Raw genomic sequence first — 55,911 nt, forward strand, 5'->3', positions numbered from 1 at the left:
GACGCCGCCGCACCGCGCGGGGACGCCGCCGCACCGCGCGGGGACGCCGCCGCACCGCGCGGGGACGCCGCCGCACCGCGCGGGGACGCCGCCGCGCCGCGCGGGGACGCCGCGCCGCGCGCCGCCGGCGCACCGCGCGCCGCCGCGTCGCCCGCGGGCGCCGACTCGCCACGCGCCGCCGCGGCGCGCGAGCTCGCCCGGGCCGTCGACCCGGCCCTGCTCGCGTTCGTCCTCGGCCTCGGGCTGATCGTCGCCGCGCTCGCCGGCCTCGGGCTCGCCGATCTCGTCACGAACGTCCTCCCCAGCGGCGACGCGCTCCCCGCGCTGCTCGGCGCGACCTTCCTCGCCGCGCTGCTGGCCAACCTGCTCAACAACGTGCCCGCGCTGCTCGTCCTCCTCCCCGCCGCCGCGGCCGCCGGGCCGCACACGGTGCTCGCCGTGCTGATCGGCGTCAACGTCGGCCCCAACCTCACCTACACGGGCTCGCTGGCGACGCTGCTGTGGCGGCGCATCCTGCACCACCACGGCGAGGAGCCGAGCCACGTCGAGTTCCATCGGCTCGGCGCCATCACCGTCCCGCCGATCCTCGTTGCCTGTACGGTCGCGCTGTGGCTCGTGACCTGAAAGTCCTCGCCTGGATCACGGAGAGCGGGTGGGAGGCGTGCGTGGACGCGGTGGCCCGCCTGCAACCGACGGAGATCACGCTCCTGCACGTCGCGACGACGGAGCTGCCAGGCCCGCCCGGCCGCCGGCATGAAGAGGTGATGAGCCGCATGGCGGCGCTCGCGGAGGAGGCCGCGCAGGCGCTGCTCGACGACGCCGTCGAGCGTCTGGACGACGGCACCGTGACCATTTACACACTCGCGGGCTCGGGACTGCCCGAGGATGTGGTCATGCAGGCTGCCGCCGACGCCGACCTCCTCGTCATCGCCCGCGACAACCGGCATCCGTCGCCGCATTCGATCTCCCACGCCGCGCGCTTCGTGGTCGACCACGCACCGTGCGACGTCGTGCTCGTCTGGCCGGGCGGCGGCCCCGACGGACCCCCGCCCAAGCCCAAGGCCAAGCCGAAGCCCAAGCCGAAACCGAAGCCCGAGCCGCTATGACCCTCCCGCCCTCCCCGCGCGGCCCGCACCTCCTCCAGACCGCCGGTTGGATCACGCGCCCCGGCCCGTACTCGCGCCGTCTGCGCGCGCGGTTCGGCGACACGTTCACGCTGCACGTCGACCGGCGTGCGCCGTGGGTCGTCCTCAGCCATCCCGACGACGTCAAAGCCGTCTTCACGGGTGACCCGAACGTGCTGCACGCGGGCGAGGGCAACGCGATCCTCAAGCCGCTGCTCGGCGCGCGCAGCGTGCTGCTGCTCGACGGGCCCGAGCACCTGAAGGAGCGCAAGACGCTGCTGCCGCCGTTCCACGGCGAGCGCATGCAGGCATACGGCGAGCTGATCCGCGAGATCGCGGAGCGCGAGGTCGCGAACTGGCCCACCCGCGGCCCGATCAGCGTCCGCCCGCGCATGCAGGAGCTGACGCTCGAGATCATCATGCGCGCCGTCTTCGGCACCACCGACGAGCGGCTGCGCGGCCACCTCGCGACGCTGCTGGACTGGATGACCGACACCGCGCGGCTGATGTTCGTCGTCGTCGCCGGCCCGGCGATGAGCGAGCGCGCGTTCCGCGGCATGCGGGCGCCGGTCGACGCGCTCCTGCGCGAGGAGATCGCCCGCCGCCGCAACGCGCCCGACCTCGCCGAGCGCGAGGACATCTTCTCGATGCTGCTCGCGTCCGGGATGGATGACGAGACGCTGCGCAACGAGCTGTTGACACTGCTCGTCGCCGGCCACGAGACGACCGCGACCGCGCTCGCGTGGGCGCTCGAGCGGCTCGCCCACCATCCGGAGACCTGGGCGAACCTCCGCGACGGCGACGAGGACTACCTCGACGCCGTCGTCAAGGAGACGCTGCGTCTGCGTCCGGTCGTCCCCGCGGTGCTGCGCCGCCTCAAGGCGCCGTTCGCGATCGCCGGCTACGAGCTGCCGGGAGGCGTGTGCGTGCAGCCGAACATCCTGCTGATGCACACCCGCGAGGACATCTACCCGGACCCGTTCGCGTTCCGCCCGGAGCGCTTCCTCGACACGCCCGCCGGCACGTACACGTGGATCCCGTTCGGCGGCGGCGTGCGCCGCTGCCTCGGCGCGAGCTTCGCGATCTTCGAGATGAAGGCCGTGCTGCGCGCGGTCACGCAGACGGTCGACACGCTGCGGCCCGTCGGGGACAGCGAGCGCCCGAGCCGCCGCGCGGTCACGCTCGTCCCGGCCAAGGACGCGACGATCAGCGTGGCGCGACGAACAGCGCCTGCGCGCCGCGAGCCACCGGTCCCGACCGGTCGCTGAGCGCCGACGTCGCCAGCCCCGCGCCGCCCTCGGCGAGCTGCGTGCGCGCGTCGAGCAGCACCCACTCGCCCACCGGCTCGCGCAGGAAGTGCACGGTCAGCTCGGTGTTGATGAACATGAACCGCGCCCAGTCGAGGACGTTGGACGCGCCGTTGCCCGAGTCGGCGACGACCATCACCCGCTGCCGCGGCGTCGGCTCCTCGCCCGCGACCACCGCGACCCGCATCCGCGTCCACACCGTCGCCGGCCCGCGGTCCGTCCAGCCGCCACGCGCCCAGCGCCACTCGACCGCGTTGGCGTAACCGAAGGCCTCGCCCAGCTGGGGCGGCGGCGGATCGGCCGACTCCGGCAACGCGACCGGCGCCTCCTCCTCGGTGCCGACCGGCGACCCGAGCACCCGCCACGCCCGCGCCCGCAGGAACGTGCGCTCACCGACGCGCAGCTCACCCGCCAGCAGCTCGACGGAGCGGCCCGGCCGCTCGACGGCCGTCGAGACCTCGACGTCCGCGATCGGCACCGCCCCGAGGATCTCGACGGTGACCCGCGCGAGCACCATGTCCTCGCGCGGCGACGTCCGCTCGAGCGCGCCGGTGAGGAGCGCCGACGGCGGCCCGGCGTGCTGATGCCGCGGGTCCCAGGGCCCGGACGTCCGCTCGGTCGCCCGGTAGCGCCCGTCGCCGAGTGGCTCGAAGAAGGCCTCGGAGCTCACGCGCCGCGCCCGCCCGCACCGGGTGAGCCGGTTTGGTCGCGGATTCCGCGACCAAACCGGCTCACCTCGCTGCTCCAGACTCGCGGAGGGCGTCGATCTCGCCGTCGTCGTAGCCCGCCTCGCGCAGCACCTCGGCCGTGTGCTCGCCGAGGCCGGGCGGGCCGCCCTCCGGCGAGGCCGGCGTCGCCGACAGGCGCACCGGCGTCGCCAGCAACCCGTCGACGACCATCTCGCGCGCGACCACCTGCTCGTCGCGCACGACCTCGTCGGCGTCGAGCACCGGCTCCAGGCAGCAGTCGTGCTCGGCGTTGAACGCCTCCCACTCCGCCCGCGTCCGCCCACCCAGGACCGCGGACACCTCGCCGTGGGCCCACGAGCCGGGCTCCTCGAACTGATGGGCGATCAGGTCCTCGCGCCCGACCCCGCGGCAGAACGCCGCCCAGAACTTCGGCTCCAAGGCGCCCATCGACACGTACCCGTCGGCGCACGCGTAGACCCGGTAACAGAGCAGCCGCCCGCCGAGCACGATCGAGCCCCGCCGCGGAGCGTCGCCGCCCGCGAGCATCCCCGCGAACGGCATCGCCAGCAGCGACAAGGCGCCGTCCGCCATCGAGATGTCGACGAACTGGCCCTCGCCCGAGCGCAACGCGGCGAGCACCCCGAACGCCGCCATCAGCGCGCCCCCGGCGAGGTCGGCGATCTGCGCCGATGCCATCACGGGCGGCCCGTCCGCGTCCCCGCTCAGCGACAGCACGCCGGTCCGCGCCAGGTAGTTGAGGTCGTGCCCGGCGCGGCCGCGCAGCGGCCCGTCCTGGCCGTAGCCGGTGATCGCGCAATACACGAGCGATGGCCGCGCCGCCCGCAGCACCTCGTACCCGACGCCCAGCCGGTCCATCACGCCCGGCCGGAAGGACTCGATCACGACGTCCGCGCCGGCCGCCAGCCGCAGGAACGCCAGCCGACCGCCCTCGCTCTTCAGGTCCAGTTGGATCGACCGCTTGCCGCGGTTCAAAGAAGCGAACGACGGTGGGTCGGCACGCGCGTAGTCGCCCGCGCCGGTGTCCTCGACCTTGATCACGTCCGCGCCGTGGTCGGCGAACAGCAGCGTGCAGTAGCCACCCGGCAGCAGCCGCGTCAGGTCGAGCACGCGCAGGCCCGACAACGACGACATCACAGCACCACACCCGAGATGCCTGAAACCGGACGGACGGGGCCGCGCTGCCCTGCCGCCAGGCTCGTCATAGGCCGAGCAGCTCCCGCGCCTCGGACACGGTCGCCAGCCGCCGGCCCGCATCGACGGCCATCCGCGCCGCCCGCGCGACCAGCTCCCCGTTGGACCGAGCCATCTCGCCGGAGGGCAGATAGAAGTTGTCCTCCAGCCCCACGCGCACGTTCCCGCCCAGCGAGAGCGCCGCCGCGAGCAGCCCCCACTGCGCCCGCGAGATCCCGATCACGCCCCACTGGTGCGGGACGTCGGGCACCTGCTCGGCCATGTGGGCGACGTTGCGCGCCGTCGGCCGGATGCCGCCGGTCACGCCCATCACGAACGAGACCTGCAGCGGCGGCTGCAGCACGCCCATGTCCAGCAGCGGATCCAACGAGGCCACGTGCCCCGAGTCGAAGCACTCGTGCTCCGGCCGGATCCCCACCGCGACCATCCCGGCGAGCAACTCGGTGATGGTGTCGAACGAGTTCTCGAAGACCGCCTTGAACACGAAGTCCTTGCGCCGGGCCGAGTACTTCGCGTAGTTCATCGAGCCCATGTTCAGGGCGCCGACCTCGGGCCGGAGCTCGGTCAGATAGGCGAGGCGCTTGGAGACCGGCACGCCGAGCGCGCCCGTCGAGTAGTTGACGATCACCGCGTCGCCGACCTCGCCGCGGATCGCGTCGGTGATCGCGCGGAAGTCCTCGATCTCATGCGACGGCGTGCCGTCCGGCTTGCGCGCGTGCAGGTGCACCATCACGCCGCCCTCGTCGACCACCCGCCGCGCCTCAGCCGCGTACTCGGCGGGCGTGTACGGAATCGCCGGGCATTGCTCGCGCGACGCGAGCGCCCCCGACATCGCGCAGGTGAGGATGACCGGACCCAAGCGGTCGAAGCTATCGCAGCGAGCCGTCCCGCGCGCCTTTGGCGGCGTACATCCCGCGATCGGCGTGCGCGAGCAGGTCCGCGGTGTCGCCTCCGTCGGCCGGGAACGTCGCCACGCCCATCGCCGCGCCCAGCGTGAGCGAGCGGCCGTCGAAGGAGATCGGCTCGCGCAGCGCCTCGGTGATCCGCTCCATCGAGTCGTGCACGGCCCCCGAGCGCCCGCCGAGGTCCGTCAGGACGACGACGAACTCGTCCCCGCCCAGCCGCGCGACCAGGTCACGCTCGCGCACCGAGCGCTTCAGACGGCGCGCGACCTCGCGCAGCGCCTCGTCACCCGCCGCGTGCCCCAGCGTGTCGTTGACCGCCTTGAAGCCGTCGAGGTCGACCAGCAGCAGCCCGACCGAGCGCGACCGCGCTCCCGCGCGGGTCAGGGCCGCGGCCAGGGTCCGCTCGAGCGCGCGGCGGTTGGCCAGGCCGGTCAGCGGGTCGGTGTCGGCCTCGTGGCGCGTGCGCCGGTCCTGCTCGACCCGCGCGGTCACGTCGTCGTAGGACGCCACCGCGCCGTAGAGCACGCCGTCGTCGTGGTACAGCGGGTTCGCGTGCACCTCGACCCACAACAGCGAGCCGTCGCGGCGGACGAAACGCACCACGAGCCCCGTGACCTCCTCGCCGCGCAACGCCCGCGGGAGCGGCAGCCGGTCGACGCCCAGCAGGTGTCCGCGGTCGTCGAGCAGGTCGACCGGAAGCGAGGTCAAAGGCCGGTCCATCATCTCGCCGAGCGGGACGCCGATCAGCTCGGCGGCGGCCTCGTTGGCCACGACGATCCGGGCGTCGGTGTCGATGACGACCACGCCCTCCTGCAGCCCCGAGAGGATCTCGCGGTTGAGCCGCTCGGACGCCTTCAACGACCGCTCGTGGAGCTTCTGCGCGGTGATGTTCCAGTAGGCCGCGAGGATCGAGCCGGCGCCGAGCGGCGTGAGCTGCGCACGCCACCACACGTCGCGCGGGGACTCGAGCTCGAACGTCTCCGCCTTCTGCGCGTCCACGGCCGCGCGCAGCGTGCGCATCCAGGCGTCGTCGCCGGGCAACTCCTGCGCCTTGGCCTCTTCGTTGGCGTACCGGAGCGTCAGCGCGTCACCGACCGCCTCCCAGACCTGGAGCCCGACCGGCACGACATCGAGGACGTGTCGATCCACGGTGCTCACACAGGTACTACGCCCCGCTTCTTCCAAGGACGCTCCACTTTCTTGCTTTCTGCGACCTGAAGCGCTCTGATGATAGTCGGGCGCGTCTCGCGAGGGTCGATGACGTCGTCGACCATGCCGTTGCCGGCCGCGACGTAGACGTCGATCAGCCCGCGGTACGCGTCGATCAGCTTCGCCTTCTCGGCGGCGGGGTCCTCGGCCGCCTCGACCTGCTTGCGGAAGACGATCTCGACCGCGCCTTCGGCGCCCATCACGGAGATCTCCGCGCTCGGCCACGCGACGATCAGGTCGGGCTCGTAGGCGCGCCCGTTCATGACGTAGTAGCCGGCGCCGTAAGCCTTGCGGATCACGACGGTGATCTTCGGCACCGTGGCGGACGCGACCGCGTGCAGCATCTTCGCGCCGTGGCGGATGATGCCCGCCGCCTCGACCTTCGTGCCGACCATGAACCCGGGGACGTCGACGAGGAACACGAGCGGGATGCCGAACGCGTCGCAGAGCGTGACGAAGCGCGCCGCCTTGTCGGCCGAGTCGTTGTCGAGGATGCCGCCGAGATGCTTGGGCTGGGAGGCGACGATCCCGACCGGGCGGCCGCCCATCCGCGCGAAGCAGGTGATGATCGTGCGCGCCCACTTGGGCTTGAGGTCGAACCACTCACCGTCGTCGACGATCAGCTTGATCACGTCGTACATGTCGTATGGCTTGCGGTTGGAGTCCGGCAGGACGTCGAGCAGCGCGTCCTCCGTCCGGTCCACCGGATCTCCCACCGCCAGCACCGGCGGCCGCTCCTCGCAGTGCGACGGGAAGAACGACAGGTACTGCTTGATGCGCTCGATGCACTCCTCGTCGTCGGCGACCTCGAGGTCCCCGACGCCGGACTTGCGGCAGTGCACGCGCGCGCCGCCGAGCTCCTCCTGCGTGACGTCCTCGCCGATCGCGGCGCGCACGAGGTGCGGCCCGGCAAGCGCCATCGACCCGCGGCCGGACACCATCGGCACGAAGTCCGCGAGGCCCGGGATGTAGGCCGTCCCCGCGGCGCACGGCCCCATCAGCGCAGCGACCTGCGGCACGACGCCGCTCATGACCACCTCCTCGCGGAAGAGGTAGCCCGTGCCCGCGAACAGCGACCCGACGGCCTCCTGGATCCGCGCACCGGCGCTGTCGAGCAGCCAGACGATCGGGATCCGCTTGGTCAGCGCCAGCTCGCGCAGCCGCGCGACCTTGATCTCGCCGGTCATCCCCATCGACCCGGCCATCACGGTGAAGTCGTAGGCGGCGACGGCGACCCAGCGCCCGTCGACCATGCCGTAGCCGGTGATCACGCCGTCCGCGGGCGCCTGCCTGCCGTCCATCGCGCGCTGTGAGAAGTGCGGGCGGGCGTGGATGCCCAGCTCCGTGAAGGTCCCGTCGTCGACGAGCAGCGCGATCCGCTCGCGAGCGGTGAGCTTCCCGGCTTCGTGCTGGCGGGCGATCTTCTCCTCGCCGCCGCCGAGCCGCGCGGCGGCACGACGTTCCTCGAGGTCAAGCGCGAGCGGTCGCAACATGCCCGTAGCGTGCCAGCCGAGCGTCCGCGAGGCGCAGCACGGAGGCGACGCTCCTCGCCTCCCGGGGGATCTCGACCGTCGCCGCGCGACAACCGACGCCGTGCTCGTCCGAGCTCAGCGCGCCGCAGGCCGCGGACACGACCCGTTGCGCCGCCTCGCCCGTCTCTGCCAGCAGGGCGCACAGCTGGACGCCACCGAGCCGGTAGACATGGCCCTCGGCGATCAGCGCCGTCTCCAGCCGCCGCGCGAGCGTCGTCAGGAGCGCGTCGCCCGCGGCCAGCCCGAAGTGGTCGTTGACCTTGCGCATCCCGTGCACGTCGAGCAGCGCGAACGTCGCCACCCGCTTCTCGCTCAGCAGCTGCCCGAGATCCTCGAGCAGCGAGCGGCGGTTCCCGAGCCGGGTCAGCGAGTCGTGGGTGGCGGCGAAGTGCAGCTCCGCGGCGGCTTCCGCGACGGCGCGGTTGGCGCGCCGCAACTCGACCTCCGCCATCGCCGCGCCCGCCAGGTCCTCGAGCACGCCGTGGTCGCGGCCGGTCCACTCGCGCGGCTCGTGGTCGATCGCGCACAACGCCCCGAGGCGGACGCCGTCGGAGGTCGTCAGCGGCACGCCGAGGTAGGCGACGATCCCGAACTCCTCGATCGACGGGTTGTCGCGGACCTTCGGGTGTTTGCGGGCGTCGACGACCTCCAGCGGCGCGCCGGAGTCGACGACGTGGCGGCAGAACGAGTGCGAGAGCGGCGTCTCGCGCAGCTCCCCGAGCCCGACCGAGGACTTGAACACCTGCCGATCGCCGGTGACGAGCGTGAACATCGCGACCGGCACGTGCAGCACCTCGGTGACGAGGCGGGTGACGCGGTCGAAGGCGCGCTCGGGCGGGGTGTCCACGAGGCCGCTCTCCGCCAGGGCGGCGAGGCGCTTCGGATCGCCGAGACCGTCGGTCATAGAAGGGCCCTCACGATCGAGGCGACCAGCGCGGTTCGCGTCGCCTTCTCCGCGAAGTCCTCGGGTGCCTCGAAGGCGGTGACCTCGAGGCCGACGACGTCGCACTCGCTCGCGACCTCGCTCAGCAGCGTCCGCAGCCCACTGTCCGAGAGTCCGCCCGGCACCGCGAACTGCGCCGGCAGCACGTCGGGGTCGAGCACGTCCATGTCGAGGTGCACGTAGACCTTCCGGCCGGCCAGGATCGAGGCCACCTCCGACGGCCGCCCGTTGCCCACGCCCGAGGTCTCGACCAGCACGCGCTCGCCCGGATCGAGGTCGCGGACGCCGCACATCAGCACCCGCCCGGGGTCGAGCGACGGCTCGAAGCCCGCGTCCCACTTCCCGCAGGCGGCCGACAGGCACATCCCCCCGAGGAAGCCGCTCGGGGTCGTCGCGGGGGTGTTGAAGTCGCCGTGCGCGTCCAGCCACAGCACGTGCACGTCCGGCGTATGGCGCACGACCGCCTGGAAGGTCGTCATGCAGATCGAGCAGTCCGACGACGTGAGCACGGGGAAGTGGCCGGCCGCGAGCATGTCGTCGACCTGGCCGCCGGCCTCGAGCAGGCAGCCGTGGGAGTCCCGGAGGTCGTCCTTGAAATCGGCCACGCGCGGCTCGCCGAACGCGCCGACCAGGCGGGCGTCCGGGTCCAGCGCGAGCGCCAGCGCCTCCGCCCCGCGCGAGCCGCCCGGCGTGCGGTCCGAGGTGCGGCAGCGCAGCGCGGTGACGCTCAACGCCCGGTCCACACCGGCTCCCGCTTCTCGAAGAACGCCTTCACGCCCTCCTGGATGTCCGCGGTCGAGAACGAGATCGTCAGCTGCGAGTGCAGGAACTCGATCGCGTCGGCGAGCGCCATGTCCTGCTGGCGGTGCATCGCGTCCTTGCCGAGGCGCATCAGCAGCGGCGACTTGGCGGCCAGCTTGCCCGCCCAGTCCGCGACGGCGGCGTCGAACTCGTCGGCTCCGACGACCTTGTTGACGATCCCGATCCGCTCCGCCTCATGCGCATCGATCTGCTCGCCCAGCAGCAGCAATTCGTTGGTCTTCTTGCGGCCGACGTTGCGGTAGATCAGCGCCATGATCATGAACGGGAAGACCCCGACGTTGATCTCCGGCGTGCCGAAGCGGGCGCCCTCCTTGGCGATGATCAGGTCGCAGGCGAGCGCGAGGCCGAGCGCCCCCGCGAGCACGTGCCCGTTGGCCGCGCAGAGGGTCGGCTTGCCCAGCTCGCCGATCAGGTGGAACAGGCGCGGGAAGCGATCGGTGGAGAAGTACTTCTCGCTCAGCGGCCGATCGGAGGCGAAGGCGCCGAGGTCCCCGCCCGCCGAGAAGACCTTCTCGTGGGTGGAGGTGAGCACGACGCAGCGCACGTCATCGTCGTCCCGCGCGGCGGACAGCGCGGCGATCAGGTCGTCCAGCAGCTGATCCGAGAGCGCGTTGCGGGCCTCTCGCCGGTCCATCGCCACGGTGGCGACACGGTCGGCGACGGAGTAGCTGACGGTCTCGTAGGACATCTGCCGCTCCACCCTAACCGCAGCGCGTAGATTGGCGCTATGGCTGCGACCGAAGTCCAGAAGCCCGATCACGCCGCTCCGCGCAAGCACTTCATCTTCAGCGAGGAGCATCAGGCGCTGCGTGAGTCGATCCACGCTTTCGTGGTCAAAGAGCTCGCCCCGCACGCGGAAGCCTGGGAGGAGACGACGTTCCCGGACTCGGTCTTCCCCCGCATGGGTGAGCTCGGCTTTTTGGGCCTGTCGATGCCCGAGACCTATGGCGGCCAGGGCGGCGACTACTTCGCGAACCTGGTGCTGGCCGAGGAACTCTCACATTCCGGTTCGGGCGGCCTGTGCATGGGGATCGCCGTCCACACGGACATGGCGACGCCGCCGATCCTGCAGTTCGGCACCGAGGAGCAGAAGCAGGCGTACCTCGTTCCCGCCATCAAGGGCGAGAAGATCAGCTGCCTCGGCATCACCGAGCCCGACGCCGGCTCGGACGTCTCCGGCATCCGCACGACCGCCGTCCGCGACGGCGACGAGTACGTCATCAACGGATCGAAGACGTACATCACGAACGGTCACCGCGCCGACTTCATCGTGCTCGTGACCAAGACGGACCCGGCGGCGGGCTACGACGGGTTCAGCCTGTTCCTCGTCGACATGGACTCGCCCGGCGTGGTGCGCGAGAAGCGGCTCGAGAAGCTCGGCATGCACGCGTCCGACACGGCGCTGCTGGCCTTCCAGGACGTGCGCGTGCCGGACACCGCGCTGCTCGGCCAACTGGGCAAGGGCTTCTACCACATCATGTGGGAGCTCCAGGGGGAGCGGCTGATCGGCGCCGCGGGCTGCGTCGCAGGCGCCGAGCGAGCGTTCGAGCGCACCCTGGCGTACGCCATGGAGCGCAAGGCGTTCGGGCGCGAGATCGGCCACTTCCAGTCGATCCGCCACAAGTTCGCGGCGATGGCGACCAAGATCGAGGCGTCGCGATCGCTCGTGTACTCGACCGCGTGGCGCTTCGCCAACGGCGAGTACCCGGTGCGCGAGATCTCGATGGCCAAGCTGCACGCGTCGCAGATGTGCTGCGAGGTCGCCGACGAGTGCCTGCAGATCTTCGGCGGCGCGGGCTACATGCGCGAGTACAAGATCGAGCGGGCGTGGCGTGACCTGCGGCTCAACCGCATCGGGGCGGGTACCGACGAGATCATGCTCGACGTGATCGGTCGTTCGTACGGGCTCTAGTCAGGAAGAGCGCGACGGCCGCGTTGCCGGCCGTCTTCTGGAGGTTCAGGATCTGTGCGAGGGGAAGCATCCCCCCTCCAGACGCGCGGGTTGAGCGCGAACTTCCCCGATTGGACAGAAGTTCGGTTTCCCGCCAGATGTGCGTCCAGTTAGGGTCCGTGGATGCGGAGGGTTTACCGTGGCGCCATCGGCGCCCTGGCCTCGCTCGCGTTCGCGTCGCCCGCAGTGGCCGCGGATCGCGTCGAGCCGCTCAATCAATACATCGTCACGGGCACGGATGCCGAGCTTGGGTCACTCGGCAAGCTCGGCTATGACGTGACCGAGGGCGCGGACGCGCCCGGCCGGACCGGCATCGTCGCGACCCCCACGGAAGCTGAGGGGCTCCGTGCAAAGGGCTTCGCGGTGCGCGCCGTCGGCAAGGAGAACACGACCAGCGTCGCGGCGGCCGAGGTCGCCCCGCTGGCGGACCCGGTGTGGGGCTACGACGTCTTCCGCCCCTACGCGCTCAAGCCGGCCCCGTGCCAGACGACCTGCTCCGGCGCGGTCGACGCCGACGGCAAGCCGATCTCGCTGATGGCCTACTACGACCTGCTCGCGGCCGCGAATCCCACGCTGGTCAAGCGCGAGGTCTACGGCAAGTCGCGGCTCGGGACCGACCTCGTCGCCTACAAGGTCACGGCCAACGCGAACACCGTCGAGGACGGCGCCAAGCCCGGCGTCATGTTCCACGGCGCGCAGCACGCCCGCGAGTGGATCTCGGCCGAGGTCGTGCGCCGCGGCTTCCAGTATTTCCTGTCGCACAAGGACGACGCGGCCTCCGGCATCCCGGGCATCCTGGCCTCGACCGAGACCTGGTTCATCCCGGTCCTGAACCCGGACGGCTACGACTACACGTTCCAGACGCGCGCCTCGCGCCTGTGGCGCAAGAACCTGCGCGACAACAATGGGAACGGCACGGTCCAGTCGGGCGACGGCGTCGACACCAACCGCAACTTCTCCGAGAAGTGGCGCTACGACAACGAGGGCGCGTCGGACACGATGTCGTCCGACACCTACCGCGGCCCGACGCCTGAGTCCGAGCCCGAGGTGTCCTCCTTCCACGCGCTGATGCACCGCATCAAGCCCGAGTTCTACGTCGACTACCACTCCTACGCGAAGCTCGTCCTGTACCCGGTCGGCTGGCAGGTGGAGACCTACGGCGGCGACACGCCGCTGATGGAGGCGCTCGCGGGCACCGACCGCGCGCCCGCGGTCGCCGGCTATGACCCCGACGTCGGTGGCGAGCTGTACACCACCAACGGCGAGATCACCGACACGATGTACCTGCAGGAGAACGTGATGGGCTACACCGTCGAGCTCGACGGGGGCTCCGGCTCGCCGGTCGGCGGCACGACCACCACGGGCAACGCGTACGGCTCCAACCCGTCCGGGTTCGTCTTCCAGGACCGCGAGTCCGACGTGCAGGCCGTCTTCACGAACAACCTGCCGTTCATGCTCGACCTGGCCAAGTCGGCGCCGACGCCGGACAACCCGTCCTCGCACCTGAACCCCGTGATCCCGGACTTCGTCCCGGTGACGTTCCCGACGTCCTACGGCGACCCGCAGACCGTCGAGGTCAACGTCAAGCGCTCGCTGGGCGCCGTGACGCTGAAGTGGCAGATCGGCTCGACCGTCTACACGGGCTCGACCACCGAGTTCAACGGCGGTGAGCGCTACGGCAAGTCCGGCGTCGTCTACCACCACATGCGCGGGTCGGTGACCGGCTTCAAGGCGGGCGACAGCGTGAAGGTGTGGTTCGAGGCGGGTGGGAAGAGCTCGGACCCGTTCACGTTCACGGCGTCGCCGAACGGGCGCGGGAACCGGGTGTTGGTGCTGTCGGCCGAGGACTACAGCGGGCTCTCGCCGAACACGGCGCCGTTCCCCGGGCCATCGTTCCTGTCGACGTACACCGACGCTCTGAGTGACGCCGGCATCCCCGCCGACGTCTACGACATCGACGCCCAGGGCCGCACGCAGGCCGACCTGCTCGGCGTTCTGAGCCACTACAAGGCGGTGGTCTGGTACACGGGCACCGACGACTACGTGCGCGATCCGGGTCAGACGACCGGCGTCACGAAGATGTACGACGACCAGATGAACTCGATCCGCGACTACCTCAACGAGGGCGGCAAGGTCCTGGTCGCGGGGCAGCGGAACCTCCAGGGCACGTGGTCGGAGTACTCCTACAACCCGCTCGGGCGCGTTCCGGCGTACCCGCAGTGCACGTCCAACACGGGCGCGACGGCGACGGGCCAGCTCGAGAACTGCGTGAACGTCTCCAACGACTTCCTGCAGTACTGGATGGGCGGGTACTCGCGAGCCAACCAGGCCACGACCGCGGCCGCCGTCGGCGCGCTGACGATCGCGGGCCAGGGCTCGTACTCGGACGCGTTCAAGCTGGTCGGCCAGTCGTTCCTCGGTCGGTACACGCTGACCTCGGCGCAGCTGGCGCCGGCGTCGTTCCCGCAGTTCGCGGACGCCAAGGCGACGCACGTCGTCCAGGGCACCTCGAACGTCGTGGGTTTGTCGACCAACCGCACGGTGATGTGGGGCTTCGGCCTGGAGAACATCGACGACCGCGCGGCGCGGGCCCGGCTGATCGGGCAGGGCCTGAAGTCGCTCGGGATCGACCCCTACGTCAACGCGGGTGGGAGCGCGGGCGGCTCGGTGCCGGCCACGCTGTCGCTGTCGCTGGGCGCCTCGCCGTCCTTCGGCGCGTTCACCCCGGGTGTCGCGAAGACCTACACGGCCTCCACGACCGCGAACGTCATCTCGACCGCGGCCGACGCGGCATTGACGGTCTCCGATCCCGGCCACCTGATGAACGGCACGTTCGCGCTGCCGCAGCCGCTCCAGGTCGCGTTCTCGAAGTCCGCCTGGACCGGCCCGACGTCGAACGAGTCGGTGACGATCGACTTCAAGCAGGACATCGCCGCGACCGACGCGCTGCGGACCGGGTCCTACTCGAAGACGCTCACCTTCACGCTCTCGACCACCACCCCATAACCTAAACCCCACCTAAATCCCCCAGGCCGGATTTAGGTAAACGCCACCTAAGGGGTCTGACCCTTTAGGTGGCGTTTAGTCGGTGGCCCGCCTATCGGAGGGCCACCGACTATCGTCACGTCCATGGGAGTCCTGGACGACAAAGTGGCGATCGTGACCGGCTCCGCCCGCGGCATCGGCCGCGCGACGGCGGAGCTGCTGAGCGAGCACGGCGCCAAGGTGATCATCAACGACCTCGACGCCGATCTGGCCGCGCAGGCGGCCTCTGAGATCGCGGGCGAGACGGCGGTCTACGGCGGCGATCTGACCAAAGGCGACGCGCCTGAGGCACTCGTCCAGACCGCGCTCGACGCGTGGGGCAAGATCGACATCATCGTCAACAACGCGGGCTACACGATCGACGCGCCGATCCACAAGATGTCCGACGACGCGTACCAGCGCATGCTCGACATCCACACGATCGTGCCGTTCCGCGTGATCCGGGCCGCCGCGCCGCACCTGCGCGAGCCGGCCAAGCAGGAGCGCGAGGAGGGCGTCGAGGTCTTCCGCAAGATCGTCAACGTGTCCTCGATCAGCGGCACGATGGGCAACGCCGGCCAGGCCAACTACGCGTCCGGCAAGGCGGCCGTGGTCGGCCTGACCAAGACGCTGGCCAAGGAGTGGGGCCAGTTCAAGATCAACGTCAACGCGGTCGCGTTCGGCTGGATCGAGACCCGCCTGACGGCCTCCAAGGACTCCGAGAACACCATGGAGATCGACGGCCAGAAGGTCCAGCTCGGCATTCCCGAGCAGATGCGCACGATGGCGCCGATGCTGATCCCGATCGGCCGCCCGGGCACGCCGGAGGAGGCCGCCGGCGGCGTGTTCTTCCTCTGCTCGCCGTGGTCGAACTTCGTCCACGGCCAGGTCCTGAACATCACCGGCGGCCAGTTCACGGGGATGACCTCATGAAGCTCGTCAAGCCGTCCGGCGAAGAGCGCGACGTCCCCCGCGGCGTCGTCGGCGGCGCCGAGATCTCCCAGGCCACGACCGGCGCGACCAACATCTACATGGGCATCTTCCGCGTGCCCGCCGGCTCGCGCGGCCGCCCGCACTACCACGACAACTGCGAGAGCGCGCTCTACATGCTCTCGGGGACGATCGAGATCCGCTTCGGCGACCAGCTCCAGGACTCGCTGCGCGTGGAGGCGGGGGACATGCTCTACGTCCCACCGCGCGAGACCCACACGGTCGAGAACGTCTCCCCGACCGAGCCGGCCGAGTACATCGTCGCCCGCGACTCACCCACCGAAGACTCCGTCGAGGTGCCCTGGGCGGACGCGCCGACAACCTAAACCCCACATTAAGTGCCTGACACCTTAGGTGGGGTTTAGGTCGAAGAGGGGTTGGTAGTGAGTCACCACTAGCTTGGCGCGCAGGCGCTCGATTCGCGCTTGACGGAGGAAGGAAGTGAGTGCACACTCACTTCTATGTCCTCCTCCACGTCTCGCATCCGTCCGCTCTGGACGTTCGCGATCGTCTCGGTCGCGCTCTTCATGGTCGTGCTCGACAACCTCGTCGTCACGACGGCCCTGCCCTCGATCCGCGCCGAGCTGGGCGGCGGGCTCGAGGCCCTCGAATGGACGGTCAACGCCTACACGCTGTCCTTCGCCGTCCTGCTGCTCACCGGCGCCGCGCTCGGCGATCGGTTCGGCCGCCGGCGCATGTTCGTCATCGGGCTCGGGATCTTCACCGGCGCGTCCGCCCTCGCGGCGCTGGCGCCCTCGACCGACGCGCTGATCGCGGCGCGCGCGCTGCAGGGTGCAGGCGCGGCGATCGTGACCCCGCTCACGCTCACGCTGCTCTCGACCGCGTTCCCGCCTGAGAAGCGCGGCCTCGCCCTCGGCGCATGGTCCGGCATCTCCGGTCTCGGCGTCGCGCTCGGCCCGCTCGTCGGCGGCGCCGTCGTCGACGGCATCTCCTGGCACTGGATCTTCTGGCTGAACGTGCCCACCGGCCTGGTCCTCGCCCCACTCGCCTACCGCAAGCTGACCGAGTCCTATGGCCCGTCCGACCGCCTCGACATCGGCGGCCTGGTCCTCGGCGGCGCCGGCCTGCTCGGCATCGTCTACGGCATCGTCCGCGGTGCCGAGCTCGGCTGGACCTCGACCACGGTGCTCGGCTCGCTCGTCGCCGGCGTCACGCTCCTCGCCGCCTTCGTCGCCTGGGAGCTGCGCTCCAGCGCCCCGATGCTGCCGATGCGCTTCTTCCGCAGCCGCGCCTTCTCCGCCTCCAATGGCGTCTCGTTCGCCATGTACTTCGGCGTCTTCGGCTCGATCTTCCTGCTCGCCCAGTTCTTCCAGGTCACCCAGCACATGTCCCCGCTGGAGGCCGGCCTGCGCACGCTCCCGTGGACCGCGATGCCGATGTTCGTCGCCCCGATCGCGGGCATCCTGTCCGACCGGATCGGCTCGCGGCCGTTGATGGTCACGGGCCTGGCGCTGCAGGCGATCGCGATCGGCTGGCTGGCCGACGTCTCGACCCCGACCGTCGCCTACAGCACGCTCGTGCTCCCGTTCATCCTCGCCGGCACGGGCATGGCGCTGGTCTTCGCGCCGACCGCCAACGCCGTCCTGAAGGCCGTCCGCCCGGAGGAGGCCGGTCAGGCCTCAGGCGCGACGAACGCGATCCGCGAGATCGGCGGGACGCTGGGCGTCGCCGTGCTGGCGAGCGTCTTCGCCGCCAACGGCTCCTACGCGTCGCCGCAGGCCTTCACCGACGGCCTGACGAGCGCGGCGTGGGTGGGCGCGGCGGTGCTGGCCGCGGGCGCGCTGATCGCCCTGCTGGTGCCGGGCAATGTCCGCACCTCGGAGGCTCAGGTCGCCGAGCCGGCGGTGGCCTTGTCGTAGAGCGCGCGAACCTCGGCGAAGATGGCGTCGGCCGCGGCCTGCTCCTGGTCGCGCGTCGGCGCATCGACGCGTTCGTAGGCGAAGGGCTCGCCGTAGTAGACGGTGACCTTCGGGAACTGCAGGCGCTTCCAGTTGCGGACGTGGGAGGACCCGACGATCGCGACCGGCACGATGGGAGCGCCGCTGAGCAGCGCAAGGCGGCCGATTCCGCGGCGGGGCTTGGTCGAGAGCTCCCCGGTGCGGGAGCGGCCGCCTTCGGCGTACATGGCCATCGTGTCGCCGCGGTCGAGCACGGTGACCGCGGTGACGAACGCCTCCTCGTCGGCGAAGCCGCGTCTGACCGGGAAGACGCCGCCCGGCGAGAAGACCTTCTCCATCGGCGGCTTGAACAGCTGCGACTTGGCCATGAAGTGGACCTTGCGCCGCAGCGCCACGCCGAGGAAGAAGTGATCCAGGAAGCTGAAGTGATTCGGCGCGAGGATCACGGGCCCTGTCGCCGGGACCCGCTCCGGGTTGTGGTTGCGCGCGCGGAAGAAGATCCACGCCATCAGGCTCATCAGGATCCGGACGACCTCGTAGACGAAGTTCGGCCGGTGCGTGCGCGTGCGCCGGTGGAAGCGGTCGAAGGCCTCCGCGGGGCGCGGGTCCTTATACGCCGATTCCTTGATCTCGACGAGATCGGGCTGGCTCATTAGGGGAAAGTATGCCCAAGCGGCGGGTAGCGGCGGGCGGGTCGTCCAGGAGTCCCGCCCGCCGCTTCCTATCGCCGGTTCGCCGTCCGCCGCGGGAGGAGAGGTCGCGACGTACAGCGATGTGAATGGTGCCGATGGAGCGCGTCAACACGTATCGACTACGTGTACGCAATAGGTGGGGCAACCGTCGACCGGGTGTCTATATCGTGCGGTTCGTGGCCAACGTCGAAGCAAACATCACGGGCACCGTCTGGAAGATCGAGGTGGCCGTCGGGGACGAGATCACCGAGGGAGACGTCGTCGTGATCCTCGAGTCGATGAAGATGGAGATGCCGATCGAGTCCGAGGACGACGGCACCGTCGCCGAGATCCTCGTCGCGGAGGGCCAATCCGTGCAGGAGGGCGACGTCCTCGTCGTCCTCTCCTAGCCATGGGCTCGGTGGTCGTCGACGCCCCGGCCGACGGCGTCGCGCGGGTGACGATCGCCAACCCGGCCAAGCGCAACGCGCTCGACCGGGGCGTGCTCGACGGGCTGGTCTCGGCCTTCGGTGCGGTGGACGCGCGGTGCGTCGTGCTCACCGGTGAGGGCAGCGTCTTCTCGGCGGGCTACGACATCGCCGACCTCTCGACCGACCACCTGGCCGAGGAGGCGGCGGAGCTGCTGACGCATCCGTTCGAGGCGGCGCTCGCCGCTCTGGACGCCGTCCCGGTCCCGGTCGTCGCCGCTCTGGGCGGGCACGCGTTCGGGGGCGGGCTCGAGCTGGCGGTCGCGTGCGACCTGCGGATCTGTGCCCCGAAAGCCCGGTTGGGGATGCCACCCGCGCGGCTCGGCGTCGTCTACTCGCCCACGGGCCTGCGTCGCTTCGTCGACGCGATCGGCTCCGCCCGCACCCGCGAGCTCTTCCTCACGGCGCGGCCGGTCTCGTCCGGCGAGGCGCTCTCCTGGGGACTGGTGAACGAGGTCACGTCGGACCCGGCCGCCCGGGCCGTCGCGCTGGCGGCGGAGATCGCCGCGCTGTCCCCGCTCTCGGTGCGCGGCAACAAACGCGTCCTGCAGGCCCTCGTCCCACCGCTCGACCCAGCGCTGGAGGCCGAGGTGAACGCGCTCCGCGACGAGGCGTTCCGCTCGGCCGACTTCGCCGAGGGCGTCCGCGCGTTCATCGAGAAGCGCGCGCCGCGCTGGCGAGGGCGCTGACCGCACGCGACGGGGGCGCCGCGCCCGCGCGGCCTCGCCGCGCCCGTCCGCCCGGCGGCCCCCGGCCGCTTCGCGGAGCCGTCCGGCGCGGCCCGTACCTTCCGGCAAACGAGCCCACTCGAATACCCGGGCCGTACGGCGGCCCAGGGGAGGAAGCCTGGATGCTGGATCTCGAGGACCGCCTGGACGAGCTGAATCAGCTCGGTCTGCACCAGCGCATGCGGATGGTCTCCGGACCGCAGGGCCCGCGGGTGGTGCTGGACGGGCGGCCGGTGCTGTTGCTGTGCTCCGGGAACGCGCTCGGGCTCGCGGACCATCCGAAGGTGCGCCAGGCGGCCGCGGACGCGGCGATGCGTTGGGGCGTGGGCGCCGGCGCGGCGCGCGTGTCGAGCGGGACGATGACGCTCCACCGCCGCCTCGAGGAGCGCTTGGCCTCCTTCACCGGCCGGCGGGCGGCGCTGCTGTTCGGCAGCGGCGCGATGGCCAACATGGGCGTGATCGCGGCGCTCGCGCGACGTGGTGAGATCGTGCTGCACGACGAGCTCAGCCACTCGTCGATCGTCGACGGCTGCCGGCTCTCGGGCGCCGAGGTGATGGCCTACCGGCACGCCGACGCCGAGCACCTCGCCTGGACGCTGCGCCAGTGCGACGGCCGCGCGACCCTGATCGCCACCGACGGGATGTTCGGCATGGACGGCGACGTCGCGCCGCTGCGCGAGATCGTCGAGCTCGCCCGCCGCCATGACGCCCGCGTGCTGGTCGACGAGGCGCACGCCCTCGGCGCCCTCGGCCCCGGTGGGCGCGGCGCGGTCGCCGAGGCGGGCCTCGTGGGTGAGGTCGACATCATCACCGGGACGTTGGGCAAGGCGCTCGGCTCCTACGGCGGCTTCGTCGCCTGCGACCACGTCACCGCCCGCTTCCTCGTGCACTCCGCCCGCACGCTCCTCTACTCCACCGCGCTGCCGCCCGTGGCCGCCGCCGCCGCGATGGCCGCCCTCGACCTGCTCGAGGAGCAGCCCCGCCGCGTGGACAAGCTGCGCACGAACGCGGAGGCGCTGCGCGACGGCCTCGCCCGCGAAGGCTTCGAGGTGTCGGGCGCCGCCGCCCACGTCGTCCCGCTCGTCGTCGGCGACGCCGACCTCGCCTGCCGGATCGTCGACCACGCACTCGAGCTCGGCGTCTTCGCCGAGGCGGTCCGCCCACCCGCCGTCCCCGAAGGCACCGCCCGCGTGCGCCTCTCGGCCATGGCCTCCCACACCCGCCAGGAGCTGCGCGGCGCGGCCACCGCGCTGGGCCGCGCGGCCCTGCGGGCGGGCTTCCGCCCGGGGGCCGGCATCCCCGTCGCGGCCGCCCACGTCTTCGACGGCGAATCGCCCGCCCTGCGCGCCGCCTGACCACCCGCGGCGAGGCGCGATCGCCCGCTGGCGCGCCTCGCCGCGGCGCCGCTTCGCCCGGACCGTGTGTCCAACACCCGCCCGCGAATCTCGGCCACGCGTCCAACCTGGATCCCGCGCGGGCGCAATTCAATGCCGGGTATGGCCGCCGCAGAGCTCCACGTCGTCCCGCACACCGCGACCGGTGGGTGGACCATCGCGACCGCAGCGGGGCCGATCTGGTTCGCGACGCTGGATGAAGCGCAGGAAACGGCGCTCAACCAGGCCCGCCGCTACGACACGCCCGTGTTCCTGCACGACCGGTATCACCGGGTGCGCAGGATCACTTACGCGTAACGCAGGACCGTCTCCACGACGAGGGCCGCGTTGTCGGGAGCGCGGCGCCCGTCGGGGAGCGTCAGGACGTCCTCGAGCCCGATCCGGATCTCGCGGCCGATCAGGACCGCCGCGTCGAGCACGGCCCAGGTCGCCGGCCCGACGCCGTGGTGGAGCCGGGGAGCGCGGACGAAGACGCGGTCGAGCGCGGCGTCGATGTCGCGGGCGGTCGCGACGGCCTCGTCGGCGTTCTCGGTGCGCGGCTCGACGAGCACGCGCCGCACCTGGACGCCGCTCTCGGCGAGGATCTCGGCGTCGCGGGCGGTCCACACACCCGCCTCGATGCCGATCCCGCGCGCGGTGACGAGGTCGGCCAGCTCGCGCCAGCCCTCCTCGCTCAGGTTCAGCGAGATCAGGTCCGGCGTCGCCGTCCACTCGGAGATCATCCGCGCGCGGACATCGACGTCGCCGCCGGTGATCCACAGGCCGGTGGAGAAGGAGATCTCGATACCCGGGGCGGCCTCGCGCATCGCGACCACCGCGGCGGCGATGTCGCGGGGATCGAGCGACTCGTGTCCCTCGCGGTCGCGCGGGTGCGCGTGCAGCGAGACCGCGCCCGCGGCCACGCACGCCCGCGCCGCCTCCGCCAACTCGGCCGGCGAGCGCGGGACGCCCGTCTCGTGGTCGCCGTTCAGGCAGGCCTGGAGGACCATGCCACCGGAGCCGAGACCAGAGCCAACAACAACGCGCACGCCAGGAACGTCCAACGCGTCCCCACCCACGGGATCAGCCCGAGCGTCGCCGCGAAGTTCCCCACGAGCCCGCCCGCCGTGCCGAGCGCGTAGAGCCGTCCCGTCACGTCACCCGCCGCGGAGACCGAGCGCATCCGCAGCCGGATCGCCCACGGCGACAGTGCACCCAGCACGAGCACCGGCGGCGCCACGAGCACGATCTGCACGAACAGCGAGCCCGAGAACTCGCCCAGCGAGTCCTCGGTCACGTTCAGCAGCGGGATCGCCAGCAGCGGGATCAACGCGACCAACGCCGCGCCGAGCAATGCCATCCGCGCCAGCCCGCGGGCGTGCGGGTGACGATCCGCGAGCCGCCCGCCGACCCAGTACCCGCCCGCCAAGGCGACCAGCACGATCGCGATCGTGTTCGCCCACACCACGGTCGACGCCCCGAAGGCGGGCGCGATCAGCCGCGCCGCGGCGATCTCCGCGCCCAGCGTCGAGATGCCGGCAACGAAGACGATCCCCTCGGGGAACCCCCACGGCTCCTTGCGCACGCCGACGGCCGCGCTCATGACCCACCCTCCGCCGCGTACGTGACGATCGAGGCATCGATCAGCCACTCGACCGGCGCGCGGTCGTCGGTGAAGACCGTCCCGCCGCGCAGCGCCGGCGCGATCAGCCCCGCGTTGATCGCCGCCAGCGACGTCAGGTCGCCCGGCAGCGGCGCCTCGCGCACCGCCTCGGCGCTCAGTTGCGAGTCGGAGGCGATGACGAGCGAGTTCAAGTTCTGGATCGGATCGCGGGCGACGTGCGCGAACACCTTCCCGAGCGTCGCGCTCAGCGCCTTCTCGAGCTCCTGCGACTCCTCGGGATGGCCGACGTTGATGATCACCGACCCGCCGGGGTTCAAGCGGTCCCGGACGAGCGAGAAGAACTCCCGCGTCGTCAGGTAGAACGGGATGTACGGCTGCCGGTACGCGTCGACGAAGATCGAGTCGTACTTCTCGGACGTCGACCGCAGGAACGGCCGCGCGTCCTCGGCGAACTCCCGCAGCTGCGGCCGTGCTTCGAGCCCGAAGTACTTCCGCCCGATCTTGAACAGCTCCGGGTCGATGTCGACGGCGTCCACCCGCGTGTCCGGGAAGTAGTGCGCGTACGCCCGCGGCACCGTCCCGCCCGCCGTGCCCAACGCGGCGATCCGCGCCGGCGGCCGCCCCGAGCCCGTCGCGAACGGCAGCACGAGGAACCCGTCCCAGTAGCCGCCCGTCAGCACGGTGTCCGGCCGCCACAGCGAGTGGATCGCCTGCCCCTCGTTGAGTTCGAGCTTGCGCGTGCCGTCGGCCTCCTCGACCACCCGCGCGTACTGGTACGGCGTCTCCTTCTCGTAGAGCACGCGCCCGTCCTCGGCCGGCTTGGTCGTCCCCACCGGCAGCGCCAGCGCCGCCAGGAGCAGCACCGGCACGATCACGAACCGCCCGCCGAGTCGCAGCCCGGAGACCAAGGCCGGAACGCAGGCGAGGACGAGGAACGTCCGCTGCGTCCCGATCGCCTCGATCGCCCACAGCGACACGAAGAACACGCCGATCAAGGAGCCGACGGTCGAGAGCGCGTAGAGCCGCCCCGCCACCACGCCCGACTCCTCCACCGACTCCAGCTTGAGCCGCGTCGCCCACGGCGATACCGCCCCCAGCAACAGCAGCGGCACCGCCACCAGGACCAAGGTCCCGAACAGCGACGCCGTGAACGCGCCGACGCTCAGCTCGTCGAACGCGCTCACCGACAGCGAGAGGAACGGGTGCGCGATGAACGGCACGATCGCCAGCAGCGCGCTCCCCAGCAGGACCAGCGCGTTCAGGGCCCGCGGGTCGGGCCGCCGGTCCGCCAGCCGCCCGCCCAGCCAGTACCCGACCGACAGCGCCAGCAGCACGACCGCGATCGTGTTCGCCCAGATCACGGTCGAGGACCCGAAGAACGGCGCCATCAGCCGCTGGGCGGCGATCTCCGCCCCCAGCGTGCTCATACCCACCGCGAAGACGAGGGTCTCCAGCGGCAGCGCCAGGCCCTTCGCGGCGCTCGACCGAAGCGCTGTCACAAACGCAAATCTAGCCTTCGTAAGGCGAAAAGTCCGCCTTACGGGCGCCGCAGACCGGGCAGTACCAGTCCGACGGGATGTCCTCGAACGCCGTCCCGGCCGGGATTCCCCCGTCGGGGTCGCCCTCCGCGGGGTCGTAGATGAAGCCACACGATTCGCAGATCCATTGCCGGCCGGTGTCGGTACTCATTCGCGCGCATATTAGGCTGCCCCAATGACGCGAGGTCCCGAGCCAGGCACGATCCTCAACGAGAGCGGCGAACCGACGCCACCGCGACTCGCCGCCACGGTGGTCGTCCTGCGCGGCGGTTCGGAGCGGCTCGAGGTGCTGATGGGGCAGCGCACGCCGAAGGCGCGCTTCATGGGCGGCGCCTGGGTCTTCCCCGGCGGTTCGGTCGACGGCGACGAGGACCTGCGGGCGACCGCGGTCCGCGAGGTCGCCGAGGAAGTGCAGATCGCGCTGCCCGATCCGACGGCGCTCGTCCCCTTCGCGCGCTGGATCACGCCGCCCGAGGTGTCGATCCGCTTCGACACCTACTTCTTCCTCGCCCCCGCGCCCGAGGGCGCCGAGGCGATCCCGGACGGCCAGGAGATCGTCGACGCCCGCTGGTTCGAGCCCAAGCGGGCGCTGGAGGGCTCTGAGGCGGGCGAGCTGCTGATGGTCTTCCCCACGATCAAGAACCTCGAGGTGCTCGCCCGCTTCGACACCGCCGACGCGCTGCTCGAGTGGGCCGCCACGCATGAGGTCCGCCCCGTGCAGCCGCGCGTGGAAGGCCAGGGCGAGGCGGCGCGGATCGTCCTCGACGATCAATGATCGTCGCCGTCACCGGGCCGACGGGGGAGCTCGGGCGCGCGTTCCTGCGGGCGCTGCAGCGCGACGGCGAGGTCACCCGCGTGCTCGGCATGGCGCGGCGCCCGTTCGACACGGGCGATCTCACCAAGCTCGAGTACCGCCAGGGCGACGTGCTCGACCCCGAGGCCGTCAACGCGCTCGCCCGCGACGCCCACGTGCTCGTGCACCTCGCGTTCATCGTCATCGGCGGGCGCGAGGAGACGCGCCAGGTCAACCTCACCGGTTCGCGGAACGTCTTCCGCGCCGCCTGCAAGCACGTCGACCGCCTCGTCTACACGTCGAGCGTCGCCGCCTACGGCTTCCACTCCGACAACCCGCAGCCGCTGACCGAGGACATCAGGCCCCGCGGCAGCGAGCGCTTCTACTACTCCGCCCAGAAGGCCGAGCTCGAGCGGGTCCTCGAGGAGGAGTTCCCGGACGCCTACGTCCTGCGCCCGTGCATCGTCGCCGGGCCGGATGCGAAGCTCCCGCTGCGCCAACTCCCGCCCAAGCCGCTGCTGCTGCCCGACCCGGGCACGCCGTTCCAGCTCGTCCATCACGACGACGTCGCGCAGGCGCTGCTCGCCGCGACGAAGGGCGCGGGAACCCCTGGCGCCTACAACCTCGCGGGCGACGGCACGATCACGCTGTCCGACCTCGCCCGCGCCACCGGCCGGCTGGCGTTCGGAGTCCCGCGCATCCTGCTCGCGCCCGCCGCGATCGGCGCGAACCTCCCGTACGTCCCCACGCTCGCCCAGTGGGTGAACGCGGGCCGCACGCCCGTGATCATGGACACGACGAAGGCGCGCGAGCAGCTCGGGTGGCGCCCCGCGTACTCCACGCAGGAGACGCTGCGCGCGCTAACCGAGTAGGTCGAGCGCGGCGCCGACGACCGACTCGGCGTCGATCTGGTGGTGCTCGTAGAGCTCGGCGATGTCGCCCGCCTGGCCGAAGCGCTGCACGCCGAGGCAGGCGATCGGCGAGCCGAGGAAGGACAGCGTGTGCGGGTGGCCGTCGAGCAGGCTGACGATCGGCACGCCCTTGCGGAACAGCTTCTCGAGCGTGTTCGCGTCGCCGTCGCCGAGCCCGGAGCGGGCCTGGAAGGACCGGAACAGCAGGTCGGCGGAGGTGATGCAGACCACCTCGACGTTCAGGCCGCCGTCCTCGGTCAGGGTGTCCGCCGCCGCGATCGCCTCCGGGACCAGCGCGCCCATGACGGCGATGACCACGTCGGGCGCGTCGTGCGGCCGCAGCTTGTAGGCGCCGGCCAGCGCACCTTCGCGGGTGCCGGTGTGCAGCGACTGATCGATCGGGCGGGTGGAGAGCCGGAAGTACGCACTCGTCCCGCCCGGCTTGCCGAGCTGCGACATGGCCTGCAGGAAGCACCACTCGAAGTCCTGGCCGAACGCGGGCTCGTAGTACACGCAGCCCGGCTGCTCGATGCCGATCGAGGGCGTGATCACCGACTGGTGCGCGCCGCCCTCGGGGCCGAGCGTGACGCCCGACGGCGTGCCGACGAGGATCGACTGGCCGCCGGCGTAGATGCCGAAGGACCACGGCTCGAGGGCTCGTGACACGAACGGGTCGTAGATCGTGCCGATCGGCAGCAGCGGCTGCCCGTCACGCGACCAGGTCGCGCCCAGCTCCCCCAGCAGGCCAACGAGGTTGACCTCGGCGATGCCGAGCTCGAAGTGCTGGCCGTGATCGGACTCGCGCCAGCGCACGAGGGTGTCGGTGTCGTCGGCGAACCAGTCGATCCGGTCGCCGGGGCTCCAGATGCCGGCCTTGTTGATCCAGCCGCCGAGGTTGGTGGACGTGCCCACGTCCGGCGAGACGGTGACCACGCGCGTGGCGACCTCAGGCGCCTCGCGCACGAGGTCGACGAAGAAGCGGCCGAACGCCTGCTGCGTCGAGGCCTTGCCGGTGTGCTTGCGACCGAGGTCCTTCGGGACCTTCGGGGACGGCACGGCGCGGGTGGCGCCGCGCTTGAGGCGGCGACCCGTCACCTCGCACAGCTCCTCCTCCGCCGAGCCCGGCGCGAACGGGCGGAACGGGTCCTCGGGGTCCTCGTCGAGGCGGGCCGCGAGCTCCGCGTACTGGGCGTGGTTGAGCAGCGCCGAGTGGTTGGCCGGGTGGCCCTCGGTCGGCAGCGACCAGCCCTTGATCGTGTAGGCGAAGATGACGCTCGGGCGATCGCGGACCTCGTCCGCCTGGCGGTAGCCGTCCAGCAGCGCGGCGAGGTCGTGGCCGCCGAGGTCGCGGAAGGTGGCGAGCAGCTCTTGGTCGGTGAGGTCGTCGACGGGGACCTCGATGCGGCGGCGGAGCTCTTGCGCATCGGCGCGCAGGAGCCGCTGGTACTCCTCGTTGGGCATCGCGTCGATCCGGGCGCGCAGGTCCGGGCGCTTGGTGAGCTGTGGGCCGTACTTGACCATCACCGTGTGCCAGCCGGCGGCCTCGAACATCGCGGCGAGGCGGCCGGCGGCGATGTCGGGGACGACGCGGTCCAGCGACTGCCGGTTGAGGTCGACGACCCACATCACCTCGCCGAGCCGGGCGACCATCGGGTCCGCGATCGCCTCCCAGCAGGCGCCCTCGTCGAGCTCGGCGTCACCGATCAGGGCGATCTGGCGGCCGCCGCGGGGGACGTCGAAGTGCCCCGCGACGTAGCGGTGGGCGAGCGCGCCCCAGATCGGCGCGGTGGCGCCGAGACCGACGGACCCGGTCGAGTAGTCGACCGGGTCGGGGTCCTTCGTGCGGGACGGGTAGGACTGCAGCCCGCCGTACTCGCGCAGCTTCGTCAGATAGCTGCGGTCGAGGCGGCCGAGCAGGTGGTTGATCGCGTGCAGGACCGGGCTCGCGTGCGGCTTGACGGACACGCGGTCCGGCGCCTCGAGGACGCCGAAGTACAGCGCGGTCATCAGGCTCACCATGGATGCGCTGGAGGCCTGATGCCCGCCCACCTTCACGCCGCTGCGGTTCTCGCGGACGCGGTTGGCGTGGTGGACGATGCTGGTGGCCAGCCACAGCACCCGCTGCTCGACGCGCTTGAGGGTCTCCAGGTCGAGCTCGGTGGCCACCGCCATGGCTCTGGAGACTATTCGTTGAAGCAGTAGCCCACCTGCTGGTGGCGGAAGCGCAGCTCCAGCGCCTCCTTGCGGACGTGTGAGGGCTCGCGGCCCTCGACCAGCACGCCCGCGATCATGTCGGCGATCGCGCGCATCTCGATCTCGCCCATCCCGAGGCGGGTGACCTCGGTGGTGCCGATCCGCAGGCCGCTCGGGCGGTCCCAGTCCTGCGGCGTGTCGTCGGGCAGCAGGTTCTTGTTGGTGATGATGTTGGCCTTGGCGAGCCGGTGGGCGACCTCGAGGCCGCCGCCGAAGGAGCGCACGTCGGCGATCACCTGGTGCGTTCGCGTGTAGCCCTTGTGGGCGCCGAGGACCGGGACGCCGCGGGTCTCGAGCGCGTGCGCGAGCGCCTGGGCGTTGGCGACGACGTTGGCCATGTACTCCTCGCCGAACGCGATCAGCTCGGCCGCGGCGGCGGCGAGCGCGGCGACGCGGTTGACCTGGTGGGTGGCGGCGAGCGCGGGGAACACGGCGTCCAGCAGCGGCTTCGTCAGGTCCGGGTCGTTCCAGACCATGACGCCCGACTGCGGGCCGGAGAACGTCTTGCCGGCGCTGCCGGTCATCACCGCGGCGCCCTCGGCGAGCGGGTCCTGGAACTGGCCGCCGGCGATCAGCCCGAGCTGGTGGGCGCCGTCGAAGAAGACCTTGCCGCCCCACTCGTCGGCGATGGCGGCGATCTCCTTCACAGGGAGCGGGAAGAGCGTCATGCTGGCCCCGAGCGCGATCAGCACCGGCTTGTGCTTGCGGCCCTCGACGGCGAAGGCGTCGAGGTCGACCTCGAGCTCGTGCGCGTCGAACGGGACGTCGACGATGTTCAGGCCGCGGATGCCGGCGGGACCGTCGTAGCGGTTGGACGAATGACCGCCGACCGGCTGCGGGATCGTCATCACCGTGTCGCCGGGCTTCGTCAGCGCGGCGTAGACGGCCATGTTGCCGATCATGCTCGCGACCAAGCGGTGCTCGGCGTAGTTGCTCTTGAACAGGCGCTTGAGCAGCTCGACGCAGAGGGCTTCGACTTCATCGATGTGCTTGGTGCCCGCGAACCAGCGGTTGACCGGGCCGATGTGCCCCTCGGCTGCTCGCTGGCCGATCTCGGCGGAGAGCAGCGATTGCACCGTCGGGCTCACGAGCGCCTCGGGGGCGAGCAGGTTGATGCACTCCTTGCCGCGCCACTGGGCGTTGCGGGCGACGGCGGCCAGTACCTCGCGCTGCATGTCCGCGGGGTCGGCGGCGGCGTCGAGCAGGGCCCGCGCCGCGGCGAGCGTCTCGGCGTCGTGGATGTCGGGCGGGGCGATGGCCGTCATTCGAAACTCCGGTCGATCAAGGTCCCGAGCGAGAGCCAGTTCTCCCGGACGCGCTCGGCGGTCGTTTTGACGTCTTGGTGCTTGGCCGCCGCGAGGATCTCGTCGTGCTGGCGCACGGACCCGCGGCCGGCGAGCGAGCCGAACCGCAGGCGCTCCAGGCGCCGCAGCCGCGGCATCAGCCGGTCGAGGGTCTTGGTCAGCTCGCTGTTGGCGGAGGCTGTGAGGAGCACGGCGTGGAAGGCGTCGTCGGCGGCGAGCGCGGCGTCGACGTCGTCGGCTTTCAGCGCCTGCGCGAAGTCGTCGTTGGCGGCGCGCATCGCGTCCAGGTCGGCGGCGGTGAGCCGCGGGACGCCGAGCTCCGCCGCCAGCGCGTGGATCGCGGCGACGATCGGGAACGCGTCACGCGCCGCCCGCCGGTCGAGCGGGGCGACGCGGGTGAAGCGCTGCGGCTCGGTCTCCACCAGCCCGTCCTGCTCGAGCCGGCTCAACGCCTCCCGCACCGGCGTGCGGCTCAACCCGAGCCATTGCGTGAGCTCCTGGTCGCGCAGCCGCTCCCCAGGCTGCAGCGTCCCGTCCACGATCGCGTCGCGGATCGTCGTATAAGCGCGGTCGCGCAACAGATCGCGCTCGAGCGCGGCTTTGTCGGCCGGAACTGGCATCTGAAATATCAGTATGCCAGCCTGGTGGCGTATCGTCCAGCCCATGCGAGGCGTCGACATGCATGTGCATCTGCCGACCGGGGACTGGGTGTGCGGGTGTGTGGGGCACTACGCGGACTCGATCGAGCGGTACTTCGGGACGCGGCCGCAGCCGCACTCGGTCGAGGACCTGGTCGAGCTCTATGAGCAACTCGACCTGATGGGGGTCCTGCTCGGGTGGGACGCGGGCGGGAAGGAGCTCGACAACGCGGAGATCGCGCGGATCTGCCGCGAGTCGGGGCGCTTCGTGGGGTTCGGGAGCGTCGATCCGAACCGCGAGGACGCGCTGGAGCGGCTCGCTCGGTTCCCGGAGCTCGGGCTGAAGGGACTGAAGCTGCACCCGACGATGCAGGCGTTCGATCCCGGCGACGATCGGTTCCTGCCGTTCTTCGACGCGGCGGCCGAGCTCGGGCTGACGCTGCTCACCCACGCGGGGACGAGCGGGCTCGGTGCCGGCGAGCCCGGCGGCCAGGGGCTGCGGATCGACCTGGCGCGTCCGATCCTGCTCGACCGGATCGCCGCGCGGCATCCGGGAATGCGGATCGTGCTCGCCCACGTCGGCTGGCCGTGGCACCTCGAGGCGGTGGCCATGGCGCTGCACAAGTCCAACGTCTATCTCGACATCAGCGGGTGGAAGTACCGCTACCTGCCGGACGAGGTCAAACGCGAGATCCCGCGGCGGCTGCGCGGGCAGTTCGTGTTCGGGACCGACTACCCCATGTTCTCGCCCGAGGCCTGCCTGGCCGAACTGGACCGCCTCGAGCTGCCCGAGGACGTGGCGCAGGCGGTGCTGCGCGACAACGCCGCGGCGCTGCTCGAGCTGTGACCGGCGGGTAAGGAACCGGACCTAGTCGCCGTCGGGGCGCCGGCGGCCTTCTTTGGTCTGGCCGCGGCGGCGCTTGTCATCCAGACGACGACGCTTCGCCCCCGCCGACGGCTTCGTCTTCGTCCGCGGGCGCGGCACGTGCAAGGCGTCTCTCAGCCGCTGGGCGAGGCGCTGCAGGGCCAGTTCGCGGTTGCGCGCCTGGGATCGCGCATCCTGCGCCACCGCGGTCACGCGGGGCCCGAGTTTCGCGCTTATCCGCGCTTTCTGTGCCTCGGATAGAACGCTGGACGCATGCACGTCGAAGGTCGCCTCGATCCGCGATGCGGTCACGTTGGCGTGCTGCCCTCCGGGACCCGACGACCGCGATGCACGTATCTCGATTTCAGAGATTGGGACGGAAAGTCCGTCACGTATGTGCAGGAAGTCGGTCACAGGGGGAGGAAGGCGTACACCTATAGAGCGGAACTTCCTTCACCCCGTACAGTTACAGTCGCCGGGACGGCAGCGTCAGGAGCCCCAGTTCATGGAAGCCTCAGCGATCAACGCCCCCGCAGCACTCCACCGCTTCCCGCGAGGCGGAGGGCTTCTGCGTCTGCGCTCGGACGAGCAGCTCGTCGCGGCGTTCCGCCATGGCAACGACGAGGCGTTCCGGGTCCTGCACGACCGCTATCGGCAACGGCTCTTCGCCTACGTGCGCCAGATGCTCTCGTCCTGCTCGCGTCAGGACGCGGAGGACGTGCTGCAGGACGTCTTCGTGCGCGCGTACGGGGCGCTGCGCAACGACAACCGCGAGATGAACGTCCGCGCGTGGCTCTACCGCGTCGCTCATAACCGCTGTATCGACCACCTGCGCCGTCCGGTACCCCCGGCGGCCGAGATCTTCGAGATGTCGCGCAAGCCGCTCCACGACCCCGTCGAGGAGGCCCAGCGCCGGGACGACCTGCGCCGCCTCGTCGCCGACGTCGGCCAGCTCCCCGAGCAGCAGCGCTCGGCGCTGCTGATGCGCGAGATCGACGGCATGACGTACGCCGACCTGGCGAACGCACTCGACGTGACGGTCCCCGCGGTGAAGTCGCTCCTCGTCCGCGCCCGCGTGGGCCTGGTCGAGGCCGCCGAGGCCCGTGACGCCGACTGCGCCGAGATCCAGGCCGACCTCCTGCGCGCGTACGACAAGGGCGTGAAGGCGAGTGGCCGCGCGCGCAAGCACATGCGCACGTGCTCGAGCTGCACCGAGTACCGCGGCGCACTGCGCGGCATGCGGCGCTCGTTCGCCGCGCTGGCGCCGGTCGGCGTCGGCCCGCTGGCGTTCGCGGCGAAGCTGATCGGGCTCGGCGGCAGCGGTGCCGCGGGAGCCGCGACCGCGGGCGGCGGCGGCGCGGGTGCCGCGGTGGCCGGCGGCGGCGTCGCGACCGTGACCGCATGCAAGGTCGCGGCGGTCGTCTGCACGGCGGCGATCGCGACCGGCGGAGCCGTCGAGGTCAACCACAAGATCACCGCCGACAAGGCGCCCGCGACCACGTCCGCGGCCAAGCCGGCGAAGACCCGCGCGGCCAAGCCCGCCGGCGTGGCGCCGATCGCCGCCCCGGTGCGCAACGCGCCGCAGGAGACGACCTTCACGCCCGCCCACGCGGCCGCCGCCGCGGCCCCGGCGGCCACGAAGCGCAAGCGCGCCTCCAGCAAGACCGACACGCGCTCACTGAAGTCGACGAAGGTCACGACGGCCCCGGTCGCCCTCGAGCGTCCGGCCGACGCGGCGCCGCCCACGGCCACCACCGATCCGCAGGTCGAGTCCGGCGGCGCCCGCGCGCCCGATCCGACCGCCATCCCGACCCCGTCGGCGACCGCCTCGCCGCAGCCGGCCACGACGCCGCAGCCGACCCCGTCACCGGCGACCACGTCCGAGCAGCCGTCCAACCCGTCCACCGGCAGCGGCGCCGTCGAGGCGCCCGCCCCGGTCGACGCGCCCCCGCCGCCCGCCGGCGGCTGAACCACCCGCGCCACGCGGCCGCACACCCGCGCCCGCGGCGCGCCCTCGCCGCCCCGCCCCACCCGGCCGCGCCACAACGCGCCCGCACCGCCCGCGGCGCGCCCTCGCCGCCCTGCGCCGCGCGGCCGCACCGCCGCGCCACACCGCGCCCGCACCGCCCGCGGCGCGCCCTCGCCGCCCCGCCCGACGTGGCGCGCGGCCGCTGACGCGCCGTCACCACGCCCGCCCATCGGCGGTCGCTAGGGTGCGTCGGCGTGGATTATCCCGAGCCTCTCGCACACGAGTCCCTGCTGGTCCGGCGTGGGCGCCGGAGCGGCTTGTTCACGATGGTCGCCGTCCACTCGACCACCCGCGGGCCCGCGCTGGGCGGGTGCCGGATGTGGACCTATGACGACGCGCGCGCGGCGGTTCGCGACGTCCTGCGCCTGAGCCGTGCGATGACGTTCAAGGCCGCGGTCGCGGGCCTGCCGCTCGGCGGCGGCAAGGGCGTGATCATGCTGCGGCCGGACGAGCCGGCGCTCTCGCCCGAGCGGCGCAAGGCCGTGCTGGAGGACTTCGGCGACACCGTCGAAGCACTCGGTGGGGACTACCTGACCGCGGAGGATGTGGGGACGGGCGAGCCGGACATGGAGGTCATCGCCACCCGCACGAAGCACGTCACCGGTCTGGCCTCCGGCAGCGGTGACCCGAGCCCGTGGACCGCGATCGGCTGCGAGGTCGCCGTGCGCGCGACGCTCGAGCGGGTCTATGGCACCGAGGACGTCAGCGGCCGCCGGATCGCGGTGATCGGCCTCGGCAGCGTCGGCGGGCGCCTGGCCGAGATGCTGCACGAGGGTGGGGCGGAGCTCGTCGTCGCCGACGTCGACCAGTCCAAGCGCGAGCTGGCCGAGCGCCTGGGCGCGACGTGGACCGACCCGCTGTCCGCGCTGACCGCCGAGGTCGACCTGATCGCGCCATGCGCCCTCGGCGGCGTCCTCAACGACGACACGGTCCCGGCGCTGCGCTGCAAGGCGATCGCCGGCGCGGCCAACAACCAGCTCGCCGACGACTCGCTCGAGGCGCAGATCGCGCAGCGCGGCATCCTCTGGGCGCCGGACTTCGTCTGCAACGCGGGCGGGATCATCAACATCCAGGTCGAGCTCGACCCGGACGGCTATGACACCGAGCGCGCCAACCACAACGTCCGCGTCGTCGGCGACACCCTGCGCACGATCTTCGACTCCGCCGCCGCCTCGAACACCACCCCGCTGACGGCCGCGCTCGAGCTCGGCCGCGAGCGCCTACGGGGCTAGACCTTCCTCACGCAGCTTCTCGAGGTGGGCGCGCATGGAGATCGCCGCGAACGGGCGGACGTTCGCGGGCGCGTCCGCCCACGCCGCGTCGAGCAACTCGTCCTCGGTCCGCGCGCCCGCCTCCAGAGCGGCGACGAGCAGTCGCTCGCGCTCGGCGCGGTGGGCGAGGTACTCGTCGAGCTTCGCCGCCGGGTCGGTGACCGGGTCGCCGTGCCCGGGGAGGATGACGTCCAACGGCAGCGCTCGCAGCGCGCGCAGCCCGTCCAGATACTCCCGCAGGCGCCCTGACACGAACACGCTGCCCTGCCCCAGCACCGTGTCGCCCGTGAACGCGGCGCCGCCGAGCACGAACACGAGGTGATCGTCGGCGTGGCCGGGGATGAAGTACACGTCGAACGGCGTCCCGCCCGCCGAGCCGTGCCGCGCCACGGGCACGTCCCCGAGCCGTGCGAGGAGCGGCTCGAGCCCCTCGGAGTGGTCGGCGTGATGATGCGTCAAGGCGATCCCGCCGGCGCCGCCCCGCGTCCGCACCTCGGAGGCGACGGCGTCCAGGTGGGAGTCGATCGCCGGGCCCGGATCGATCACCCACGCCGGATCGCGCCCGATGACCCACGTGTTCGTCCCGGTCAGCGTCAGCGGGCTCGGGTTCGGCGCCAGGACGCGCGTGAAGTCGGCGGTCACTGCACGAAACGGTAGACCGGGCCGTCCAGCGAGGTCGCGTAGACCCGGCCGCGCGCGTCCTCGCCGAACGAGGACAGCTGCGGGACCTGCAGCTTGCGGTCGGTGAGGCTCTTCGCGCGCCCCGTCGACAGCACGGCGGTCTGGATGACGCCGCGGCAGAAGTCGCCGAACACGTACCGCCCGGCCCAGGCCTTCAGGGCGGGATCGCGGATCACGACGCCGCCGGTGATCGAGCAGTTGCCGTCCGAGTGGCGCTCGGTGATCACCGGCCTGATCGCCCCGGGCGCGCTCTCGCCCGGCGCGAAGCGATCGTTGCCCTCGAACGGGCGCCAGCCGAAGTTCGCGCCTCGGCCCTTCCCACGCCGGACGAAGTCGATCTCCTCGACCTCGTTCTGGCCGACGTCGCCGATCGTCAGGTCGCCGGTCGAGCGGTCGAACGAGAACCGCCACGGGTTGCGCAGGCCGTAGCTGTAGATCTCGCCCTTCGCCCCCGAGCGCTTCACGAACGGGTTGTCGGCGGGGATCGTGTACGGCCGCGACCCGGACGCCTTCGGGTCGATCCGCAGGATCTTGCCGAGCAGCGTCGAGAGGCTCTGCGCGTTGCCGCGGGCGCCGTGCTGGTCGCCCGCGCCGCCGCCGTCGCCGATCCCGATGTACATGTGGTCGTCCGGCCCGAACAGGAGCAGCCCGCCGTTGTGGTTGGGCTCCGGGTCGGCGACCTTCATCAGCTGCCGCGCGGACCCCGGGTCGGCGACGTCCTCGGTTCGCCGCTTGTACTCGACGACCGCCTCGTCGCCGTCGGTGTCCGTGTAGAAGACGTAGAAGAGCCCGCTGGCGGCGTAGTCCGGCGGGAACGCGATCGACAGCAGCCCCTGCTCGGAGCCGGTCGTGATCTTGTCCGAGACGTCGAGGAACGGCGTGCTCAGCGGCTTGCCGTCCTTGACGACGATCACCTTCCCGCCCTGCTCGACGACGAACAGGCGGCTGTTGTCCTTCGGCGGCGAGGTGACGTAGACCGGCGCGTCGAACGACCCGACCTTCTGCAGGTGCACGGCGCCCTGCGCGGTCTCGACCGCGCCGCCGCTCTCGCCCGACCCGCAGGCGGCGAGGATCAGCACGCTGGCGAGCAGGCGGAGCTTCACGCGCCGAGCAGCGGTCGCAGGCTCTCGGCGACTCCCTGGAGGAAGCGCACGTCGGCCTCGCCGAGATCCGGCCGCGCCTCACCCGCCAGGCAGCAGAGCACGTAGGCCCGCGCGTCCTCGGTCTCGAACGGGACGCCGATGTAGGCACGGATCGCGCCCAACTGGACCCCGTCCAACGCCGGCTCGAGCGCGGTGTCGGCGACGATGTTGCCGATCCGCCCGTCCAGCAGCCGCGCGCACACGGTGTCCTGGAGCGGGAGCGACATCCCGACGTACGCGGTGTCGCCCTCGCCCCACCGGATGTGCTCGCGCCCGCTGCGGATCTCCGACAGCAGCGCGCTGTCGGCGCTCAGCTCGCGGCACGCCATCGCGAGCTTGGCCTGCAGCTGCTCGTCACGGCCGGACAGCGCAGGGCGCGGCCCGGCCGAGGGCTTGCTGCTCCGAAGGCGCGTGCCGCACGATGGGCACGTCACCTCGCTCACTGCGTACGTCCGCAGGCCGCAACTGGAACACGTCAAGTAAGGCATCCCGCGCGAACGAGTCTAGGTCGTCGACCGGTCAGCGTTACGCATTCGCTCCCTATACGCGCAAGAACGGCGAGAGGTTCCCGCGCTCACCGCGGTCGGTCACCGAGATTACGCACGTGGCCGGCTCGGACGAACGTGTGGACCTGGTCGGGGATGCCGCCGCCGCTGCCGAGCTGCGACCACGAGAGCAGCTCGCTCGAGTCGGGATCGAAGATCACGGTGAACGTGCCGGTGCGGGGCGAACCCACGCCGGCGGGGACCGGCAGGTTCGGCGGCGCGGGGAGCGTCACGGCCTCACCCTCGCGGCCGAGCGGGTCCTTGGCGTCGGAGGCCTTCAAGCCCGGGAGCAGCGCGAGCGCGCCCCACAGGCCGGCCCGCAGGTGCGGGGTCGTGTTCGCGGTGCCGAGCAGGAGCAGGATGCTGCGCGTGACGTCGTAGCGGACCTGGTCGGGCGTCGGCAGGCCGGGCGCCCAGTTCAAGGCGCGCTCGTTGGCCTCCAGCGCGGCCAGGAGCGCCTTCGGCTCGGTCGGGAGGGCGGCGATGTCGAGATCGAGCAGCGGGCCGTCGCCATACATGAACTCCCGCTCGCGCCCGTCGGTGATCGCGCGGCCCTGCCAGCTGCGGTCGACCCAGTTCTCGACGTGCTGCCGGCGGTCGCCGAAGCGCTCGTCGATCTTCGTGTAGCGATAGCCGGTGAACGCGGGCGGCTCGTCGGCGGCGGTCGCGGCGGCGGCGTTGAGCAGCGCGACCGGATCGTCCGGGTCGTTGGCGGGGAGCGCGGCGATCGCGACGGCCACCGCGGCGGTCGCGGTGACGAGGCCGAGCGCGAGCCGGCGGCGTGGGCGCGTACGCGGGACGGCCGCGAAGACCGCGGCGACGTCCGCGTCGGTCGGGGTCTCCTCGCGCAGCGGGGCGAGGCGTTCGTGCAAGGTCATAGTTCGCTCCGGAGGGCTTCCCGGCCGCGGGAGAGCAGCGAGCGCACGGTGCCGGTGCGGCACCCGAGCGCTTTCGCGATCGCGGCGTCGGGAAGGTCGTGGACGTAGCGCAGCGTGAGCGCGGCGCGCTGGCGGGGCGGGAGGCCGTCGAGGAGCTCGAGCGCCTCGGTGAGCGGGTCATCCGGCCGTGGTGGGACGTGGGCGCGGGCCTCGGCGTCGCGGCGGTCGCGGTTGCGGCGCGCCTCCTTGAGCGCGCGCCGGACGGCGACCTTGTGCAACCAGGCGTCGAGGTCGCGGATCGAGTCCGCCTTCTGCAGCGCGGTCAGCGCGACCTCCTGGGCGACGTCGGCGGCGGCCTCACGGTCGCCGAGCACGCCGAGCGCGGTGCGGCGGGCGATCGTCAGCGCCCGGGTCACGAGCCGCTCCTCGGCGGATATCGGTGTCGCGATCATCGTGCCCCTTAAGGAGCGGGGAGCGCGACGGAATGTTGCATCAGCGTTCTACGAGCTTGGCGAAGAGCTTGTCGAGCTCGGCTTCGGGGTCGTCGGTGAGGCCCGTGTGGACCGGTCCCGCCTGGACGATCGTGCTCGCGGGTGCCACGAGCCAGTGGAAGCGCTCGGATTGGGGGAGCTCGGCGATCGCGCCGCCCTCGGGGTCGCCGTGGGCGATGTGCTCGATCGTGGTCAGCAGCGCCTTGACCTCGGCGGCGTTGCACAGCGGCGAGAGGGCTTTGAGGAGCGCCTCGTCGAGGTGGGTGCGGGCGCCGAGGAAGCGCCGCGGGCGGCAGAAGAGCACGACGCCCGCGTTCACCGCCTCACCGCGCTCGACCCGCGGGATGACGCGCAGCGCGGCGTACTGGAACGGGCTACGCGTTCCGGGCACGCTCGGCCTCCTCCACCCACCCGCGCGGCGCCTGGAGCCGCTTGGTCAGGAACTCCCCGTAGGCGTTGCCGTCGGCCCACTCGGGCGGGACGAGCGCCGCCGCGGCCTCCGGTTGCGCGCGGCTCGCCAGTCGGATGTCGGCGTCCTCGATCGAGCCGGCGGCGGTCAGCAGGACGTGGTCGCGGATCGCCGGGAACGTCCCGTTCGCCCGCTCCAGCGGGTCCGGAGCGTGGAACGCGTAGAGCGCGGCGCCGTGGTCGATCAGGTACAGGTCCGAGTGCCAGCGCAGCAGGTTCGGGTTGCGCGGCGTGCGGTCGACGTTGGTGATCAGCGAGTCGAGCCAGACGACGTTCGCCGCCAGCTCCGCGTTCGGCGGCTGTGCCGGGTTGTACGGCAGCGAGCCCGGGAGGAAGTCGACGCCGAGGTTGATCCCCGCGCTGGCCGCGATCAGCTCCTGGATCTCGGGGTCCGGCTCGGCGTTGCCGAGCGCGGGATCGAGGTCGATCAGCACCAGCTCGGGGACCGGAAGGCCGAGCGCGCGGGCCAGCTCGCCGGCCACGATCTCCGCCGCCAGCGCCTTCGGGCCCTGCCCGGCGCCGCGGAACTTGAGGACGTAGAGGCCGTCGTCGTCGGCCTCCACGATGCCCGGCAGCGACCCTCCCTCGCGCAGGGGCGTCACGTAGCGCGTGGCGGTCACCGTGCGCAGCACGACTGGCATGATGGCTGACCGATGACGCCACCGATCCTCTGGACGCCACCCGACGAGCTGTTGCAGCGCGCGACGATGGGCAAGTACATGCGCGAACGCGGGTTCTCGACGTATGGCGAGCTGCAGCGCTGGTCGGTCGAGGACCTCGACGGGTTCTGGGGTTCTTTGTGGGATCGCTTCGGAGTGGGCGAGCGTGGTGACGTGGTGCTCGGGTCGCGCTCGATGCCGGGCGCGTCGTGGTTTCCGGGCACGTCCTTGAACTACGCCGAGCACGCGTTCCGGGGGCGTTCGGACGACGCGTTGGCGCTGATCGCGGGCGGCGAGGACCGTGATGACGAGGAGTGGACCTGGGGCCGCCTGCGTGAGCTGACCGAGCGGATCGCGACCGGGCTGCGCGCACGTGGCGTCGGGCGCGGCGATCGCGTCGTCGCGTACATGCCGAACATCCCCGAGACGGCCGCCGCGTTCCTGGCGTGCGCGTCGCTGGGCGCGGTGTGGTCCTCCTGCTCGCCGGACTTCGGGGCGCGGTCGGTGATCGACCGCTTCGCGCAGATCGAGCCGAAGGTGTTGCTCGCGGTGCGCACGTACCGCTACAACGGGCGCGAGTTCGACCGCAGCGAGGCGCTCGAGGCGATCGTGGGCGAGATGCCCGGCGTCGAGACGGTCGTGCTCGGCGAGGACAGCTGGGCCGCCTTGGTGGGCTCGCGTGAGGCGTTGGCGTTCGACCGCGTGCCGTTCTCGCATCCCCTCTGGGTGCTCTATTCGAGCGGGACGACGGGGCTGCCGAAGGCGATCGTGCAATCCCAGGGCGGCATCCTGCTCGAGCACTTGAAGATGCTGCACCTGCACCTGGACGCGCAGGCGGGCGACCGGCTCTTCTGGTTCACGACGACCGGCTGGATGATGTGGAACTTCATCGTCTCGGGGCTGCTGACCGAGGCGACGGTGCTCCTGTACGACGGGTCGCCGGGGTACCCGTCCATGGACACGTTGTGGGACTTCGCGGCGCGCACTCGGATGACGACGTTCGGGACGAGCGCGTCGTACATCGGGGCGTGCATGAAGGCGGGCGTGGAGCCGGCCGCGGGGCGCGATCTCTCTGCGTTGAAGGCGGTCGGATCGACGGGGTCGCCGCTGTCGCCCGAGGGGTTCCGGTGGGTGTACGAGCACGTGGGTGCGGACACGTGGCTGTTCTCGACGTCCGGAGGCACGGATCTCTGCACGGCGTTCGTGGGCGGGACGCCTTTGGAGCCGGTCTACGAGGGCGAGCTGCAGGCGCGCGCGCTGGGGGCGGCGATCGAGGCGTGGGACCCGGACGGCCGGCCGCTGATTGGCGAGGTGGGCGAGCTCGTGCTGGTCGAGCCGATGCCTTCGATGCCGATCTCCTTCTGGGGCGACGAGGACGGCTCGCGCTACCACGACGCGTACTTCGACGTCTACCCGGGCGTGTGGCGGCACGGCGACTGGATCGAGATCACCGACCGCGGGACCGCGATCATCACGGGGCGTTCCGACGCGACGATCAACCGCGGCGGGATCCGCATGGGGACGGCCGAGATCTACCGTGCCGTCCTCGCCGTCGACTCGGTCGTGGACGCGTTGGTGGTGGACGTCCCGGTCGAGGGCGCGGACGCGTGGATGCCGCTGTTCGTGGTCATGCGCGAGGGCGCCTCGTTGACCGACGAGGTGGTGGCCGAGATCCGGCGGCGGGTGCGCGAGGACTGCTCGCCGCGGCACGTCCCTTCCGAGGTGATCGCGGTGAAGGAGGTCCCGCGGACGTTGAGCGGGAAGGTGCTCGAGTTGCCGGTCAAGCGCATCCTGATGGGCACGCCGCCGGACAAGGCCGCCGCGCGGGACTCGCTGGCGAACCCTGCCGCTTTGGACCCGTTCGTGGACCTCGCGGCCGCGCGTTCTTGACCGTCGCGGAGGTCATCGCGGCGCGGCTGGGCGAGCGGGGCGTCGAGCGCGCGTTCGGCTTCCCCGGCGGCGGCTCCAACCTCGACCTGATCGAGGCCTTCGCGGGCGCGGGCATCGAGTTCGTCCTCGCCCACACCGAGGTGAGCGCCGCGCTGATGGCGTGCGCGTGGGCGGAGCTGACGGGCACGTGCGGCGTTGTGGTCGTCGGCAACGGCCCGGGCCTGGCGAGCGTCGTCAACGGCGTCGCCCACGCGTGGCTGGACCGCGTGCCGCTCGTGGTGTTCTCGGACCGCTACACCGAGGCCGAGGCTTCGACGACCGGCCACCAGATCCTCGACCAGCGGGCGCTGCTCGCGCCGGTCGTGAAGTGGTCCGCGACGGTCGACACGTCGGCGGGCGCGTTGGTCGACCACGCGCTCGCGGTGGCGCTCTCGGCGCCGTGCGGACCCGTGCACCTCGACATGCCGCGCACGGTGGGTGCGCAAGAGGCCCGCGAGGGGGACGCGCCCGCGTCGCCACCCGCCGCCGCGCCCTTGCCGGCCGCCGCCACGCCCGCGCCGGCCGCCGCCGCCACGCCCATGCCGGCCGCCGCCGCGTCGCCGCCCGCCCCCGCGCCGCTCGACGCCGCCGTCTCGACCCTTGCCGCCGCGACCAACCCCGTCATCGTCGCCGGACTCGAGGCCGCGCGCACGCTCTCCGGCGGCGACCTCGCCGCGCTCGCCGAGCGGCTCGGCGCGCCGGTGCTCACCACGTACAAGGCGAAGGGCGTGATCGACGAGTCACACCCGCTGTGGGCCGGGATCGTGACCGGTGGGGCGATCGAGGCGCCGATCCTCGATCCCGCGGACGTGGTCGTCGCGGTCGGGTTCGATCCCGTCGAGCTGCTGACGAAGCCCTGGCCGTGGGCGGAGCCGGTCGCCGTGCGGCCGGAGGACGTCCCGGCGCTCGCCGCGCGGCTCCCGCAGGCACCCGCACGCGAGATCCCGCGGGTCCTCGACACGCTGAGGATCGGCCAGGGGTTCACGACGTGGAGGATCATCGAGATCCTCGACGAGGAACTGCCCGACGAGACCGTCGCGGCGGTCGACGCCGGCGCGCACATGTTCGCCGCGACGTGGTTCTGGCGGGCGCACGCACCCCGCCGCTTCCTGATCTCCAACGGGTTGGCGACGATGGGGTTCGCGGTGCCGGCGGCGGTCGCCGCGGCGCGGGACGGGCTCGCGCTCGCCATCACCGGGGACGGCGGGATGGCCTACGGGGCGTTCGAGCTCGAGACCGCCGTCCGGCTCGGCGCGCGGGTGCTGGTCGTGGTGATCGACGACGCGAGCCTGAGCCTGATCCGGATCAAGCACGAGGCCAAGGGTCACGACCGCTCGTCGCTGGACTTCCGGCCGGTGTCGTTCGACACGGTCGCCGCCGGGTTCGGGGTGGCGAGCTGGGTCGCCGACGACGAGGTGACCCTGCGCCGCGCGGTGCGCGAAGCGCTCTCGACGGGCGGGCCGGCGCTGATCGACGCGCGCTGCAGCGGCGCCGAGTACGCGCGGACGCTCGAGGTCGTGCGCGGCTGAGCCACCCACCCCGCCGCGCCGGTCGCGATCAGCGCCGGGAGCAGTGGGAGCGCGTAGCGGGGCATCGCGCCCGCGATCAGGTGGAAGAGCGTGAACGCGACGAGCACGGCGAGCAATGTGCGATTGCGCGAACGGATGACACCCGCGAACGCCACGAGGACGAGCAGCGCGTGCCAGAGCCGCAGCTCGCTGGACGAGCGCGATCCCGCCCGCGACGGCCGCAGCCACAGCCGCGGCAGCTTCTCCCCCACCATCGCCGCGAACCGGACCGGCTGCTCGCGCGGGTAGGTGGCGAGGTTGTGCAGCGCGGCCTCGCGCAGCGCGGCGTCGCGGTCGAGAGACGGTCTCCGGGCCGCGACCGCGTCGAGCACGAGGTCGCCCGGCAGGTCCTTGGCGTGCCGCCCGCGCAGCTCGGGCGCGAACCGCACCGTCTCGGCCTTCAGCGCCCGCTTCGCGCCGAGCAGCGTCCCGCCGCCGGGGAGATAGGTGCCGACGAACAGCGAGCTCCCACCGCCGGTCGTCACCGGCGCGCCGACGTTGAGCGACCACGCCACCACGGGCACGAGCGCCGCGACCGCGAGCACGACCCCGCGCCGCCCGCACAGCACCGCGACGACGGGGATCAGCACGAGCAGGTTCGCCCGCGTGAGGACGGCCGCCGCGAGCAACGCGCCCGCCAGCGCGTAGTGGCGACGCGCGAGCGCCAGCAACGCCCCCGTGAGCCACAACGCCCCGAGCGGCTCGGAGAGGAGGTTCCCCGTCGCGCCGACGAGGGGCGGATAGGTGGCGACCACACCCGCGGCGACGAGCCCGGCCACGACCACACGCCGCGGCGCGGCGACGCCGCGCAGCGGGGCGGAGAGCCGCGCGGCGGCGCCAAGCGGCGCGGCGACGCCAAGCAGTGCGGCGGCGCCAACCGGCGCGGCGACGCCAAGCGGTGCGGCGGCGCCAAGCGGTGCGGCGGCGCCAACCGGCGCGGCACCGCGGCGCCGCACGTCATGGGCCGCGGCCACGGCCAGCGCGAACACCAGCGGGATCAGTGCGGTGCCCGCGAGCCACTGGACCCAGTAGGCGGCCGGGATGTCCGGCGTCCGGCCGCGCTCCACCCGCCCGCTCAGCTTCGCCGCGACGGCGAACGCGGCCGGCGCGCCCGGCGGCCAATGGAGCGACCGTTTGCCGTAGCGGCCGGTGTCGGCGAGCCCGATCGCCGCCGCCACGTAGGAGCGCTCGTCGGAGGACTGCCGCGCGTCGGGCGCCACCGCCTCGCGCGCCCGCAACGCGCCCCCGAGAACCGTCAAAGCCACGAGTACCCAGATCCATCGCACCCGCCCAACGGTCCGTCCGCGACGCCCCCGCCAACACCCCACCTTGGTGGCCCCCTGCCCACCCGCCACCTAAAGGGTCTGACCCCTCAACCATTGATTTGGCTCTACGCCGCGGTTCGCAATGTTGAGGGGACTGACCCTTTAAGTGGGCCGGGGGGGTGGTTAGGGGGTTACCCCTCTATCGCCCGCCCGCCGGACGTGGGAGAGTTTGCGGGTGGCGACCGCGACCGACACCTCCCCTGCCCGGATGACCTCGACCGATGACGATCGCGGGCGGGTGCAGCCGCTCACGCGGGCCGGCATCTGGGTGCTATTGATCCTCGCGGCCCTGAACGGGCTGTTCCTGTACTTCGTGCCCGCGCAGGCGGAGTTCCACTACGCGTGGTCGATCAAGCCGAGCGTGAACGCCGCGTTCATCGGCGCGGGCTTCATCGCCGGGACGGTCGCGACCGGCCTCGTGCTCGCCTTCGCCACCCGCTGGCGCACGTTCAGCACGCTGCCGATCGCGCTCTGGGTCCTGGCGACGAGCCTCTTCACGGCAACGCTGATCCACAACGACCGCTTCAAGTTCGACTACGCGCCCACGTGGGTGTGGACGTTCGTCTACGCCGCGGTGCCGTTCGCGGTCCCGTACCTCGTGCTCCGCCAGCGCAAGCAGGCGGACCCACAAGAAGAGGCCAGCCCCAAGCTCACCGCGCTGCGCGTCATCAGCGGCGTCTTCGGCGTCGCCATCCTCGCCGGCGCGATCGCGCTCTACGTCGCCCCCGTCGACCTCGGCAAGCACTGGCTGTGGGCGCTCACGCCCCTGCTCGCCCGCGCCGTCGCCTCCTGGTACGCGCTGTTCGGGACGATGCTGATCAGCTGCGCGATCGGCATGCGCCGCCCGGCCCACGCGATCATCCCCTACGCGACCCTCGGCACCTGGAGCGCGCTCCTGCTCCTCCTCCCCGTCTTCCAGGACGAGCAGGTCAGCGGCGGCGGCCTGTGGTACGCGCTCATGGCGGCCCTGCTCGCGCTCAGCGTCTACGCCCTGAGCGTCGGATGGCGCGACCGGGCCGCGCTTTAAGGTCGGATGATCGGGGTGGGGCGGAGGGGCTGCGCTGCCTTTATCTAAGCGGGCTTCGCTGCGGCGCGGCGGGCGCGCGAGCGCTCCAAGGCGGCACGCGCCTCTTCGCTCGTCACCGGCCGCGGGAAGGCGGGTCCGGCGATCTCGGCCGACTCGACCACGGCCGACTGCTCCCGAATGCCCTTGAGGGACTTCGGTGGGCGGCGGAAGAAGTGACGGAGCGCGTCCATTCAGGTGTCCTTGGCCGTCGCCGGGGCGCGCACGGCCTCGAAGGTCAGAATACCGGCCGAGAGGACGGCCACAAGGGCGCCTAGGCCCCATGTCCAGGCCAGCGCGCCCGCCGAGCCGTGGAAGGCGAGCGTGCCGCCGGCGACGACGACCGCGACGGTCGCCGCCGCCAGACAGAGCCGGTAGGGCGCGAGCATCAACCGCACCAGCGGGTGCTCGCCGCTGCGCAGCACGAGCCCGCTGACGATCGCCGACGACGACAGCAGGATCGCGATCGCGGGGCTCGGCGCGCCCGACAGCGACGGCAGGTCGGCGAAGAGCCACGGCAACGCCAAGCCCAGGGCGATCACCCACGCCACCAGCGCCGCGGGGACCAGGAAGCGGCTGCGCTCGGTCCCGTAGATCACGCTCAATCCAGGGCTGACGTCGACGTCCGGCTCGGCGACGTAGTGGATCGCGGGACGGTCGGTGTCACGCGGGCCGCGCGACAGCACCGCGCCCGTGTTGTCGTCCACCAGGTTCGTCCGGCGCGCCCGCAGCTCCTCCGGCACGTCGACCTCGACGTGATACGACGCCGCCTGCGTACACCCGGGCGTGTCGTAGAAGTGCGCAGTCCGCCCCGGCCGCCCCAGCGGCTGCTCGTAGGAGAACTTGACGACCCGCCGCCGCCCCACATCGTTGACCACGGCGCACAAGAGGAAGCCGCGCGTCAGCTGCGCCGCCAACGCGGAGAAGCCGGGCAGCGGCCCGAGCGTCCCCTCGAGCTCCTCGACCGCCGCGTCGACCCCGTCCTCCTCCCCCGGCCCGGCCGCGAGGATCCACTCGATCAGCGGCCCGACGTCCTCCTGCACCGCGTCCTCGGTGTCCAGGTCGAGCATCACGTACAGCAGCTCGCGCGCGATCAGCTGCGCCTCGTCGGAGCGCAGCAGCGGCACAGCGTCCTCGCCCTCGTCGAAGAGGTCGAAGTGCACCAGCAGCCGCTTGGCGAGGTACGCGAGCGGCACGATCCACTCACGCTCGGAGAGCTGGATCTCGGCCCGGTGCGCCACCGGCACCGTGAAGTCGACCGACACGTGCCGCCGCACCCGCTCGTGCGAGAGCACGCGGATCGTCTCCACCCGCCGGTGCCGCCACGCCGCCTGACGGGTCAGCAGCGCGGCGAAGCCGACGGCGATCTCACCGGACCGCTCGTCGAGGACCTCACCCGGCCAGGGCTGCACGCAGCGCGCCCTCCAACGCGTCCGGCTCCCAGCCGCCCTCCCACAGCACGCCCTCGATGAACAGCCCGGGCGTCGCCGTCACGCCCGACCCCACCGCCGAGCGCACGTCGTCGAGGATCCGCTCCAGGTGACGGCCCTCCTGCATGTCGTCCATCAGCTGCGCCACGTCCAGCCCGATCTGCCCCGCGTAGTTCAGGAGATCCGGCACCGACAGCGCGTCCTGCCGCGCGAGCAGGACGTGGTGATACGCCCAGAAGCCGTCCTGCTCCGCCGCGCCCTCGGCGGCCAGCGCGGCGCCGTTGGCGTTCGGGTGCAGCTCGCCGATCGGCAGGTGCCGCCACGCGTAGGTGAAGCCGTCCCAGCGCTCTCGCAGCGCCATGACGCCCCGGTCGCACTCAGAGCACAACGGGTCCTCGTAGTCGCCGAAGACGACCAGCACGGGACCCGCGGAGCCGAGCGCGTGATCGTGTCCGCGGACGAAAGGTGGCGTCAGCATGAGGGGAGGTAACCGTACCCGCCGGCGTGGCAGCACCACTGTCGCCGCCGGTGTGGCGCGGTTACGCTCGCAAGGTTCTATGGCCGCCTCCCCCGCCGAGATCCGCGAGCGCGATCTCCTCAGCCGCCTCGCCGCTGGGACCGCGGGCGTCGTCGGCGCCGCCTTCCTGCGCCGCCTCGTGCAGGAGCTCAAGGGCGCGCTCGAGGCCGACGTCGCGTTCGTCGCCGAGCTCGTCGAGCACCGGCCGGGGTACGCGCGCACGATCGCCTCGGCCTACCGCCCGGGGATGGAGCTGCGCGAAGGGCACGAGTTCGCCCTGAAGGGCACGCCGTGCGAACACGCCTACGACACCGACCTGCTGCTCGTCCGCCGCGGCGCCCGCCTGCGCTACCCCGCGGACACGTTCCTCGGCGCGCACGGGCTCGACGGCTACCTGGCGATTCCGCTGCGCGGCGCCGACTCCCGGGCGATCGGCCACATCGGGCTCGTGTCCGCCGGCCCGCTCGATCCCAAGCCCAGCGAGCTACACGCGCTGCAGGTCTTCGCCGCCCGCGCGGCCGCCGAGCTCGACCGGCGCCGCCACGAGCGCGCGCTGCGGGCGCGTGCCGACGAGGTGGTCGCCAGCCGCGCCCGCGCCGTCCACGCCGCCGACGAGGAGCGCCGCCGGATCGGCCGCGACCTGCACGACGGGGCGCAGCAGCGGCTCGTCGTCCTCGGCCAGTCGATCGACCTCGCGCTGCGGCAGTTGCAGTCCGACCCCGAAGGCGCGCAGGAGCGGCTCGCGGCGGCGCGCGAGCAGGCCTCGCTCGCCGGGCGGGAGCTGCGCGAGCTCGCTCGCGGCCTGCACCCCGTCGGCCTGGAGCGCGGCCTCGCCGGCGCCCTCGCCGCGCTCGCGACCCACTCGGCGCTGCCGGTCGAGCTCGTCGCGGTGCCTGACCGCCGCCTGCCCGACGTCGTCGAGACCACGATCTGGTTCCTCGTCTCCGAGGCGCTCTCGAACGCGATCAAGCACGCGGGCGCGAGCCGCCTCGAGGTCGACATCGTGCTGCACGGTCGGACGCTGGTCGCGCGCGTGTCCGACGACGGCGCGGGTGGCGCCAACGCCGCGCAGGGGACCGGCCTGCAGGGACTGCAGGCGCGCATCGAGGCGCTCGGCGGGCGCTTCGCCGTCCAGAGCATCGACGGCACGACGCTCACGGCCACGATCCCCCTCGCCCCCTGGCGCACCGCCACCGACCCCTTCCTCGAGTTCGGCCATGACGGCGACGGCGGCAAGGGCCTGCGCAAGATCGAGGAGCTGCTGACCGGAGCCCGCACCACCGGCGTCTCGCTCGCCCGCGAGTGGGAGCTCGAGGGCGGACCGCCGCGGATCGGACAGCGCCTGCCGGTCTTCGATCACACCGGGCGCCGTCATGGGCTGGTGGAGATCGTGCGGGTGGCGGTGATGCCGTTCGGCGAGATCGACCCGGCGACGGTCGACCCCGAGCCCGGCGAGGCCGACTGGCACGTCGGCCGCGCCAAGGCCTACCAGGAGTGCCGCGAGGAGATCGCGGCGCTGCTCGGCGAGCCGAACTGGCGGCTCACCGAGACCGAGCCGATGGTGATCCTCACCTACCGGTCGGTGCCCGCCGCGGAGATCAGCGGCTCGATCCTGTAGGGGATCTGGCGGGTCATCGAGATCGCGCTCGTCGAGCGCTGGACCGCGCCGGTGTGCAGCATCGCGTTGATCACGTCCTGCAGGTGGGTGTTGTCGCGGGCGACGACGCGGCACAGCAGGTCGCGGTCGCCGGTGACGCCGTGGACCTCGAGCACCTCCGGGACCAGCTCCAGGCCCGCGACGGCCTCCTCCAACCGACCCTGGACGATCTCCAGCGACACGAAGGCCAGCACCGGATAGCCCATCTGCGCGGGCTCGATCGCCGGACCGAAGTCGGTGATGACGCCACGCGCGGCCAGCTTGTCCATGCGCGACTGCACGGTCCCGCGGGCGACGCCGAGCCGCCGCGCGATCTCCACGACACCCACGCGCGGGTGCGCGCGCAGCATCAGCAGCAGGCGGGCGTCGAGCCCGTCGATCTCCTCGCCGCTCACGGCGCCACTCCAGAATGCCCGAAACCGGACGGCTGGTCCTTCGAAGGCGGTTCGCCGGGCTCGCTCACGATCGCGAAGGTTAAGGCGTCGCGGGCGCCGTCGCGGCGAGCGGCGCGGGGCGGCGGGGCGCCCGCGGGATCCGCAGCACGATCAGCGCGGCGACGCCGCAGAGGATGCCGCTGGCGACGAACACCGGCAGGTAGTCGCCCTGCCACCCGCGCACGAGGCCGGCGCCCCACGCGGCGACCGCGCCGCCGATCTGGTGGAACGTGAACACCCAGCCGAAGACGACGCTCGACTTCTCCGGGCCGAACTTGCGTGCGGTCAGGGCGACCGTGGGCGGGACGGTGGCGATCCAGTCCAGCCCGTAGAAGGCGACGAACAGGACGAGCGTGTAGCTCTGGGTACTCAGCGCGTTGGAGAGCAGGACGAGCGAGAGCCCGCGCAGCGCGTAGTACCAGAACAGCAGCCGGCGCGGGTCCGTGCGGTCGGTCAGCCAGCCTGATGCCGTGGTGCCGGCGATGTCGAGGATGCCCATCAGGGCGAGCATCGACGCCGCCTCGGTGGCGGGCATCCCGTGGTCGTGGGCGGCGGGGATGAAATGGACGGCGATCAGGCCGACGGTGGTCGCTCCGCAGACGAAGAAGGAAGCCGCGAGCGCCCAGAACGTGCCGGTGCGCGCCGCCTCGAAGAGGATCTTCACGGCGTTGGAGGCGTGCGCGCCCTCGCGCGGCGGTTCGATCTCCGTGCCGCCGTAGGGCGGGATGCCGATGTCGGCGGGCCGATCGCGCAAGAGCAGGCCCGCGACCGGCAGCGCGAGCAGCGCGACGCCGCCCGGCACGACCATCACCCAGCGCCAGCCCTCCATCTCCACGTGCGACATGATCGGGAGGAAGATCAGCTGTCCCGTGGAATTCGCGGCCGTGAGCAGGCCGACGACGAGCCCGCGCCGGTCGTGGAACCAGCGGGTGGCGATCATCGCCGCCAGCACCGGCGCGACCGCGCCCGTCGCGGCGCCCGTGACGACGCCCCACAGCAGGTAGAGCTGCCACGGATGCTTGACGAGCATGGTCAGCCCCGCCGAGACCGCGATCAGCGCCAGCGCGACGGTCACGACGCGCCGCAGGCCCACCTTCTCGACCAGCGCCGCGCTGAACGGCCCGCTGAGGCCGAAGACCACGAGGTTGATCGCCACCGCCGCGGAGATCGTCGCCCGGCTCCAGCCGAACTCATCCTGCAACGGCACCATCAGCACGCCCGGAACGGCGCGGAATGCGGCCGACGCCAGAAGCGCCGTGAAGCCCGCCGCAGCCACGACCCAGGCGTAGTGGACCCTCCTCGACCGCATCGGTTTCATCATACAACCGACGAATTCCGGGAGATTCGCCGTATGATCGGGAATGAGAGAGGCGAATGAGCAGCGTCTACCGGAACATCCTGGTAGCGATCGATGGCTCGCCGGACGCCGACGCGGCCCTTGCGCACGCGGCGGAACTGGCGCGCGATCAACGCGCCCGGCTGACCTTGGTGACCGCGGTGCCGCAGGTGCCGGCCACCGCGCTGCTCGCGTCCGGGGCCGCTCCCCCACGCAGCGAGGTCATCAAGCACTACGCCGAGCTGCTGCGCGTCGCCGCCGCCGAGCTGCCCAACGACGTGAGCGTCACGACGCTGCTGGTCGAGGGCCCGCCCGCCCGCGCGCTGATCGAGCGCTCGAAGTCCGGCGCGTTCGACCTGATCGTCATGGGCTCGCACGGCCACGGCCGCCTGCACACGTCCCTGCTCGGGTGCGTCTCGCAGAAGGTCATGCAGGCGAGCCCGATCCCCGTGCTGCTGATCCGCGCGCCCGAGGAGGCCGAGGCGCGCGTCCCGAGCTCCGCCCCGGTTGAGAGCGCGCTCGACATCTCGCCGCTGACGAGCTAGCCGTAGCGCGGGGTCGGCGGGATCGGTGCGCCGTTGCGGACCGCCTCGACCACCGCCTCCGCCTCCGCCGGGCGGTACTCCTCGCCGTAGACCGCGCCGTCGCGCCGCGGGGCCTCCATCACCGCGCAGCCCGCGGTGCCGCCCAGGTCGACGGGCGCATACCCCGCGTCGCGGATCAGGCCGGCGACGATCGCCTTGGCGGCCTCGTCGTCGCCGCACAGCCACTGCACGACGCGCGGTTCGCGGCCCGCCGTCTGGACCTGGAACGCCGCCGTCAAGGTGTTGAAGGACTTCGTGTAGTGCGCTCCCGGCATGCGCGCGGCATTGAACGCCGCCGCGGTCTGCCCGGCGGCGGGCATCGGGCCCGCCCCGAACTGGTTGGTCGTGTCGATCACGACCTTGCCCTCGAGCGAGCCGAGTTGGGCGAGCGCCTCGGGCAGCACGCCCCAGGGGACGGCGACGACGACCACCTCGGCGCCCGCCACCGCCTCCGCGGGCGCCGCCACGCGCCCGCCGATCTCGTTCGCCAGCGCGCGCTGCGCCTCGAGATCGCGGGCGAACCCGAGCGTGAGCGCGTGCCCGGCACCCGCGAGCCGGCGTGCGATGTTGCCGCCGATCCGGCCGGCCCCGATCACCGTGACGTTCATCGTCCCACCGCCTCCAGGATCTCGCGGGCGACGTCGCCGCCGCTGAAGTTCTGCTGACCCGTCACCAGGTTGCCGTCGCGGATGGCGAACGAGCGGAAGGCGCCCGCCTGGATGAAGTTCGCGCCGAGGTCCTTGAGCGCGTCCTCGACGCGCCACGGCATGATGCGCTGTCCCTCCGGCAGGGCTCCGGCCTCCCACGTCAGCCGGTCCGCCTCGTCCTCCTCGACGTTCGGGAAGCCCGTGACCGTCCTGCCGCGCACGAGCGGCGTGCCGTCCGCGAGCGTGGCGTACGCCAGCACCGCGACGCCGTGGCAGAGCGCTGCCGTGACCTTGCCGGTCGCATGGAACTCGGCGAACTTCGCGTGCAGGTTGGTCGCGTGCTCGAAGGTGAACATCGGTCCCTGGCCGCCGGCCACGACGAGCACGTCGTAGGCCTCGACGTCGAGGTCGTCGACCGGCTTCGTGGCCTCGATCAGCTTCAGGAACCCGGGGTCGTGCTTGTAGCCGCGGGAGATCACGTCCTCGGCCTGCCAGCGGCTGGCGTCCTCCGGATCGCTCAGCGCGTCCCACTCGCATCTGCCGCCTTGCGGGCTGTAGACGTCGACCTCCCAGCCCACCCCGGTGAACGCGAAGTACGGGTGCGTGAGCTCCGACCACCAGAAGCCGACGGGCCAGCCCGTGGTGGTCGAGACGCCTGGGTTGGAAATCACGATCGCCGCCCGCTTGGGCCGGGCGGGATCGACCGGGTTCAGATCGCTGTGGCGCATGACCAATTGATATCAAAGCTTGAGTCCAAGCAATTTAGACAAGCGATACTGCCGGGCATGCATGACTCGGTCGACGCGCTCCTGGCCTCGTGGGACGAGACGCGCCCGGACGTCGACTTCTCGCCGGTGGCCGTCGTCTCGCGTCTCGGCCGGGTGCGGACCTACATCGAGCGCGAGCTGCACGGCGTGTTCGCGGCGCACGGACTCAGCCCGGCGAGCTTCGGCGCGCTGGTGACGCTCGTTCGGCTCGGCGCGCCGGAGGGCGTGAGCCAGCGGCGGCTGATGGACGAGCTCGGGCTGACCTCGGGCACGATCAGCGTTCGCATCGACCGGCTCGTCGAGGCCGGGCTGGTCACGCGCCGGCCCGATCCGGAGTCCAAGCGCAACACGCTGATCGCCCTGACCGAGCGCGGCGAGGAGCTGGTCGAGCGCGCGATCCCCGCCCACCTGGAGAACGAGCGCCGCCTGCTGAGCGCGCTCTCGGCGGCCGAGCAGGAACAGCTCGCGGGGCTGCTGCGCAAGCTGCTGCTCGCCTTCGAGGGCTCGTCGGCGCCGCTCGGGCTAGGCGCGACCGTCGCGCCGGCGCACGTGACGCTGACGCTGCGCGCGTCCGTCGGGCTGCCGCCGGTGACCGGCCTGCTGGTGCGGGCGCTCGACGCGGACGGCGCGGCCGCGGCCGCCGGCCTGCGGACCGGTGACGTGCTCGTGCGCGTGGGCGAGACCGAACTGCGCTCCGCTGAAGCGCTCGAGGAATTCGCGGGAGGCACGATCGCGCTGCACGTCGTCCGCGGTGTCGAGGAGCTCGACGTGACCGTCGAGCTCGGCGCCGCCGCCGGGCCGACGGGCGCCACCAGCGGCGAGCATCGGCTCTAGTGTCCTGAGTCGAAGTTCGCTAGTCGATCGCGTCGTCCCCGTAGAGCACGGTGTCGCCGTCGATGACGGTCGGGACGCCGCGCACGCCCGCCTCCCACGCGGCGCCGGTCGCGTCCTTGAGCCGCTGCTTGATCGCGGGGTCGTCGAGCGCGGCGAGCAGCAGCGCCGGGTCCAGGTCGGCCTCCTCCGCGGCGCGGGCGAGCACGCGGGGATCCGAGATGTCCGCGCCGGTGGCGAACTCGCGGTGGTAGACGGCGCGGGCGAAGGGCGCCAGGGCGCCGCGTGCCTGCGCCCACGTCGCCGCCCGCATCGCCTTCAGGCCGTTGACGGGCCAGCCGTCGGGCCAGACGAGCGGCGGCAGCCCGTAGCGGCGCGCCCGCGCCTCGACCTCGACCACGTTCTCGGCCCGCGTGGGCGTCTGCGACCACGAGCCGCTGCCGCGCCACTCGAAGATCGCGCCGAGCAGGATCGGCTCGAGCGTGAACCGCTCAGCCGCCCGCGCCACCGTGAGGTAGGCGTAGGGCGAGCCGAGATCGAAGTAGAGGGTCGGTGCTTGAGTCACATCGGGGCGCCCGGATTCGAACCGGGGACCTCACCGACCCGAACGGTGCGCGCTACCAGGCTGCGCCACGCCCCGGGACCGGGAGAGTGTAGCCACGTCAGTGACCGTGACCGGAGCCGAGTGCTCCGGTGAGGCCTCCGACGGTGTCGTCGACCGCGTTCCCGACGTTGCCCACGGCCTGGTCGACCGTGTCCGTCACGCCGTCCACCGCGTCCGAGACGGGGCCGTCGCCGGTGACCGTCTTCACCGTGTCGTCGACCGCCTGGGTCACCTGCTGCGTGGCGCCGGAGACGGCGTCGGTGGTCTTGTCGACGGCGTCCGCGACCGGCTTGGCGTCGGCCGGCGGGGGCGTCGGGACCGCGGCGGGAAGGTCCGTGGAGGGCAGCTTGGGCGTGGAGCCGCCGTCGGTGCTCTCGTGCGTTGCCTTGGGAGTCGAGCCGGCGGACGAGGAGGACGGCGGCACCGAGCCGCCACCGGCGGACGTGGCCCCGCCGGCGGCGGCCGGTGAGCTCGACCCCCCAGTCGTGTGCGACGTCGAGCGCGTCTTCGCGTGCTCGCGCTTGGTCGCGGAAGGCTTCGTGGTGTCGTTCGCGCTGGCGTCCTCGCGGGTCCGGGCGACCGGCGTCCTGGGGGCGGAATCCGGAGTGGTCGCGGTGACCGACGCGGCCTTGGCGGGCCGCACGAGCGCGGGCGTGTCCTTCGCCGGCGTCGCGGCGGTCGTGGCGTGGTGCACGCCGGCGGCGCCGCCGACGCTCGCGACGAGGATCGCGGCGCCCGCGGCCGCCTTCCCCCAGCCGCTGGAGAGCTGGTCCGACAGCGCGGGCAGGTGGGAGCTCCAGCGGCCGGGCTGCGAGGTCGCGACCGCGTCGTCGCCGCGCCGGAGCCTGGTGAGCCACGGGAACGCGAGGATCGCCGCGATCCGCTCGCGGACCGTCGGCCGCGTGAAGAGGCTGCGATCCAGGCCGGCGGCGAGCGCCTCGCGGCGGCAGGACTGGCAGTGCGAGAGGTGGCGGGCGAGGCGGCGGGTGTCGCGCGCTCCCAGCCGCGAGCTGACCGCCGTGCCGATGATCTGCGTGATCCGCAGGCAGCGCGCGCCCGAGACGATGTCGTCGTACTCCTCCGTCAGGCGGCGGCGGGCGCGGAACAGCGTCGACTCCACGGCGGGGCGGCTCATCCCCATGCGCTTGCCGATCTCCTGATAGGAGAGGCCCTCCAGCTCACGCAGCACGAGGATCTCGTGATGCGTCTCGCTGAGGCCGCCGAACGCGCCGCAGAGGTTGTCGAGATCCTGCTTGGCGGCGACCGCGGCGTCGGGCGAAGGCCCGGAGCCGATCAGCTTGGAATGGTCGGCGGGGGCGAGCCCGTCATCGGCGTCGTAGGAGACTTCCTCAGCGCGCTTGGAGCGCCGGAACGCGTCGATGCAGCCGTTCTTGGCGATCTGGTAGAGCCACGGTTTGAACGCAAGCGGCTGCTCGGTCTCGCGCATCCGGCGCAGGGCGGAGACGAACACCTCCTGCGTGACGTCCTCCGCCCGGCCGTGGTCCTTGACCATGCCGAGGACGTAGGCGTGGATGCGCCGCTGGTAGCGGTGGTAGAGGATCTCGAAGGCGCGGTCGTCCCCGCGCCGTACCGCCGCGACCAGGCGCTGATCGGAGTCTGCGGCTTCGTCGGCCTCGCGCGGCGGCGCGAGCGTCGCGTCGAGCAATCCCCTACTCACGATGTGAAGGTCCCTTGTATCTCTGAGGCTCTTACAGTCGCTCCCCGGGCCCCTGAACCCCGGCTCGCAATCAACGTCGTGTCAAATCACCCAAACTGTCTGACCTCAAACGCATATGGCACAGATCGACGACATCATTCGGACCCTCGACGAGCTGCTGCGTCCCTCCGACTTTCAAGATCTCGGCCCGAATGGGCTGCAGGTCCCGGGCGCGAGCGAGGTGACGCACGTGCTCACGGGCGTGTCCGCGACGCTCGAGTTGCACGAGCGGGCGGTCGAGCTCGGAGCGCAGCTCGTGCTCGTCCACCACGGGCTCTTCTGGAGCTTTCACCCGACCGGGCTGACGCCCCTGCTCGCCGCGCGCCTGCGGCCGCTGTTCAAGCACGACATCAACCTCGCCGGCTACCACCTGCCGCTCGACGCGCATCCCGAGCTCGGCAACAACGCGATCCTCGCGCGCGAGCTCGGGTGCGTGGACATCGAGCCCTTCGGGTCCTACAAGGGCACCTTCATCGGGCGTCGTGGGAGGTTTTCCGCGCCTTTGACAACTTCTGAGCTGAAGGA

Annotated in this window: 57 protein-coding genes and 1 tRNA gene (1 of these 58 only partly in view); 24 read left to right on the forward strand and 34 right to left on the reverse strand. The window is 72.1% G+C overall.

The features are described from left to right. The 3 genes from G569_RS44280 to G569_RS44290 all read left to right on the forward strand — a co-directional run. The coding region (locus tag G569_RS44280; RefSeq protein ID WP_306764981.1) for an ArsB/NhaD family transporter at positions 1-624 on the forward strand (624 nt) is incomplete at its 5' end. Next, positions 609-1,106, forward strand: coding sequence for a universal stress protein (locus G569_RS44285; RefSeq protein ID WP_211232872.1), 498 nt, complete (start codon positions 609-611; stop codon positions 1,104-1,106). The genes G569_RS44280 and G569_RS44285, both read left to right, overlap by 16 nt. After that, the gene (locus tag G569_RS44290) at positions 1,103-2,392 is read left to right on the forward strand and encodes a cytochrome P450 (protein WP_053225623.1); all 1,290 of its coding nucleotides are present in this window, start codon (positions 1,103-1,105) and stop codon (positions 2,390-2,392) included. Before G569_RS44285 ends, G569_RS44290 begins: the two co-directional genes overlap by 4 nt. Here G569_RS44290 and G569_RS0100020 read toward each other — a convergent pair. The 8 genes from G569_RS0100020 to G569_RS0100055 all read right to left on the reverse strand — a co-directional run bounded on the left by G569_RS0100020 (position 2,331) and on the right by G569_RS0100055 (position 10,431). Further along, positions 2,331-3,101 (reverse strand): thioesterase family protein, encoded by a 771-nt coding sequence (locus G569_RS0100020; RefSeq protein ID WP_028061885.1) that lies wholly within the window; start codon positions 3,099-3,101, stop codon positions 2,331-2,333. The genes G569_RS44290 and G569_RS0100020 overlap by 62 nt on opposite strands. A gap of 61 nt (positions 3,102-3,162) precedes the next feature. Further along, on the reverse strand, positions 3,163-4,272 hold the full coding sequence (locus G569_RS0100025; RefSeq protein ID WP_028061886.1) for a CaiB/BaiF CoA transferase family protein: 1,110 nt from the start codon (positions 4,270-4,272) through the stop codon (positions 3,163-3,165). Between the two features lie 67 nt (positions 4,273-4,339). After that, complete coding sequence (locus G569_RS0100030; protein WP_028061887.1) at positions 4,340-5,191, reverse strand: beta-keto acid cleavage family enzyme; 852 nt, start codon at positions 5,189-5,191, stop codon at positions 4,340-4,342. Positions 5,192-5,201: 10 nt separating this feature from the next. Further along, the gene (locus G569_RS56905) at positions 5,202-6,386 is read right to left on the reverse strand and encodes a sensor domain-containing diguanylate cyclase (protein WP_157591725.1); all 1,185 of its coding nucleotides are present in this window, start codon (positions 6,384-6,386) and stop codon (positions 5,202-5,204) included. A 5-nt stretch (positions 6,387-6,391) separates the two neighbouring features. Next, complete coding sequence (locus tag G569_RS0100040; RefSeq protein WP_037494114.1) at positions 6,392-7,939, reverse strand: acyl-CoA carboxylase subunit beta; 1,548 nt, start codon at positions 7,937-7,939, stop codon at positions 6,392-6,394. Beyond that, on the reverse strand, positions 7,917-8,882 hold the full coding sequence (locus tag G569_RS56910) for a sensor domain-containing diguanylate cyclase (protein ID WP_053225625.1): 966 nt from the start codon (positions 8,880-8,882) through the stop codon (positions 7,917-7,919). Before G569_RS56910 ends, G569_RS0100040 begins: the two co-directional genes overlap by 23 nt. Further along, positions 8,879-9,664: an arginase family protein gene (locus G569_RS44305; protein WP_053225626.1), complete on the reverse strand. Its 786-nt coding sequence runs from the start codon at positions 9,662-9,664 to the stop codon at positions 8,879-8,881. The genes G569_RS56910 and G569_RS44305 overlap by 4 nt, the downstream gene beginning before the upstream one ends. Further along, a complete protein-coding gene (locus G569_RS0100055) occupies positions 9,649-10,431 on the reverse strand; it encodes an enoyl-CoA hydratase/isomerase family protein (RefSeq protein WP_028061890.1) in 783 nt (260 codons plus the stop codon). Before G569_RS0100055 ends, G569_RS44305 begins: the two co-directional genes overlap by 16 nt. Before the next feature lie 39 nt (positions 10,432-10,470). Between G569_RS0100055 and G569_RS0100060 the strand changes: the two genes are divergently transcribed. The 5 genes from G569_RS0100060 to G569_RS0100080 all read left to right on the forward strand — a co-directional run bounded on the left by G569_RS0100060 (position 10,471) and on the right by G569_RS0100080 (position 17,588). After that, a complete protein-coding gene (locus G569_RS0100060) occupies positions 10,471-11,655 on the forward strand; it encodes an acyl-CoA dehydrogenase family protein (RefSeq protein ID WP_053225627.1) in 1,185 nt (394 codons plus the stop codon). A gap of 162 nt (positions 11,656-11,817) precedes the next feature. Then, complete coding sequence (locus G569_RS44310; RefSeq protein ID WP_084283974.1) at positions 11,818-14,700, forward strand: M14 family metallopeptidase; 2,883 nt, start codon at positions 11,818-11,820, stop codon at positions 14,698-14,700. A 123-nt stretch (positions 14,701-14,823) separates the two neighbouring features. After that, on the forward strand, positions 14,824-15,651 hold the full coding sequence (locus G569_RS0100070; RefSeq protein WP_028061892.1) for an SDR family NAD(P)-dependent oxidoreductase: 828 nt from the start codon (positions 14,824-14,826) through the stop codon (positions 15,649-15,651). Beyond that, positions 15,648-16,034, forward strand: coding sequence for a cupin domain-containing protein (locus tag G569_RS44315; RefSeq protein WP_053225629.1), 387 nt, complete (start codon positions 15,648-15,650; stop codon positions 16,032-16,034). The genes G569_RS0100070 and G569_RS44315 overlap by 4 nt, the downstream gene beginning before the upstream one ends. Before the next feature lie 135 nt (positions 16,035-16,169). Next, positions 16,170-17,588 (forward strand): MFS transporter, encoded by a 1,419-nt coding sequence (locus G569_RS0100080; RefSeq protein ID WP_028061893.1) that lies wholly within the window; start codon positions 16,170-16,172, stop codon positions 17,586-17,588. Here the strand turns inward: G569_RS0100080 and G569_RS44320 are convergent. Next, positions 17,555-18,280, reverse strand: coding sequence for a lysophospholipid acyltransferase family protein (locus G569_RS44320; protein WP_053225630.1), 726 nt, complete (start codon positions 18,278-18,280; stop codon positions 17,555-17,557). The two genes, G569_RS0100080 and G569_RS44320, sit on opposite strands and share 34 nt — an antisense overlap. A 215-nt stretch (positions 18,281-18,495) precedes the next feature. Here G569_RS44320 and G569_RS0100090 point away from each other — a divergent pair, with 215 nt between their 5' ends. From G569_RS0100090 to G569_RS0100105, 4 genes are all read left to right on the forward strand, one after another. Further along, positions 18,496-18,708, forward strand: a complete 213-nt coding sequence (locus G569_RS0100090) for a biotin/lipoyl-binding carrier protein (protein ID WP_028061894.1) — start codon at positions 18,496-18,498, stop codon at positions 18,706-18,708. A gap of 2 nt (positions 18,709-18,710) precedes the next feature. Beyond that, entirely contained in the window at positions 18,711-19,475 is a 765-nt protein-coding gene (locus tag G569_RS0100095; RefSeq protein ID WP_037494116.1) for an enoyl-CoA hydratase/isomerase family protein, read from the forward strand. 161 nt (positions 19,476-19,636) lie between these two features. Further along, the gene (locus G569_RS44325) at positions 19,637-20,869 is read left to right on the forward strand and encodes an aminotransferase class I/II-fold pyridoxal phosphate-dependent enzyme (protein WP_064750234.1); all 1,233 of its coding nucleotides are present in this window, start codon (positions 19,637-19,639) and stop codon (positions 20,867-20,869) included. Positions 20,870-21,010: 141 nt separating this feature from the next. Beyond that, positions 21,011-21,205 carry a DUF2188 domain-containing protein gene (locus tag G569_RS0100105; RefSeq protein ID WP_028061896.1) on the forward strand — a complete coding sequence of 65 codons (195 nt, stop codon included), beginning with the start codon at positions 21,011-21,013 and terminating at the stop codon, positions 21,203-21,205. Here the strand turns inward: G569_RS0100105 and G569_RS0100110 are convergent. From G569_RS0100110 to rd, 4 genes are read right to left on the reverse strand one after another with little or no spacing between them, the layout of a single operon-like run. Beyond that, positions 21,196-21,936 (reverse strand): 3-keto-5-aminohexanoate cleavage protein, encoded by a 741-nt coding sequence (locus G569_RS0100110; protein ID WP_245602322.1) that lies wholly within the window; start codon positions 21,934-21,936, stop codon positions 21,196-21,198. The two genes, G569_RS0100105 and G569_RS0100110, sit on opposite strands and share 10 nt — an antisense overlap. Further along, positions 21,876-22,490, reverse strand: coding sequence for a fused MFS/spermidine synthase (locus G569_RS0100115; protein WP_028061898.1), 615 nt, complete (start codon positions 22,488-22,490; stop codon positions 21,876-21,878). The genes G569_RS0100110 and G569_RS0100115 overlap by 61 nt, the downstream gene beginning before the upstream one ends. Beyond that, positions 22,487-24,010: a spermidine synthase gene (locus tag G569_RS44330; protein WP_245602324.1), complete on the reverse strand. Its 1,524-nt coding sequence runs from the start codon at positions 24,008-24,010 to the stop codon at positions 22,487-22,489. Before G569_RS44330 ends, G569_RS0100115 begins: the two co-directional genes overlap by 4 nt. Before the next feature lie 10 nt (positions 24,011-24,020). Next, entirely contained in the window at positions 24,021-24,200 is a 180-nt protein-coding gene (gene rd / locus G569_RS0100125; RefSeq protein WP_028061899.1) for a rubredoxin, read from the reverse strand. A gap of 24 nt (positions 24,201-24,224) precedes the next feature. Between rd and G569_RS44335 the strand changes: the two genes are divergently transcribed. Together G569_RS44335 and G569_RS0100135 are read left to right on the forward strand one after the other, a co-directional pair. Beyond that, positions 24,225-24,824 carry an NUDIX hydrolase gene (locus tag G569_RS44335; protein WP_053225631.1) on the forward strand — a complete coding sequence of 200 codons (600 nt, stop codon included), beginning with the start codon at positions 24,225-24,227 and terminating at the stop codon, positions 24,822-24,824. Further along, positions 24,821-25,714 carry an NAD-dependent epimerase/dehydratase family protein gene (locus tag G569_RS0100135; RefSeq protein WP_028061900.1) on the forward strand — a complete coding sequence of 298 codons (894 nt, stop codon included), beginning with the start codon at positions 24,821-24,823 and terminating at the stop codon, positions 25,712-25,714. Before G569_RS44335 ends, G569_RS0100135 begins: the two co-directional genes overlap by 4 nt. Here the strand turns inward: G569_RS0100135 and G569_RS0100140 are convergent. The 3 genes from G569_RS0100140 to G569_RS0100150 are packed head-to-tail and all read right to left on the reverse strand — an operon-like array spanning position 25,703 to position 29,930. Then, entirely contained in the window at positions 25,703-27,925 is a 2,223-nt protein-coding gene (locus G569_RS0100140; RefSeq protein ID WP_028061901.1) for a thiamine pyrophosphate-binding protein, read from the reverse strand. The two genes, G569_RS0100135 and G569_RS0100140, sit on opposite strands and share 12 nt — an antisense overlap. A gap of 11 nt (positions 27,926-27,936) precedes the next feature. Continuing rightward, positions 27,937-29,271, reverse strand: a complete 1,335-nt coding sequence (gene glyA / locus G569_RS0100145) for a serine hydroxymethyltransferase (RefSeq protein ID WP_028061902.1) — start codon at positions 29,269-29,271, stop codon at positions 27,937-27,939. Next, positions 29,268-29,930, reverse strand: coding sequence for a GntR family transcriptional regulator (locus G569_RS0100150; protein WP_028061903.1), 663 nt, complete (start codon positions 29,928-29,930; stop codon positions 29,268-29,270). Before G569_RS0100150 ends, glyA begins: the two co-directional genes overlap by 4 nt. A gap of 43 nt (positions 29,931-29,973) precedes the next feature. Between G569_RS0100150 and G569_RS44340 the strand changes: the two genes are divergently transcribed. Next, positions 29,974-30,795 carry an amidohydrolase family protein gene (locus tag G569_RS44340; RefSeq protein ID WP_053225632.1) on the forward strand — a complete coding sequence of 274 codons (822 nt, stop codon included), beginning with the start codon at positions 29,974-29,976 and terminating at the stop codon, positions 30,793-30,795. Between the two features lie 21 nt (positions 30,796-30,816). Here G569_RS44340 and arfB read toward each other — a convergent pair whose 3' ends face one another. Then, positions 30,817-31,227 carry an alternative ribosome rescue aminoacyl-tRNA hydrolase ArfB gene (gene arfB / locus G569_RS0100160; protein WP_028061904.1) on the reverse strand — a complete coding sequence of 137 codons (411 nt, stop codon included), beginning with the start codon at positions 31,225-31,227 and terminating at the stop codon, positions 30,817-30,819. A 91-nt stretch (positions 31,228-31,318) separates the two neighbouring features. On the opposite strand from arfB, the gene G569_RS0100165 reads away from it, so the two are divergent. After that, a complete protein-coding gene (locus G569_RS0100165; RefSeq protein ID WP_028061905.1) occupies positions 31,319-32,782 on the forward strand; it encodes an RNA polymerase sigma factor in 1,464 nt (487 codons plus the stop codon). Between the two features lie 254 nt (positions 32,783-33,036). Then, on the forward strand, positions 33,037-34,074 hold the full coding sequence (locus G569_RS0100170) for a Leu/Phe/Val dehydrogenase (protein ID WP_028061906.1): 1,038 nt from the start codon (positions 33,037-33,039) through the stop codon (positions 34,072-34,074). On the opposite strand, the gene G569_RS44345 is transcribed toward G569_RS0100170, so the two are convergent. The 7 genes from G569_RS44345 to G569_RS0100205 form a co-directional block, all read right to left on the reverse strand. Beyond that, complete coding sequence (locus G569_RS44345) at positions 34,063-34,755, reverse strand: MBL fold metallo-hydrolase (RefSeq protein WP_037494118.1); 693 nt, start codon at positions 34,753-34,755, stop codon at positions 34,063-34,065. The genes G569_RS0100170 and G569_RS44345 overlap by 12 nt on opposite strands. Beyond that, positions 34,752-35,897, reverse strand: a complete 1,146-nt coding sequence (locus G569_RS44350; protein ID WP_037494120.1) for a PQQ-dependent sugar dehydrogenase — start codon at positions 35,895-35,897, stop codon at positions 34,752-34,754. The genes G569_RS44345 and G569_RS44350 overlap by 4 nt, the downstream gene beginning before the upstream one ends. Continuing rightward, on the reverse strand, positions 35,894-36,379 hold the full coding sequence (locus G569_RS0100185) for a hypothetical protein (protein ID WP_028061907.1): 486 nt from the start codon (positions 36,377-36,379) through the stop codon (positions 35,894-35,896). The genes G569_RS44350 and G569_RS0100185 overlap by 4 nt, the downstream gene beginning before the upstream one ends. A gap of 131 nt (positions 36,380-36,510) precedes the next feature. Continuing rightward, a complete protein-coding gene (locus G569_RS0100190; RefSeq protein WP_028061908.1) occupies positions 36,511-37,359 on the reverse strand; it encodes a hypothetical protein in 849 nt (282 codons plus the stop codon). After that, entirely contained in the window at positions 37,356-37,811 is a 456-nt protein-coding gene (locus G569_RS44355) for an RNA polymerase sigma factor (protein WP_037494122.1), read from the reverse strand. Before G569_RS44355 ends, G569_RS0100190 begins: the two co-directional genes overlap by 4 nt. Positions 37,812-37,851: 40 nt before the next feature. Continuing rightward, a complete protein-coding gene (locus G569_RS0100200; RefSeq protein ID WP_028061909.1) occupies positions 37,852-38,241 on the reverse strand; it encodes a DUF3037 domain-containing protein in 390 nt (129 codons plus the stop codon). Then, positions 38,225-38,950, reverse strand: coding sequence for a HipA family kinase (locus tag G569_RS0100205; protein WP_028061910.1), 726 nt, complete (start codon positions 38,948-38,950; stop codon positions 38,225-38,227). Before G569_RS0100205 ends, G569_RS0100200 begins: the two co-directional genes overlap by 17 nt. Positions 38,951-38,971: 21 nt before the next feature. On the opposite strand from G569_RS0100205, the gene G569_RS0100210 reads away from it, so the two are divergent. The 3 genes from G569_RS0100210 to G569_RS0100225 all read left to right on the forward strand — a co-directional run bounded on the left by G569_RS0100210 (position 38,972) and on the right by G569_RS0100225 (position 44,826). Beyond that, complete coding sequence (locus tag G569_RS0100210) at positions 38,972-40,867, forward strand: acetoacetate--CoA ligase (RefSeq protein WP_028061911.1); 1,896 nt, start codon at positions 38,972-38,974, stop codon at positions 40,865-40,867. Next, a complete protein-coding gene (locus G569_RS0100215; protein ID WP_028061912.1) occupies positions 40,864-42,435 on the forward strand; it encodes a thiamine pyrophosphate-binding protein in 1,572 nt (523 codons plus the stop codon). Before G569_RS0100210 ends, G569_RS0100215 begins: the two co-directional genes overlap by 4 nt. 1,572 nt (positions 42,436-44,007) lie before the next feature. Continuing rightward, on the forward strand, positions 44,008-44,826 hold the full coding sequence (locus G569_RS0100225) for a hypothetical protein (RefSeq protein ID WP_157591728.1): 819 nt from the start codon (positions 44,008-44,010) through the stop codon (positions 44,824-44,826). A 44-nt stretch (positions 44,827-44,870) separates the two neighbouring features. Here the strand turns inward: G569_RS0100225 and G569_RS0100230 are convergent, their stop codons facing one another. From G569_RS0100230 to G569_RS0100240, 3 genes are read right to left on the reverse strand one after another with little or no spacing between them, the layout of a single operon-like run. Further along, entirely contained in the window at positions 44,871-45,056 is a 186-nt protein-coding gene (locus tag G569_RS0100230) for a hypothetical protein (RefSeq protein ID WP_028061914.1), read from the reverse strand. Then, entirely contained in the window at positions 45,057-46,274 is a 1,218-nt protein-coding gene (locus G569_RS0100235; RefSeq protein WP_028061915.1) for a hypothetical protein, read from the reverse strand. It lies immediately after the preceding gene. After that, positions 46,255-46,770 (reverse strand): DsbA family protein, encoded by a 516-nt coding sequence (locus G569_RS0100240; protein WP_028061916.1) that lies wholly within the window; start codon positions 46,768-46,770, stop codon positions 46,255-46,257. Before G569_RS0100240 ends, G569_RS0100235 begins: the two co-directional genes overlap by 20 nt. 79 nt (positions 46,771-46,849) lie before the next feature. On the opposite strand from G569_RS0100240, the gene G569_RS56915 reads away from it, so the two are divergent. Beyond that, positions 46,850-48,427, forward strand: a complete 1,578-nt coding sequence (locus G569_RS56915) for a histidine kinase (RefSeq protein ID WP_053225633.1) — start codon at positions 46,850-46,852, stop codon at positions 48,425-48,427. Here the strand turns inward: G569_RS56915 and G569_RS0100250 are convergent. Further along, positions 48,382-48,861 carry an Lrp/AsnC family transcriptional regulator gene (locus G569_RS0100250; protein ID WP_211232873.1) on the reverse strand — a complete coding sequence of 160 codons (480 nt, stop codon included), beginning with the start codon at positions 48,859-48,861 and terminating at the stop codon, positions 48,382-48,384. The two genes, G569_RS56915 and G569_RS0100250, sit on opposite strands and share 46 nt — an antisense overlap. A 79-nt stretch (positions 48,862-48,940) precedes the next feature. Continuing rightward, positions 48,941-50,209, reverse strand: a complete 1,269-nt coding sequence (locus G569_RS0100255; RefSeq protein WP_028061918.1) for an MFS transporter — start codon at positions 50,207-50,209, stop codon at positions 48,941-48,943. Between the two features lie 65 nt (positions 50,210-50,274). Between G569_RS0100255 and G569_RS0100260 the strand changes: the two genes are divergently transcribed. Beyond that, positions 50,275-50,781 carry a universal stress protein gene (locus tag G569_RS0100260; protein ID WP_028061919.1) on the forward strand — a complete coding sequence of 169 codons (507 nt, stop codon included), beginning with the start codon at positions 50,275-50,277 and terminating at the stop codon, positions 50,779-50,781. Here G569_RS0100260 and G569_RS44365 read toward each other — a convergent pair. Together G569_RS44365 and G569_RS0100270 are read right to left on the reverse strand one after the other, a co-directional pair. Continuing rightward, the gene (locus G569_RS44365; RefSeq protein WP_053225634.1) at positions 50,778-51,428 is read right to left on the reverse strand and encodes an NADPH-dependent F420 reductase; all 651 of its coding nucleotides are present in this window, start codon (positions 51,426-51,428) and stop codon (positions 50,778-50,780) included. The genes G569_RS0100260 and G569_RS44365 overlap by 4 nt on opposite strands. Next, a complete protein-coding gene (locus G569_RS0100270; protein WP_028061920.1) occupies positions 51,425-52,195 on the reverse strand; it encodes a type 1 glutamine amidotransferase domain-containing protein in 771 nt (256 codons plus the stop codon). Before G569_RS0100270 ends, G569_RS44365 begins: the two co-directional genes overlap by 4 nt. 57 nt (positions 52,196-52,252) lie before the next feature. On the opposite strand from G569_RS0100270, the gene G569_RS56920 reads away from it, so the two are divergent. Then, positions 52,253-53,068: a MarR family transcriptional regulator gene (locus G569_RS56920; RefSeq protein ID WP_053225635.1), complete on the forward strand. Its 816-nt coding sequence runs from the start codon at positions 52,253-52,255 to the stop codon at positions 53,066-53,068. 19 nt (positions 53,069-53,087) lie between these two features. Here G569_RS56920 and G569_RS60435 read toward each other — a convergent pair whose 3' ends face one another. The 3 genes from G569_RS60435 to G569_RS0100290 form a co-directional block, all read right to left on the reverse strand. Then, complete coding sequence (locus tag G569_RS60435) at positions 53,088-53,630, reverse strand: DsbA family protein (RefSeq protein ID WP_037494316.1); 543 nt, start codon at positions 53,628-53,630, stop codon at positions 53,088-53,090. A gap of 1 nt (position 53,631) precedes the next feature. Next, positions 53,632-53,705 (reverse strand) — tRNA-Pro (locus G569_RS0100285). 22 nt (positions 53,706-53,727) lie between these two features. Further along, the gene (locus G569_RS0100290; protein WP_157591729.1) at positions 53,728-55,347 is read right to left on the reverse strand and encodes an RNA polymerase sigma factor; all 1,620 of its coding nucleotides are present in this window, start codon (positions 55,345-55,347) and stop codon (positions 53,728-53,730) included. A gap of 115 nt (positions 55,348-55,462) precedes the next feature. Here G569_RS0100290 and G569_RS0100295 point away from each other — a divergent pair, with 115 nt between their 5' ends. Then, on the forward strand, positions 55,463-55,911 hold the 5' portion of the coding sequence (locus G569_RS0100295) for a Nif3-like dinuclear metal center hexameric protein (RefSeq protein WP_037494123.1). The gene runs 310 nt beyond the window's last position; the window shows 449 of its 759 coding nt (coding positions 1-449); its start codon is at positions 55,463-55,465; its stop codon lies beyond the right edge, outside the window.

It is taken from the genome of Solirubrobacter soli DSM 22325, from assembly GCF_000423665.1.
GTDB classification, from domain to species: domain Bacteria; phylum Actinomycetota; class Thermoleophilia; order Solirubrobacterales; family Solirubrobacteraceae; genus Solirubrobacter; species Solirubrobacter soli.

Coding starts and splice junctions, on each gene's coding strand:
- G569_RS44290 (WP_053225623.1), top strand. CDS start 1,103: ATGACCCTCCCGCCCTCCCCGCGCGGCCCGCACCTCCTCCAGACCGCC.
- G569_RS0100025 (WP_028061886.1), bottom strand. CDS start 4,272: ATGTCGTCGTTGTCGGGCCTGCGCGTGCTCGACCTGACGCGGCTGCTG.
- G569_RS0100040 (WP_037494114.1), bottom strand. CDS start 7,939: ATGTTGCGACCGCTCGCGCTTGACCTCGAGGAACGTCGTGCCGCCGCG.
- G569_RS56910 (WP_053225625.1), bottom strand. CDS start 8,882: ATGACCGACGGTCTCGGCGATCCGAAGCGCCTCGCCGCCCTGGCGGAG.
- G569_RS0100055 (WP_028061890.1), bottom strand. CDS start 10,431: ATGTCCTACGAGACCGTCAGCTACTCCGTCGCCGACCGTGTCGCCACC.
- G569_RS0100060 (WP_053225627.1), top strand. CDS start 10,471: ATGGCTGCGACCGAAGTCCAGAAGCCCGATCACGCCGCTCCGCGCAAG.
- G569_RS44310 (WP_084283974.1), top strand. CDS start 11,818: ATGCGGAGGGTTTACCGTGGCGCCATCGGCGCCCTGGCCTCGCTCGCG.
- G569_RS0100070 (WP_028061892.1), top strand. CDS start 14,824: ATGGGAGTCCTGGACGACAAAGTGGCGATCGTGACCGGCTCCGCCCGC.
- G569_RS44315 (WP_053225629.1), top strand. CDS start 15,648: ATGAAGCTCGTCAAGCCGTCCGGCGAAGAGCGCGACGTCCCCCGCGGC.
- G569_RS0100080 (WP_028061893.1), top strand. CDS start 16,170: ATGTCCTCCTCCACGTCTCGCATCCGTCCGCTCTGGACGTTCGCGATC.
- G569_RS44320 (WP_053225630.1), bottom strand. CDS start 18,280: ATGAGCCAGCCCGATCTCGTCGAGATCAAGGAATCGGCGTATAAGGAC.
- G569_RS0100095 (WP_037494116.1), top strand. CDS start 18,711: ATGGGCTCGGTGGTCGTCGACGCCCCGGCCGACGGCGTCGCGCGGGTG.
- G569_RS44325 (WP_064750234.1), top strand. CDS start 19,637: ATGCTGGATCTCGAGGACCGCCTGGACGAGCTGAATCAGCTCGGTCTG.
- G569_RS0100105 (WP_028061896.1), top strand. CDS start 21,011: ATGGCCGCCGCAGAGCTCCACGTCGTCCCGCACACCGCGACCGGTGGG.
- G569_RS0100115 (WP_028061898.1), bottom strand. CDS start 22,490: ATGAGCGCGGCCGTCGGCGTGCGCAAGGAGCCGTGGGGGTTCCCCGAG.
- rd (WP_028061899.1), bottom strand. CDS start 24,200: ATGAGTACCGACACCGGCCGGCAATGGATCTGCGAATCGTGTGGCTTC.
- G569_RS44335 (WP_053225631.1), top strand. CDS start 24,225: ATGACGCGAGGTCCCGAGCCAGGCACGATCCTCAACGAGAGCGGCGAA.
- G569_RS0100135 (WP_028061900.1), top strand. CDS start 24,821: ATGATCGTCGCCGTCACCGGGCCGACGGGGGAGCTCGGGCGCGCGTTC.
- G569_RS0100140 (WP_028061901.1), bottom strand. CDS start 27,925: ATGGCGGTGGCCACCGAGCTCGACCTGGAGACCCTCAAGCGCGTCGAG.
- glyA (WP_028061902.1), bottom strand. CDS start 29,271: ATGACGGCCATCGCCCCGCCCGACATCCACGACGCCGAGACGCTCGCC.
- G569_RS0100150 (WP_028061903.1), bottom strand. CDS start 29,930: ATGCCAGTTCCGGCCGACAAAGCCGCGCTCGAGCGCGATCTGTTGCGC.
- G569_RS44340 (WP_053225632.1), top strand. CDS start 29,974: ATGCGAGGCGTCGACATGCATGTGCATCTGCCGACCGGGGACTGGGTG.
- G569_RS0100165 (WP_028061905.1), top strand. CDS start 31,319: ATGGAAGCCTCAGCGATCAACGCCCCCGCAGCACTCCACCGCTTCCCG.
- G569_RS0100190 (WP_028061908.1), bottom strand. CDS start 37,359: ATGACCTTGCACGAACGCCTCGCCCCGCTGCGCGAGGAGACCCCGACC.
- G569_RS44355 (WP_037494122.1), bottom strand. CDS start 37,811: ATGATCGCGACACCGATATCCGCCGAGGAGCGGCTCGTGACCCGGGCG.
- G569_RS0100210 (WP_028061911.1), top strand. CDS start 38,972: ATGACGCCACCGATCCTCTGGACGCCACCCGACGAGCTGTTGCAGCGC.
- G569_RS0100225 (WP_157591728.1), top strand. CDS start 44,008: ATGACCTCGACCGATGACGATCGCGGGCGGGTGCAGCCGCTCACGCGG.
- G569_RS0100230 (WP_028061914.1), bottom strand. CDS start 45,056: ATGGACGCGCTCCGTCACTTCTTCCGCCGCCCACCGAAGTCCCTCAAG.
- G569_RS0100240 (WP_028061916.1), bottom strand. CDS start 46,770: ATGCTGACGCCACCTTTCGTCCGCGGACACGATCACGCGCTCGGCTCC.
- G569_RS56915 (WP_053225633.1), top strand. CDS start 46,850: ATGGCCGCCTCCCCCGCCGAGATCCGCGAGCGCGATCTCCTCAGCCGC.
- G569_RS0100255 (WP_028061918.1), bottom strand. CDS start 50,209: ATGCGGTCGAGGAGGGTCCACTACGCCTGGGTCGTGGCTGCGGCGGGC.
- G569_RS0100260 (WP_028061919.1), top strand. CDS start 50,275: ATGAGCAGCGTCTACCGGAACATCCTGGTAGCGATCGATGGCTCGCCG.
- G569_RS44365 (WP_053225634.1), bottom strand. CDS start 51,428: ATGAACGTCACGGTGATCGGGGCCGGCCGGATCGGCGGCAACATCGCA.
- G569_RS0100270 (WP_028061920.1), bottom strand. CDS start 52,195: ATGCGCCACAGCGATCTGAACCCGGTCGATCCCGCCCGGCCCAAGCGG.
- G569_RS56920 (WP_053225635.1), top strand. CDS start 52,253: ATGCATGACTCGGTCGACGCGCTCCTGGCCTCGTGGGACGAGACGCGC.